We start from the raw sequence: 57,671 nt of genomic DNA, 5'->3' as shown, positions 1-57,671 counted from the left end.
GCGCCTGCGCGAGGAAGAAGCGACACTCAACTCCGAAAATGCCGGCGCCGCCGAGCGCGAAGCCACGACGCGGGCCGCTTTCGAGCAGGCCGGCGCAACGCTTGTCACAAGCGAAGCAAAGCTCGCTGCGCTGACCGCCGAACGCGCGGAGGCTGCCGCCTCGCGCAATCAGATCGAGCGCACGCTGCGCGAAAACGCCGAACGCCGCGACCGCTTTGCCCGCCAGCTGGCCGACGTCGACCGCGAATTGTCCGAAATTGTGTCGAAGGTTGCGGGCTTGCCTGACCCGGCCGAAAAACGTGCTCTGGTCGAGGACGCGCTCGCCCGGCTGGAGGAAGCCGAGGCCGGCGCCATTGCTGCCGAACAGGCGGTCGCCGAGGCGCGCGCCACCGAGAGTGCCGCCCGTCCGCCGCTGCAGGATGCCAGGGCCGAACTCGCCGGCATCGAGACCGAAGCCCGCACGCTGGCCAAGATCCTCAATGCCGCCAGCGGCGATCTTTTCCCGTCGGTGCTGGAGCAACTCAGCGTCGAACGCGGCTATGAGACGGCCCTTGGTGCTGCGCTTGGCGAGGACCTCGACGTGCCGCTCGACCGCAGCGCGCCGGTGCATTGGGGCGAAAGCCAGGTTCAACCAGGCGATGCGGCCTTGCCGGAAGGCATCAAGAGCCTCGCCAGCGTGGTGCGCGCGCCTTCGCAGCTTGCCCGCCGACTGGCGCAGATCGGCATTGTCGACGCGGCTAATGGCCGCCGCCTGCAGACGCTGCTTGCGCCCGGCCAGCGGCTGGTCAGCCGCGATGGCGCGCTGTGGCGCTGGGACGGGCTGACCGCCAGCGCCGATGCACCGACCGCGGCGGCGCAAAGGCTGGCGCAGAAGAACCGGCTGGCCGAGCTCGATGCCGAGGCGGTGCAGGCGGCGCAGATCGTTCGCGAGGCCGAAGCCGCCCTTGCCCAGGCCGAACAGGCGCTGCGCCAGGCGAGCGAGGCCGAACGCAATGCCCGCCAGGCAGGGCGCGATGCCCAGCACGGCCTGGACGCCGCCCGCAACGCCTTGGCCGAGGCCGAAAAGGCCGGCGGCGAATTGGCAAGCCGCCGCGCCGCGCTCGACGAGGCGCGCGCGCGCATCGTCGACAGCCATGAAGAGACGGCCGCCGCCTTCGCCGAGGCCGAAATGCTGCTGCAGGACGCCCCCGATCTCGGCGACCTGCAACTTCAGCTCGAACAGACCGCCGCCAATGTCAGCCGCGATCGCGCAACCTTGGCCGACGCGCGTGCCGTCCATGAAGGCCTGCGCCGCGAAGCCGAGGCGCGCACGCGCCGGCTCGATGCCATCGGCGCCGAGCGCAGCAACTGGCTGCAGCGGGCCGAAAACGCCTCGACCCAGATCGCCTCTCTCGGCGAGCGCAGGGCCGAGGCCGAGGCCGAGCGCGAAACGCTGGCCGACGCCCCCGACGAGATCGACGCCAGGCGGCGCGCGCTGCTGTCGCAGCTGACCGAGGCAGAGACCTTGCGCAAGGCGGCCGCCGACCGCTTGCAGGAGGCCGAGAACAAGCAGGCCGAGCTGGACAAGGCCGCCACCGCGGCCATCCAGTCGCTGGCCGATTCCCGCGAAACCCGCGTCCGCGCCGAAGAGCGATTGACCGCCGCCGATGAGCGCCGGCTCGAGGTCGAGGCGCGCATCCAGGAAACGCTGAACACGCCGCCGCATCTGGTCATTCGCCATACTGGCCTGGAAGCCGACAGCCCGATGCCGGAAATGGCCGAGATCGAGCGCCAGCTCGACCGGCTGAAGGTTGAGCGCGAGCGGCTCGGCGCCGTCAATCTGCGCGCCGAGGAAGAGCAGAAGGAATTGTCGGACCGGCTGGAGACCATCGTCTCCGAGCGCGAGGACATCATCGAGGCGATCCGCAAGCTCAGGCAAGCGATCCAGAGCCTGAACCGCGAAGGCCGCGAACGGCTGCTTGCCGCTTTCGAGGTGGTCAACGGCCATTTCCAGCGGCTGTTCTCGCATCTGTTCGGTGGCGGCACGGCCGAACTGCAGCTGATCGAATCCGACGACCCGCTCGAAGCCGGGCTCGAAATCCTGGCACGTCCGCCCGGCAAGAAGCCGCAGACCATGACGCTGCTGTCCGGCGGCGAGCAGGCACTGACGGCGATGTCGCTGATCTTTGCCGTGTTCCTGACCAATCCGGCGCCGATCTGCGTGCTCGACGAAGTCGACGCGCCGCTCGACGATCACAATGTCGAACGCTTCTGCAACCTTATGGACGAAATGGCCGCGACCACCGAGACGCGCTTCGTCATCATCACCCACAACCCGATCACGATGGCGCGCATGAACCGCCTGTTCGGCGTGACCATGGCCGAGCAGGGCGTCAGCCAACTGGTCTCGGTCGATCTGCAGGCCGCCGAGGCGATGCGCGAGGCGAGCTGACGCAGCATGCTTTGTTGATTTCGTCGGCGATGGCGTCGATCCGACTGTTGCAATAGGACCGTCGCCCTTGCGACCTGCTTGCGACGCGCATTCTGTAAGGTTCGAAGAGAAGGAATTTAAGCGCCACCTGAGAGCGAACGCCAAAGCCCACATGCAAAGCGCCCGGCCAACGCGAAAGCGATGCCTACAAGGCGCAGATGGCAATAGGCTCCGACCGCAATTCAGCTGCCACGTTTATCGGAAGCCCAGGAAGCTCAGTATCGCAATCACGATAACGACTGCTCCGATGAGCCAGATTATGTTGTTCACCGTATCTCTCCCGAACTAGTTGCTGGGAGTGAACTCGTAAGAGCCTACTAATGTTCCCGCATTTTCTGCGTCGAAACAAAATGGCGGCCATCGCTTCGTCGATTGCCAGACCAAGGTCCGAACAGGGTATGACTGAAGTCCTGACGTCGGAGCCATAGGCCTGAAGGCGGGCAACCTATGCCCTCCCGATACATTGGAACCGGGCTGCCGAGCATGAGTCCCTTCATCGGTGGTCAATCGGGTGCCCGCCATTCCTGAGAGGTTAGCGGGCACCCGATTGTCGTGACACCGCCAACGGCGTGCGTTTCAATAGCGAGGCTAACAGTGACCTTTGTCCAGAGATCTGTGCGTGACGGCGCAACCCGACCCGCAAACGACAACGACAGTCCTGCGGAGGTTTCTTCCGTTCTTGACCTCATACCATCGGCTGACGACGACAAGGTCGCTGAGCTTGTCAGGCGAACAGAGCGCCTGGCAATCGCAGTGGTTATCGGAATCGCGGTTCTGCTGATCTTGGCGCCGGTGGTTTACCTTGCACTTTCTTACGGGATCTGAGACGGCCCGACTTAGGCGATCTAAGATGGCCTGATTGGTCTCGTAAATCTCACAAATTGTGCCGACGGTCTTCCTCGCAAGACAAGTGTTTCCCGTCACAGATCAGGAGATCGAACGCGACGACATAGAATGGTCGTGCGCAGCGCTGCTTTGTCGAGTTGCGTAACCTTGGTGGTCGGCTTGAAAGAGCGTGCTCACCAGAATTTGCCAACAAGAGCTGTTGTTGCAATTCCTTCCTTCACACGCCGTGTTGCGCGGGAGCAGCCGTCACTGATCGCGCCCGTGGACCAACGACGCTACTCGGAACCAAAGGGATGGGACGCGGTTATCCCCGCGAAGGGATAATTAGCAGATGGAGATATTACAATGAAAACAATGATCGTGAGCGCCTTGGCGCTGTTCATTGCCATGCCGACGATAGCTCCGGCAGCCGAAGCTGACGTGGTCATCACGACCCACCATCGACATCATCACAGGAGCGTAAAGGTCATCAATGACCAGGGTCAACGCCTTCATCACCGCAGACACGGCACGGTTGCCTTCTACGACCACGGCCGCAGACTACATCGCCGGGATACGGTCATCGTGACCGGCTCGATCGAGCGCAGCCATCATCGCTATTATCGACATCATCGGCATCATCCCGTCGTCATCCAGGACGACAACGATTACTGATCCTCTCCGCACGGCCCCGGCTCTGTCAACGGAGTCGGGGTCGCGTGGGAGTCAGATAGCTCCTGACGGCAGCCATCGATAAGGTCGGTAAATCATTGATTCCAAAGGCATGTGATTTGGCTGGGGCGCCAGGATTCGAACCTGGGAATGTCGGTACCAAAAACCGATGCCTTACCACTTGGCGACGCCCCAGCAAGCGAGCTTTGCCCGTTGCGCGCGGCCTTATAGGACGAGCGGCACGAAAGCTCAATGCCGAGTTGGCCACTGTGCAAAACTGATCCACCGCTTGGCGCGGGGACGCGCTATTCGCCCCAGACCGCCAACTCGTTGCCAGCGGGATCGGTGAAATGGAACCGCCTGCCGCCCGGGAACGAGAATATCGGCTTGACGATCGTGCCGCCGGCGCTTTCGACAACGGCGAGCGTTGCTTCCAGATCCTGCGAATAGAGCACCGGCAATGGTTTCGCCGGCGCCTCCGCTGCATCGGCCTGGAAGCCGCCATCGAGCCCTTCGCCGAAGGCCGAATAGGTCGGCCCGTAATCGGTGAACGACCACGAGAAGGCGGCGCTGTAGAAAGCCTTGACGCTGTCCAGCGTCGCGCCGGTCGCGGGCAGTTCGAGATAGTCGAGTTTTCCGTTGAGTTTCATCACGCTGCTCCCAACTTGTTCCCTATATGTTCTATATCCTGGGCAGCGATCCGGCAAGTCTTTTCGACGCAGCTTTTGCTTAATCGATTGTAGTCGCCGGGCTTCGCTGCCACACCTTGCCTTTCGCACTGCAGCATAATAACGCTCGGGTCGGAACGCGGGGGAACCGGGTCTTGGCCCCGGTGTTCTATCTTCCGAGGACTTGGAGGGCGAGCATGACCAAATGGGTCTACACCTTCGGCGATGGCGCCGCGGAGGGACGTGCGGGCGACCGCAACCTTCTCGGCGGCAAAGGCGCCAATCTGGCCGAGATGTGCAGTCTTGGCCTGCCCGTGCCGCCGGGCTTCACCCTCACCACCGAAGTCTGCAACGCCTATTACGCCAACGGCAACAGCTATCCGGCCGCGTTGCAGGCCGATGTCGTCAAGGCGCTGGACCATATCGGGCAGCTGACGGGGCGCCGTTTCGGCGATCCGTCGAAGCTGCTTCTGGTCTCGGTCCGCTCCGGGGCCAGGGCCTCGATGCCGGGCATGATGGACACCGTGCTCAATCTCGGCCTCAATGACGAGACGGTCGAGGCGTTGGCAGCCGATTCCGGCGATGCCCGCTTTGCCTATGACAGCTACCGCCGCTTCATTCAGATGTATTCCGATGTCGTCATGGGTCTCGACCACGAAGTGTTCGAGGAAATCCTGGAGGACCAGAAGGCGAGCCTCGGCCACGAGCTCGACACCGAACTGACAGGGCAGGAATGGCAGAGCGTCATCGCCCTTTACAAGGCCAAGGTCGAGGAGGAACTCGACAAGCCGTTTCCGCAGGACCCGCACGAGCAGCTGTGGGGGGCGATCGGCGCGGTATTTTCCAGCTGGATGAACAACCGCGCCATCACCTACCGGCGCCTGCACGACATCCCGGAAAGCTGGGGCACGGCGGTCAATGTCCAGGCCATGGTATTCGGCAATATGGGCGAGACGTCGGCCACCGGCGTCGCCTTCACGCGCAACCCCTCGACCGGCGAAAAGATGCTCTATGGCGAATTCCTGGTGAACGCGCAGGGCGAGGATGTCGTAGCCGGCATCCGCACGCCGCAAAACATCACCGAGGCGGCGCGCATCGCCGCCGGCTCCGACAAGCCGTCGCTGCAGAAACTGATGCCGGACGCGTTCCGGTCCTTCGTCGACATCTCCGACCGCCTGGAACAGCACTACCGCGACATGCAGGATCTCGAATTCACCATCGAGCGCGGCAAATTGTGGATGCTGCAGACGCGTTCCGGCAAACGCACCGCCAAGGCGGCGCTGAAGATCGCCGTCGAGATGGCGCGCGACAAGCTGATCACGACGGAGGAGGCGGTCGCCCGCATCGATCCGGCCTCGCTCGATCAGCTGTTGCATCCGACCATCGACCCCAAGGCCGCGCGCGATGTCATCGGCGTCGGCCTGCCGGCTTCTCCGGGCGCGGCGACCGGCGAGATTGTTTTCTCCTCGGGCGATGCCGAGGATCTGAAGACGCAAGGTCGCAAGGCAATCCTGGTGCGCATCGAAACCAGCCCCGAAGACATTCATGGGATGCATGCTTCGGAAGGCATCCTGACCACGCGCGGCGGCATGACCAGCCACGCCGCCGTGGTCGCGCGCGGCATGGGCAAGCCTTGCGTTTCGGGCGCCGGCTCGCTGCGTGTCGACTACAAGGCCGGCACGCTGATGTCGATGGGCCAGACCTTCCGCAAGGGCGACATCATCACCATCGATGGCAGCAACGGCCAGGTGCTGAAGGGCGCCGTGTCGATGCTGCAGCCGGAACTGTCGGGCGATTTCGCCGCCATCATGGAATGGGCCGATGCGGTGCGCCGCATGAAGGTGCGCACCAATGCCGAGACGCCGCTCGATGCGCGCATGGCGCGCTCCTTCGGCGCCGAAGGCATCGGCCTCTGCCGCACCGAGCACATGTTCTTCGACGGCGAGCGTATCGTCGCCATGCGCGAGATGATCCTGGCCGATACCGAGAAGGACCGCCGCACCGCGCTTGCCAAGCTGTTGCCGATGCAGCGCTCGGATTTCCTCGAACTGTTCGAGATCATGGCCGGCCTGCCGGTGACGATCCGGCTGCTCGATCCGCCGCTGCACGAATTCCTGCCCAAGACGGAAGCGGAGGTGGAGGAGGTCGCCGCCGCCATGAACGTCTCGCCCGACAAGCTCAGGCAGCGCACAGAAGCCCTGCACGAGTTCAACCCGATGCTCGGCCATCGCGGCTGCCGTCTCGCCGTCTCCTATCCCGAGATTGCCGAGATGCAGGCGCGCGCCATTTTCGAGGCAGCCGTCGAGGCCGGCAAGAAGGCCGGCGCGCTGGTCGTTCCCGAGATCATGGTGCCGCTGGTCGGCCTGGTGAAGGAGCTCGACTACGTCAAGGCGCGCATCGATGCGGTCGCCAAGGCTGTCATGGACGAGACCGGCGTCAAGATCGACTATCTCACCGGCACGATGATCGAGCTTCCGCGCGCGGCGATCCGCGCCCACGTCATCGCTGCTACGGCCGAGTTCTTCTCCTTCGGCACCAACGATCTCACCCAGACCACTTTCGGCATCTCGCGCGACGATGCGGCGTCCTTCCTCGAGACCTATCGGCAGAAAGGCATCATCGAGCAGGACCCGTTCGTCTCGCTCGACATCGAGGGCGTCGGCGAACTGGTGCGCATGGCTGCGCAAAAGGGCAGGGCGACACGGCCCGACATCAAGCTCGGCATATGCGGTGAACATGGCGGCGATCCCGCCTCGATCCGCTTCTGCGAAGAGGTCGGCCTCGACTATGTCTCGTGCTCTCCCTACCGCGTGCCGATCGCAAGATTGGCCGCAGCCCAAGCCGCAGTGCAGATTGCCAAAACAGCAGTGCCGCGCCCCAAAAAGAGCGCCGCGGCATCCTGATTTCGACACAGTCCTTTCGGTATCGATGAAGCGGCCACCCCTGGGTGGCCGTTTGGCGCTAAGCTTACGATTTTGTAAGCAAATTCACGCTGATGTGCGCGCCCCAACACGCAATCCCGACATCGTTTCTTCCCAATTTCACGGCCCCCCAACCCGCCCGGTGCCGAGAAAAAGATGTTACAGATTTCGCCCAGACCCTTCCGCTCGATCCTGATTATCCAGACCAAGTTCATCGGCGATATTGTTCTGTCCTCCACGCTCGCCAAGAACCTGCAGCTCGAATATCCCGGTGTCAGGATCGTCTTTCTCTGCGAGGCGCGCCTCGCCAGTTTCGTCACCGCGCACGGCATCGCCGCCGAGGTCGTCAGCTTCCGCCGCGCCGCCATGCGCGGCACCCCGCTGGAGCGTGGGCGCGAGCTCTATTCTATGATCAGCAAGCTGCGCCAATTCCGTTTCGACCTGACCATCGACCTCACCGATTCAAAGACATCGCGGCTCATCGTCAGGTTCCTCAACGCCAGCACCCGCATCGGCTACAATCCTCCGGAAAGGCCGCTGCGCTGGCATGAGCGCCAGCCCGCCAATGTCTTTGCCGAGCCGTTCGGTTTTGGCGAACGTCACTATCTCTACCGCTACCTTTCGCCGCTCGAGCCGCTCGGCGTCGGCCTGCGCGTGCGGGTGCCGTCGATTCGGCCATTGCCGATGGAGACGGCGAGGGCCCAGGCATTGCTGGACAAACACCATTTGCGGCCAAACGGCTTTATCGCGGTGCATGCCGGCGCAAGTTTTCACGGCCGGCGCTGGCCGCATGAACGCTTTGCCGCCGTGATCGACACGATTTCGCGCGAAACCGGACTGGATTTCGTACTCGTCGGCGGCCCTGACGAGCGCAAGCCGGCCGAGCAGATCCTCGCCAGTGCCGCGTCGATCGTCAACCTCGTCGGCGCGCTGTCGCTGGAAACGCTGCTGGCGGTGTTGCAGCAGGCGCGGCTGTTTGTCGGCAATGAGAGCGGCCCCATGCACATGGCAGCAGCGGCCGGAACGCCGGTTGTCGGCCTGTTCGGCCTGACCAGCCCGGCCGTCTGGGGACCGGTCGGCGTGCCCAGCCTCGCCTTGCAGCCATCCATGCCGTGCAATTGCGTGGCGGGCAGCCTGTGCAATCCGCTCGATCCCAGCAAGGCCTGCTGCGTCTGGCGCCTTGAGGTCGAACCGGTCGTCGCGGCCGTGCGCGAAGTCCTCTCACGGACGCATGTGGAACTGGAACACGCCGTCTGACGGTGCGCGGCGGTCACATTGTCGGGATATCAGCTTTCTCACGGCCACTATCCCAATTTCCGCCTTGTTGCGGGTCCTGGGATGCGGCTATGACAGCGCCGATTCTCAGACAAGACAGGCATCCCTTGCAAAAGCTGTTTTGCGCCTTGGCGCTATCTATCCTGGCCGTGTCCTCGGCCCAGGCCGCGCCGCTTGTCGAGCCGACGCTGCATCTGAAGGCTGAGGATGGTGGCAGTGGCAATGTCGGCCGCGTCGCGCTTACGCTCGACGCCTGCGGCGGCCAGACCGATACGAGGATCCTGTCGGCGCTGGTGGAGAACCGGATTCCGGCGACGATCTTCGTCACCGGCATCTGGCTGAAGCGCAACGCCGCCGTCGTCGAGATCATGCGCGCGCATCCGGACCTGTTCGAACTGGAAAACCATGGCGGCCATCACATCCCGGCCGTCGACACGCCGCGCAAGATCTATGGCATCCGCAGCGCCGGCAGCCCGGAAGCGGTGCGGGCCGAAGTCGAATCGGGCGCCGCCGCTCTCGCTGGCACCGGCGAGCCGGCGCCGAAATGGTTTCGCGGCGCGACCGCCGAATACAGTCCGTCGGCCATCGCCATGATCCGCAGGCTCGGCTTCAAGATCGCCGGCTTTTCGATCAACGGCGATGGCGGCTCGTTGCTTGGTGCAAAAGAAACCGCCCGGCGCATCGCCGCCGCCAAGGATGGCGATGTCATCATCGCCCACATCAACCAGCCGACCCACGCCGCCGGCGAGGGCGTCGTGCAAGGTCTGCTCGCGCTGAAGGCCAAGGGGCTGATGTTCGTGCGGCTGGATGACGCCGACGGTGTCGGCAACGACGGGACGACTGATTAGGATTGGGCGGCGGCAGGCAGTTTCATCGCCTTTGGACTAACGTCGCCGACGTTTGAGATTAGCCGAGGCCTCCAAACGTCGTCATCCCAGGATGAAACAGGAGCGAAGCTCCGTCGCGAAGACCCTGGGATGAAGAAGCGAGCAACGGCGGCTTGAGTCGCTTGCTCAGGCCGGTGCTGCTTCGATAGTGACCCTGTTGGGATAAAACGCGCCGTGGTCGCGAATCTCAGCCATTTCGTCGAAGGGCTGCTCATAGCCCCACATCGCGTCCTTGCCGGTCTCACCGGCCGGCAGCACGCTCCAGTAGCTGGCGTCGCCCTTGTAGGGGCAGTGGGTCGACAGGGTGGTTTTGCCGAGCTGGGTGAAGTCGATGTCTTCGAAGGGGATGTAGAATGCCTGGGGGTAGGGCGGTTCGGACAGAAGCTTCGCCCGCGTCGATGAGGCGATCACCGTATCGCCGGCACGCACGACCACGGTACCGCGATAGGGTTCGACGGTGATGACCTTGCCGGGATTGCTCTGAAAGCCGGGGGCGGGGTTGGCGATCTGGTCCATGCGGGGTTCTCCTTCTTCGATTGGGAGCACAGTCCGATTGAGAGCGTGCGGGATTGCTTCCCATATCTCTAAAATGTGTCTGGAGAACCCGTTGCGCAAGCCTTTGCCAGTAGGCCAGAGCTGGCCTTCCGATCACTAAAAACGATCCCGCGTGGAATGCTCAGGCTGCGGTCTTGAACACGTCCATGAGGCCGGCATAGGCCGCGGCAATACCGGCTACCGGGTTGGTGCTTCTTGACGTCGTCTCGACCTTCAGTGGGCCGCCGCCTGTCGGCAAGGTGAGCAGCAGGAACTGGCGATTGCCGCCGTCGCCGATCGATGCGGCGGCGACATGCTGGCCTTCGCCTTCGTTCTGGACGCACATTTTGAACAGCAGCGTGCCGCCGACCGCCTCAAGGGCGCCGCCGACCACCTCGACAAATTCGTCTTCGGAGACCTTTTTGGCCTCCGGCACGAGATCGGCCAGACTTGCGGCAAGCGTGTCTTCAAGCTCTTTGTCGTCGAGTTGAATATCGTCCAACTGCACGTCTTGGGCCTCGCTGTCATCCAGCTGCCTGTCGTCGATCTGCCTGTAATCGATCTGCTTGCTGTCGATCTGCGTGTCCATGCGAACCTCTTTCAGTCGCCAATCCGCACCCCTACCCCGTTAACGAACCTTAACGTCGACGATGGCCGGATTGTGGCGGTTTTCTCCGCCTTTCGATCACTGCTTGCTTCAGCCGTTAACGGTTGGAGACGTGACGACTGGACAATCCGTCCGTTCGTCCCACAATGGAACAAAAGACGGGAAAAACGAGGAACCAAATGGGAGGAACCAGATGCTCGGACTGATGCAGGAATGGCCGCTGCTCTGCCACAAGCTGATCGACAATGCCGAGCGGCAGCACGGGACGCGCGAGATCGTCTCGCGCTCGATCGAAGGTCCTGTCGTTCGCACCACCTATACTGAAATTCATCGCCGCGCGCTCAAGGTCGCTCAACGGTTGGAGCGCGATGGCTTTGCTCGGCGACCGCATCGCGACCCTGGCCTGGAACACGGCGCGCCACATAGAGGCCTGGTACGGCATAATGGGCATCGGCGCCATCTACCATACGCTCAACCCGCGTTTGTTCCCCGAGCAGATCGTCTGGATCATGAACAATGCGCGGGATAGAGGGATCTTCGTCGACCTGACCTTCATGCCGCTGCTGGAAAAGATCGCCGGCGCGGTCAAATCGCTGAAAAAGGTGATCGTCCTGACCGACAAGGCGCATCTGCCTGAAACGACGCTGCCGAATGTGGTTGCCTATGAGGAATGGCTGAACGAGGCCGATGGCGACTTCGCCTGGAAGGTTTTCGGCGAAAACACCGCAGCCGGCATGTGCTACACCTCCGGGACGACGGGCGATCCCAAAGGCGTGCTCTACAGCCACCGCTCGAATGTGCTGCATGCCATGATCGCCGCCATGCCCGACGCCATGGGCCTCTCCGCGCGAGACACGATCCTCCCCGTTGTGCCGATGTTCCATGCCAATGCCTGGGGCCTTGGCCAGAGCGCCCCGATGATCGGCGCCAAGCTGGTCATGCCCGGTTGCAAGATGGACGGCGCCTCGATCTACGAACTGCTCGACACCGAGAAGGTGACCTTCAGCGCCGCCGTGCCGACCGTCTGGATGATGCTGCTGCAGCATCTGGAAGACACCGGCAAGAAGCTTCCCTATCTCAGCAAAGTCGTCATCGGCGGCTCGTCCTGCCCGCGCGCCATCATCAGGAAATTCCAGGACAATTACGGTGTCGAAGTCATCCATGCCTGGGGCATGACCGAAATGTCACCGCTCGGCACGCTGTGCACCATGAAGCCGCAGTATCAAGCGCTCGAGGACGAGGACCGGCTCGATATCCAGGGCAAGCAGGGCTACCCGCCCTTCGGGGTCGAGATGAAGGTGACGGATGACGACGACAAGGAACTGCCTTGGGACGGCAAGACCTTCGGCCGGCTGAAGGTGCGCGGTCCAGCCGTCGCCAGCGCCTATTATGGCGGCGTCGGAGCCGAGCAGTTCGACAAGGACGGCTGGTTCGACACTGGCGATGTCGCCCATATCGATTCCGGCGGCTACATGCAGATCACCGATCGCGCCAAGGACGTCATCAAGTCGGGCGGCGAGTGGATATCGACCATCGACCTGGAGAACCTCGCCGTCGGCCATCCCGATGTCGCCGAGGCCGCGGCGATCGGCGTCCATCATTCGAAATGGGGCGAGCGGCCCTTGCTGGTCGTGGTCGCCAAGCCCGGCAAGGAGCCGAGCAAGGCCGATATACTGGCGTTCATGGACGGCAAGGTGCCGAAATGGTGGATACCCGACGACGTCGCTTTCATCAGCGAAATCCCGCACACCGCCACCGGCAAGATCCAGAAGATCACCTTGCGCAAGCAGTTCAGCGACTACCGCCTGCCGACGGATTGACCGGGACCGTGCGTTTCCTTGACCTTCAAGCTACCGGCCGCAAAAACGTTAGGGCAGGGGATGTTCAATTTGAGCATCCTTTGCTCTAAGCGTCTGTGCGGGTTGGGGCGGTGCTGAAGACAATGGAAATTGACGAGCGGCAGACATCGAAGGCGGCCGGCTGGTCGCGGCGCACGGGCGCTTTTGCCCTGGTCCTGCTGCTCACCGTGCTGGCCGGCCATCATTTCGAACTGGTGGAAACGCCGGCCTTCCTGTGGGTGCTGGCGATCGTCGCCCTGCTTGCCGCATTCGCTTTGCTGTTTGCCGGTCTCGCTCTGTCCAGGCTGTGGCATTTCGGTGACCGTGGCGGCCGCGACCTCTCGGTCGGCGCCCTGCTGGCGCTGCTGGTGCTGACGCCCTACGGCTTTGCCACCTATTTGGCGGCGACCACGCCGCCCCTGAGGGACATCACGACGGACCTCGACAATCCGCCAGTGCTCGACACCAGCGACCGCACCAAGGACATGAACGTGCTCGCGCTGCCAACGCCGGGCGAAGCGCGCCTGCAGGCCGACGCCTATCCGCTGGTCACCGGGCATAGCTACAATCTGCCTTTCGAAACCGTCGTCGACGCCGTTGAAACCGTGCTCGACCGCCGCGATTGGCAACTTACCGCGCCATACCCAGTGACCGACGGTCAAGACGAGGTGACGATATCGGCCGTGGCCCGGAGCTTCGTCGTCGGCCTGCCCGCCGACGTCGCCATCCGGGTCAGCAATGATGGCGACACCATCGTCGTCGACATGCGCTCGGCCTCCCGCTACGGCCGCTACGATCTCGGCGACAATGCCGCGCGCATCGTCGGGTTCCTCGCCGAACTCGACCAGGAGGTTGCGGGCCAGGTGGGTGCGGCTCCGGCCGAGTAGTTCTCTACCCCACCGGCACAAAGACGCCGTCGATGGCCGGGTCACCCTGGGTGGCAATCAGGCCGCGCGCCACCAGGTCTTCGAGATGGGCAAGCACCGACAGACCGGCAGCGCCATGCAGGCGTGGGTCGGTGTCCCGGTAGATCGCCTTGACCATGTCCGGGATCGTCCGGTCGCCGTCGCGGATCCGCTCGAGGATCGCCCGTTCGCGCATCTTGCGATGGGTCTTGAGCCCGCGCATGAAGCTGAGCGGCGCGGTCACCGGGCCGCCGTGGCCGGGCAGCAGCAGGCGGTCGTCGCGCGCGATCAGCCTGTCGAGCGAGGCCATGTAGTCGGCCATCGCTCCGTCCGGCGGCGCCACGATCGATGTCGCCCACGCCATCACATGATCGGCTGAAAACAGGATGCCGGTGCCTTCGAGCGCAAATGCCGCGTGATTGGCGGTGTGGCCCGGCGTCAGCACCGTCCGGATCGTCCAGCCATCGCCCTCGACCAGCGTATCGTCGGGCAAAGTGACATCCGGCACGAAACCGGTGTCGGCGCTGGCGTCGAGCGGATTGATCTCGGCGATCCGCAGCGGCCTTGCCGGGCGGTGCGGGCCTTCGGCCAGCACGGCGGCACCGGTGCGCGCTTTCAGCCGGGCGGCCAGGGGAGAATGGTCGCGATGCGTGTGACTGACGAAAACATGGCTCACCGGCCGGTTTGCGATCACCTTCAGCAACGTCTGGAAATGCGCTTCATCATCCGGACCCGGGTCGATCACCGCCAGTGTGTCGCGGCCGATAATGTAGCTGTTTGTGCCGTGAAAGGTGAATGGGCTGGGGTTTTTGGCGGTGACGCGCAAGACCTCGGGCGCGACGGTGACGCCCTGGCCATAGGCGGGATCGAAGCTGGTGTCGAATTTGAGCGCCATGGCGGTGTCGTTGAATCTCTGTTCAGGAAGACGGCAAAACTGATTGCCGCATAACACGGAAGCCAATATAGAAAAACGCAAGGCCGCGATCTGCGGCAATCCGGATTGGGGAAGACCATGGCACTTGCAACGACGATGCGCCCGCTTGTTTCTCTCGCTTTGCCCCAGGAGGGCGCGCAGCGCCTGGCAACCCAGCTTTTGCTGGCGATCGCCGGAACGCTGCTTTTGACCCTGTCGGCCAAGACGAAAGTCGTGCTCGGGCCGGTCGACATCTCGATGCAGACGCTGGCCGTCCTGCTGATCGCCACCGCATTTGGCCTGCGGCTTGGCGTCGCTACCCTGCTTCTCTACATGGCCGAAGGCGCCATGGGCTTCCCGGTCTTCCAGAGCACGCCTGAAAAGGGCATCGGCATCGCCTACATGATCGGCGGCACCGGCGGTTATCTCGCCGGCTTCGTCGTCATGGCGGCCATTGTCGGCTGGGCCGCCGACCGCGGCTGGGACCGCCACCCGATCAAGTTGTTCAACGCCATGCTGGTCGCCGAAATCGTCATGATGGCCATGGGCTTTGCCTGGCTGGCCACCCTCATCGGCGCGGAAAAGGCGTGGCAGTTCGGCGTTTTGCCGTTCGTCCTCGGGGATTTGATCAAGGTTGCGCTCGCCGCCAGCCTGGTGCCGGCGGTATGGTCGCTGCTGCCCAAGCAGCCCTGAAACCGGACAAATGAATGAGCCGGCGGGTCCAGGGCCCGCCGGCTTTTTGTTGTCACGCGTCCGCCAGCCGATGGTGCAAGCCGGTTGCCAAATCGCCACGCCCATTTGCATCGTCAGCTTGTGCCTGGTCGGTCAAATTGCCGCGAGGCGGCAGATGCAGAGCAATTCTGGCGCCGATCCACGGCCGAGATTGAATTGACAAGCCATTGCGCGAAACCTAAGCACGGGCAACTTGATTTCGAGGCGGGGGCCGGTAATTCAAGGAGAGCTTGTTGAAGGGAATAATCCTTGCAGGAGGCAGCGGGACGCGTCTGTATCCCCTTACATTAGCGATCTCTAAGCAGATTCTGCCAATATACGACAAGCCGATGGTTTTTTATCCGCTGAGCGTCTTGATGCTCGCCGGTATCCGCCAGATTTTGATCATTTCGACACCTCGCGACTTGCCGGTGTTTCGGGAGTTGCTGGGCGACGGTTCGGAATTCGGGGTCGAATTCTCCTATGCCGAGCAGGCGCAGCCCAACGGGCTTGCCGAGGCCTTCATCATCGGCCGCGACTTCATCGGCAAGGATAATGTGTCGATGATTCTCGGCGACAACATCTATTTCGGCGAGGGCCTGTCGCAGCTCTGCCGCACTGCTGCGCAGCGCCAAAGCGGCGCGTCGGTGTTCGCCTACCATGTCGAGGACCCGCAGCGCTACGGCGTGGTGTCGTTCGACAAGCTCAGCGGCACGGCTTTGACGATCGAGGAGAAGCCGCGGGAGCCGAAGTCCAACTGGGCGGTCACCGGCCTCTATTTCTACGACAATGAGGTCGTCGACATCGCGTCGACGATCAAGCCCTCGGCGCGCGGCGAACTCGAGATCACGGCGGTCAACAACGTCTATCTCGAGCGCGGGAAATTGCATGTGCATCAGCTCGGCCGCGGCTATGCCTGGCTCGACACCGGCACGCATGACAGCCTGCATGAAGCCTCTTCCTTCGTGCGCACGATCGAGCACCGCCAGGGGATCAAGGTCGCCTGTCCTGAAGAAATCGCTTTCGAGCAGGGCTGGCTGACCGCCGACAAGGTGCTTGAGCGCGCCACGCGCCTGGGCAAGAACGAATACGCCGCCTATCTGCGCCGGCGTGTCACCGAGCTGACGGAGACATAGGGTGCTGGAAGTCAGGCAGCTCGGTTTGGACGGCGTGCTGGAAATCGTGCCGAAGCGGCACGGCGATGCGCGCGGTTATTTCATCGAAACCTGGAATGCCGAGGCCTTTGCCGAGGCCGGCATCGATCTGCGTTTCGTCCAGGACAATCATTCCTATTCGGCTGCCGCAGGTGTCGTGCGGGGGCTTCACTATCAACTGCCTCCACACGCGCAGGACAAGCTGCTGCGCGTAATCAGAGGCCGCATTCTCGACGTGGCGGTCGACATCCGCCGCAGCTCGAAAACCTTCGGAAAATGGGTCGCGCTCGAAATATCGGCCGAGAGAGGCAACCAGATCCTCGTGCCGAAGGGTTTCGCGCACGGTTTCGTCACGCTCGTGCCGGACACCGAGGTTCTGTATAAGGTCACCGACACCTATTCGCCGGCGCATGATCGATCGATCCGTTTCGACGATCCTGATATCGGCATCGATTGGCCGTCGCCGGCCGGCGCCTTCGAGCTCTCGGCCAAGGACCTCAAGGCGTCGGCGCTTGCTGAGGCCGAGGTGTTCGCATGACGCGCGACGATGTGAGGAGAGCGCCATGAATTTTCTGGTGACAGGCGGTGCCGGCTTCATCGGCTCGGCCGTGTGCCGGCATTTGTGCGCCAATCCGGCCTACCATGTGACCAATCTCGACAAGCTCACCTATGCCGGCAATCTGGCCTCGCTGCGCACCATCGAGAATGCACACAACTACAAATTTGCGCAGGCCGACATCTGTGACGAGCGGGCGGTTCTCGACATCCTCCACCGCGACGAGATCGACGTCGTCATGAACCTCGCCGCCGAAAGCCATGTCGACCGCTCGATCGACGGACCCGGCGCCTTCATCGAGACCAACATCGTCGGTACCTACCGGGTGCTGAATTCGGCGCTCGAATATTGGCGCGGCCTTGACGAGGACAGGAAGGCGCGCTTCCGCTTCCACCATGTCTCGACCGACGAGGTGTTCGGCGATCTGCCCTTCGATGGCGGCATGTTCGTGGAGGAGACGCCTTACGCGCCATCCTCGCCCTATTCCGCCTCCAAGGCCGCATCCGACCATCTGGTGCGGGCCTGGTACGAGACGTACGGCCTGCCGGTCGTGCTCTCCAACTGTTCGAACAATTACGGGCCTTATCACTTCCCCGAAAAGCTGATCCCGCTGGTCATCCTCAACGCGCTCGACGAAAAGCCGCTGCCGGTCTACGGCGCTGGCGCCAATGTGCGCGACTGGCTGTTCGTCGAGGATCACGCCCGTGCTCTGGAACTGGTCGCCACAAAGGGCCAGCCCGGCGAAAGTTACAATGTCGGCGGCAATTCCGAGCGTACCAACCTTGGCGTCGTCGAGACGATTTGCGGCCTGCTCGACATCAGGCGTCCGCGCAGCGGCGGCAGGAGCTACCGCGATTTGATCAGCTTCGTCACCGATCGGCCCGGCCACGACCGCCGCTATGCAATCGATGCCTCCAAGATCGGCCGGGATCTCGGTTGGGCGCCGGCGGAGAGTTTCGACAGCGGCCTTGCAAGGACCGTCGACTGGTTCCTCGACAACAAATGGTGGTGGGGACCGATCCGCGAGCAGCGCTACGCCGGCGAGCGGCTGGGGCAAGTCCGGTCGCGCGGCCAGGTTGAAGGCAGGAAGGGCGCGGCGTGAGGCTGGTTGTCACCGGACGCGACGGTCAGGTCGCTGCCAGCCTGCTGGAGGCCGGGCAGAGGCGCGATGGCATCGAGGTCGTCACCCTCGGCCGCCCAGTGCTCGATCTGGCGCGGCCCGATACGGTGTTCGACGCACTCGCGGCAGCGCGGCCGGATATCGTGGTGTCGGCTGCCGCCTACACCGCCGTCGACCAGGCCGAGGACGAGCCCGATCTTGCCTTCGCTGTGAACGCCGTCGGCGCCGGCAAGGTCGCCGAGGCGGCCGCGAAGCTCGGCGTGCCCGTAATCCATCTGTCGACCGACTACGTCTTCGATGGCACCAAGGACGGCGCCTATGTCGAGACCGACGCCACCGCACCGCTCGGCGTCTACGGCGCCTCCAAGCTTGCCGGCGAGCTGGCCGTGGCCGCCGTCAATCCGCGCCATCTGATCCTGCGCACCGCCTGGGTCTACAGCCCGTTCGGCAAGAATTTCGTGAAAACCATGCTGCGGCTGGCCGGCGACCGCGACGAGATCGCCGTGGTCGCCGACCAATGGGGAAATCCGACATCCGCACTTGATATTGCCGACTCGATCCTGCATGCGGCGGCGGTGTTGCGCGGCGACGACAGCTTCGACGGCTATGGGATCTACCATCTCGCCGGAGCCGGAGACGTCAACTGGAGCGGCTTTGCACGCCACATTCTGGAGGCAAGCCTGTCACATGGCGGGCCGTATGCTGCGGTACGGGATATTACGGCGCGCGACTACCCGACCAAAGCGCGTCGCCCGGCTAATTCGCGTCTTTCGACGCAAAAATTCACAGCCGCATTCGGATCGGAGGCACAGGGGTGGCAGCAATCGACAGGGCTTGTGGTGCGCCGCATCTTGCAAGCCCAGCCGGCAGCATGGAAAGACGTAGCGATTGTGTCTGTTAAGCGATGAAACAGCTTGTCGCTATCTTTATGTCGGCCGAGTCGCCATATCGCGGCGCCTTCATGTCTGTCGCGGAAATTACCAAGCCTGAGCAAGTTACACTGAAGGAAGTATCATAATGTCGGGTGTATCAATGGTTTGGCTTCGGCTCGCGCAGTTTGACATACGGCTTCGTTACCGGAATTCGACTTTCGGGCCTTTCTGGATTACGCTGAACACGGCAATATTTGCCCTTTCAGTTGGGCTTCTATATGCTGTCTTGTTTAAGCAGCCTATCAGGGAGTTCATACATCACTTGGCTACGAGTGTAGTCTTGTGGCAATTTCTATCTGGAGCAATAATTGAAGGTTCGGAAACTTTAATTGGATCTCACGATCTTCTTCTAAATACGAAGATCTCGCCGGCCTCATGCATATTTCGTTGTGTCTCTAAGAACATAATAATATTGATGCACAATGTGCTAATTATATTCATAACTCTAATTATTGCCTATCCGAACTCCGGCTTGAACATACCAATGTTCATCGTCGGAACCGCGCTGTTGGCTGCCCATGCCGCCTGGATATCGACCATCGTAGCGATTGTTTCTGTGCGATACAGAGACGTTCCGCTGATCACCGCTGCCGTTATGCAGCTTCTGTTCATGCTTTCGCCGATTATCTGGACGGCAAAGGTTCTCCCTACCAGCTCTCCGTTCCTGGTCTACAATCCTGTCGCCTACATCATCGATGCAGCGCGAACTCCACTGATGAGCGACGGCACCGACTACATGAGCGTGCTCGTGTCCGCCATTATTGCCGGCGCGGGGAGCATCGCCGCCTATCTTCTCTATCGAAGGACGGAGCACCGAATTCCGTACTGGCTTTGAATTCTGACGCCGTCACACAATTATATTGGAAGCCCCATGTCACCGCCATCCATTCATCTGAGCGACGTCACCGTCCGAATTCCGGTCTGGTCCGCTCCGGCAAATCGTTCTCTCAAGCAAGCCGCGCTCCGTTTCACCACGGGCGGGCGTTTGCTGGCCGGTGACTCCGGCCGTTTCGAAGTCGCGGCTCTCGATGGCGTGTCGCTCGATCTTAAACCCGGCACCCGGCTGGGGCTGAGCGGGCACAACGGTGCTGGCAAGACGACACTGTTGCGCGTCTTGGCAGGCATTCTCAAACCCACCAGCGGGACAGCTGTGATCAACGGGGACTCGGCCGTCCTGATAACGCCCTCCATGGGTTTATCTCCCGAACTCACGGGCCGAGAGTTCATCCGGCTCCAGAGCCTCATGACCGGTATCGCCCCCCGTGAAATCGAGCGCCAGACCGAATCGATTATCGAGTTCTCGGAACTGGGCGATTTCATAAATTTGCCGGTACGCACCTACTCGTCCGGCATGCAGACACGGCTGTCGTTTTCGGTTGTCACCGCATATCCGACCGATATCGTGCTTCTTGACGAGGGGCTGGGCACGGGCGACGCGTCATTTCAAAAGAAGGCCAGAGAGAGAATGGAGCATTGGCTCAACAATGCCGCCATTGTCGTGCTGGCATCGCATTCCGATGCCCTGATCCGGTCGATGTGCAGTTCCGCGGTGTTTCTCGAGAAAGGTCGCGTCGTGAGAGAGGAGACCTTTGGCTAATGCGTCGTCAGCTGACTGCAACGCTCGCCGGCGCCGGCGCCCGCATCTTCGGGCACCAGGATTTGAAACAATCCTACCATAAGGTCTTCGACCCCGACGTTCCCCTGCAAAGCTATAGGGGCAGGCTTGCCTATTGGTGCATGTCGGCGGCGCACCGCCTTGGCTTCCTCTCCGACCTGCAACTGTCCTACCTGTCGCAGCTGCCGCTCGTCCCGGCGGTCGCTCCGCCAAACCATGTCTATGATCACGAGTTCTTGAACCTGCGGCTGAATCGAATCTACGACATGCCGGACGTCGAGATAGACGAGCGCCGGCCGCAGACGATCAATGTCCTGGTTCCTGCTTTCGACTTCAAATCGATCTCGGCCGGGTTCTTCGGCGTCTTCCAGATGGCGCTGTTCTTGCGCAAGACGGGCATCAATGTTCGCCTCGTCCTATTTGATAATTTCTATTTCAATATCGCCGACTTCAGAGAAAAGGTTTTGAAATACCCCGGTATGGAGGGTGTCTTCGACGAACTCGAAGTCGAGTATATCGGCGAGAGGCGGAAACCTCTTGCTATATCGCGCTACGATTATGCCGTGGCAACCGTTTGGTATTCAGCCTATTTTGCAGAAAAGATTACAGCGCGCACAGAGAGAAAGAAGTTTATATACCTGATACAGGACTATGAGGCTGCATTTTATCCGGCAAATAGTCTATATGCCGTTGCAGATCGTACATACGCGATGGACTACGACGCGATATTTTCAAGCGAAAGCCTTATGCAGTTCTTCATTTCGAATGATGTCGGCGGCATAAGGTCTCGCGGCATGTCGCATACGTTTTTCAACAACGCCTGCTCGTCCAATCTCCTGCCCAAGGACATGTTCATCCAACGCAATCTTGCAAAGAAAAAGAAGACGATCGTCTTCTATTCTCGGCCGGTGGTGGATCGGAATATGTTCGAACTTACAGCGTTAGCTCTTACGACGGCCTTCAGGCGGGGCATTTTCGACCCCGAGGAATGGGATTGCGTGGGCATGGGCTTGGGAGAAGGTGTTGTCGAGCTGCAGCCCGGGGTTCGATCGGTTTCGTTGCCAAGGATGGACCTCAGCAAATACATCGAGGAGGTCTCGGGTTTTGATATCTGTCTCACGCTGATGGCTTCTCCGCATCCGAGCATGATCCCGATGGATCTGGCCGGATCCGGCTGTGTCGTTGTGACAAATACCTTCAAGACAAAAACTGATGATTATTTGAAGGGCCTCAGCGGAAATATCATCCCGGCTGCTTCGGAATTGAATGAAATCGTTTCAGCTTTGGAGCTGGCAAAGTCGAGGAGCGAGGACCTGGAGCAGAGGTACAAATTCGCCAAGGCAATGAAGTATCCGCGGGATTGGGACCAGTCGCTCACTGCCAAACATCTGAATTTTTTCAAGCGTCGCCTGCAGGTTCGCGCGGAAAAAGCAGCAACAGGCAAACAATAACCGTCATGAATTTTTTCGATTGCCGGCGCCGCGGTCGGGGCGACTGCGAACATTGGGACACTAGGAGCGTAAGACGGTGGCGATGGCTACATCACACAAGGCGGTCAGACTCGCGTTGCCGCGGGGGCCACGAACCCTGATAGTGGTCGGATGTGGCCGGGGCGGCACAAGTCTCGTCGCCGGTGCGGCCATAATCCTGGGCGTGCCCATGGGATCGTCACCCGATTCCATCATCCACGAGGATATGGAGCTCGTTTATGCGGCCCAGGGTCGGGACATCGATGGCCGCCTGATCGATGATTCGGCAGATGATGGCTTGAAGAAGCTGGAAGAGATCATCGAGGCGAGAAATGATGCCAATGATCTATGGGGTTGGAAAGATCCGTCTGCCGATCTTTACCTCGGGGCGATAGCGGAGGTCGTGAGGAACCCGTTCATCGTGTTCGTCAACCGTGACATGGCTGCGGTCGCCCAGTCCGAAGTCAAGCAGATGCAGTCCTCGATCGAGCAAGCCTATGACCTGGCGCTGATCAGGTACAGCAGATATTGGGAATTGCTGCAGCGATTGCAGTGGCCGACGCTCCTTGTCAGCTATGAGCGTTCGCTGTTGAACCCGGAGTCACTGTTGTGCGAGATCGCAGATTTTATTGGACTTGAGCCCCCCAGCGAAAGACAGCTTGATTTCATCAAGCAGTTCGCTTCCGGGCGGGATTATCAGGAACTGGACTTGGCAAACGCCGCTGTCTAGGCTTCCTTGATGGCTTGCCGGGCACTTTCGTCGGGGGGCGAGAGACAGTGGTAACAAGGACGTAACCTTGGCATGGGGGCGCATGCATTGGACCAGCCTGTGTTGGGTTTCATCGTTGGTGGGGTGCAGAAGTCCGGCACGACCAGCCTGTTCGGCTATCTCAGCCAACACCCACAGCTGGCGACGCCGTCCGTCAAGGAGATGCATTTCTTTGACGACGAGACGCAGAACTGGACGGAGCCGGACTATCGCAAGTTGGGAAGCTTTTTTTCCGACGATGCTGGGAGAGGCATCGGATTTGACGTGACCCCGATCTATCTCTTCTGGCCGCCATCGCTGGAACGGATAAAGCGATACAATCCCGCAATTAAGCTTGTCTTCATCTTTCGCGATCCGATCGAGCGAGCGTGGTCGCAATGGCGTATGGAGACCGGTAACCGGTCGGAGTATCTGCCTTTTCACCTGGCGATCCGGCAAGGCCGCTGGCGACTAAAGGGGTTGGATCAGACCGATCCGGCATGGCGTGTGTATAGCTATGTCGAACGGGGCTTTTACGCACGCCAACTACGCCGGCTATTTGCCTTGTTCCCAAGGGAGAACGTTCTGCTCCTGCGTTCACTGGATTTGTTGAGGGATCACCAACCTACGCTGGATGCCGTTGCCGGGTTCCTTTCCATCCAACCGTTTCTCCCCCTTGCTCCGCGAACAGATCAGCTTGGGAGACGATGTGAGAACGAGCTTCGACCTGAGGACGTAACCTATTTGCGCGAGATTTTTTACGATGACACCGTCGAATTCTCCCGACTTTCGGGGCTGTCGGTTTCCGACTGGCCGACTATTGATTCGGGCTTGGCGGTAGAAGGCTGATGGAGCGACCCAACATCCTCTTCATCGTGGCTGACGACCTCAATTCCTGGATTGCGCCGTTGGGCCGCCATCCGGACGTCAAGACGCCTGCAATCGACCGACTCGCATCGCGTGGAACGACGTTTCTGCGCGCCTACTGCACGGCGCCCTATTGCAATGCCAGCCGGATGTCCGTGTTTACCGGATGCCTGCCGACGACAACGGGTGTCTATCAGAACGAGCCATTCTGGGAGGCGCCGCTGCGCCGGGTCACACTGCTCGAGCGCCTGCGCGAGGCCGGGTATTTCTGCATGGGTGCGGGGAAAGTGTTCCATGGCAGTTTCGACTACGCCGATGCAGGGCGCAACAGGACGCCGTCGGCAAGATGGAGCGACATCGAGAACCGCCCAGCCTTGTGGGACGAATTCCATACGACCGCCGCCGAGCCGATGCCGTTGCATCGGCCGCTCAACCGCATGTTTGATTTTGATGATTTCCCGAACGTAGCGTCGATGAATCATCACTTCGATTGGGGCGCCATCGAATCCGCTCGCGAGCCGGAGATGCCCGATTTCAAGACTGCGGACGCGGTTTGCGCCTTCCTGCAAAAACCGCACGAGCAGCCATTCTTTTGCGCGACGGGTTTCTACAAGCCGCATTTGCCCTGGTACGTACCGCAACAATTCCTTGATCTTTATCCTCTCGACAAGGTCAGCCTGCCCTTTGTCAAGAATGACGATCTTGACGACGTTCCCGCCATCGCAAAGGCTTGGGCTCTGTCGCCGCCTGACCACGAAACCGTCCTGAAACACGGGCAATGGCGCAACGCCGTCCAAGGCTATCTCGGGGCCATTTCCTACTGCGACAGTCAGATTGGACGTGTGCTTGACGCCCTGGATGCTTCGCCCGCCGCCGACAATACGATCGTGGTCCTTTGGGGAGACAACGGGTTCCACCTGGGCGAAAAGCTGCACTGGCGGAAATTCGTGCTGTGGGAGGAAGCAACGCGAGTGCCCTTCATTCTGGTGCCGCCACGAGGTATGGCGACATCGGCTCGCGTCGACCAGCCGGTCAGTCTGGTCGACTTGTTTCCTACGCTTCTTGATCTTTGCGGGTTCGAGCCACCAGCGGACATAGACGGCCGTTCACTCATGCCTTTGGCGCGGGGCGGCAAAATGGAAGACCATTGTGCGATCATGACATGGTTGCGCGGCAATCATTCTGTGCGGTCAAGCCGCTGGCGCTACACGCGCTACTCCGACTTGTCGGAAGAACTCTATGATTTGAGCGCCGACCCTTACGAGTGGAACAATCTGGCCGGCGACGCCCGCTTTGAGCAAATGCGCATGGATCTCGGTGCGCGCCTCCCGCCCGATCGCCTGGATTGAAGGCCAGCCAAGGGAATTTCCAAAAAAATATCTGGCGATCACTACAACTCCACGCTATGCGATACAAAGCGGCGGGGCTGGGGATTGGCACTCTAAACAGGTGATCGGTGACGGGTTTCCGTCGCTCTTGCACCACGTTAGTGTCCATGTCCTTGCGCCTGGAGTTCAGTACTACCCAATGACATCCTATGTAGAGGTCGTGTCCGGACTTCGGCCGAAGATGCGGCGCGCCATTATAATGATCCAGGATCTGGTCATGGTCCTGGTCGCGGTGGCGCTGAGTCTGGGGCTTTCTCAGTCGAGACTTTCATTCGACGCGCTCTCCACGGCCGGCCTGGCCTGCTGGGCAAGTATTGTTTTTCTCAGCCATATGCTGTTTCGCTATTGCGGCCTCTACAACACCGTGTGGCGTTTCGCCTCCACGCCGGACTTCTTCAACATCCTGAAGAGCTGCGCCATCCTGACCGTCACGCTCTATGTCGTCTCGCTGGCGGTTCGTTCGTTTCAGCCGGTGACCGGCCTCAACGAGCGCCAGTTCATCGTCTTTTTCCTCGTCTCCTTCACCATCATATCGGCGCCTCGGCTCTATTACCGGTTCCTGCGCGACGGGGCGAGCTGGCGAATCCTGAGCCGCAACGCAAACAATGCGGCGATCAAACAAGCGCTGTTCGTCGGCAGGCTTGGCGAAGCAGACGTCATCATCCGCTTCACACGCACGGCCGAGCCGGCCGAATATTCCATCGCCGGCATCATGGCCATCGAGAACGGCGCGCCGTTGGGCACGCAGATACAGGGCGTTCCGGTGGTGGCCGTGCGGCCCCGCCTGGTCGAGGTCCTCGAAGAATATGCAAGAGGCACCAAAAGCCTCGACATGCTGATTTTCGGCAATGGCACCGAACGCGAGATCGAGGAATATTCGGAACTGGTCCGTGTCGCCCGTCACAGCGGTATCGCCGTCGTCCAATTCTCCGGCGTTTCGGAGCTCGGCCAAGGCGGAAAGCTGGTACTCGACGCTGTCGAGATGGAAACCATCCTGCGCCGCTCCACAGTTGCTTCCGATATTGAGCGGATCGGCGGCTTTATCGGTGGCAAGCGCGTCCTGGTCACCGGCGGCGCCGGCTCAATCGGTCGCATCCTGGTCAAGCGGTCGCTGGAACTTGGCGCCGAGGCGGTTCTGGTCGCCGATATCTCGGAGTTCGGTATTTTCCAGCTCGACCAGCAGGTTGACGAAAAGGACCATGTCCGGCTCAAGAGCCGCATCGTCGATGTCACAGACCGGCGCCAGATCACCCGCGTCGTCAGCGATTTCAAGCCCGACATCATCTTCCATGCCGCCGCGCTCAAACATGTGCCGCTGCTCGAGGAAAATTGGGAATCGGCGATCCAGACCAACATTTTGGGCACCCTCGTCTGCGCCGAGGTTGCCGCCAAATGCGGGGTGCCGCAGTTCCTGTTGATTTCCAGCGATAAGGCGGTCGATCCGACCTCGGTGCTCGGTATGACGAAACGCGCCGCCGAGCAGATCGTCTCTTCGCTGCACGAAACGCACGCCACCGGGCCCAGCGGCCGTCGCTCCGGCACCAAGTTCATCGCCGTGCGGTTCGGCAACGTCTTCGGCTCCAATGGCTCGGTCGCCACCATCTTCCAGGCGCAGATCGAGGCCGGCGGTCCGGTCACCATCACCGATCGCCGCATGACCCGCTACTTCATGACGGTGGCCGAAGCCGTCGACCTCGTCATCATGTCGGCGGCCGACGCCGAGCGGCGCCAGGGCAAGGACGACTACGCCATCTACATGCTCGACATGGGCAAGCCGGTGCCGATCCTCGAAGTCGCTGAAACCATGATCCGCATGGCCGGCAAAAGCCCCTACACCGACATTCCGATCCGTTTCACCGGGATCAGGCCGGGCGAGAAGCTTCACGAAGTGCTGCATGGCGGCAATGAGGAGATCGTCGCGCTGGATATCCCCAAGATCTTCGGCCTCAGGACCGATGTCGTGGGATGGCCCAAGGTCCAGGCGGCGCTGACATTGCTGCAGGCGGCCATGCGCGATCAGGACAAGGCCTCGGCGCTCGCCGTCATGGCCGGCCTCTATCAGGCGGAAGAGCCTCCAAGTGACGCACGCCGGGAAACCGTTGCGAAAACAGTCGGGCAAGCTGGTTAGAGCAATTCCAGGAAAAGTGTCGAGCGGTTTTCCCGTCCGGGATTGCGTCAAAACAAAGAGCCTGTCCTGATCGACCGGGATTGGCTATTGAAGCCGATCCGATGGCCGTTCCCAGGCGTTTGCAGATGATTTTGAACCAGTGAGCAGACAAGATCAGCGCGTGGCCGTGCTGCTGGGCACGAAAGATGGCGCGGCTTTCCTTGACGAGCAACTCGCGTCGCTGGCTGCGCAATCGTATCCTGTTGTCGACCTCTGGGTTTCCGACGACGGTTCGACAGACGGCACCTCGGCCATTATCGGCGCCTGGCAGAGCCGCTGGACCAAAGGCCGGTTGACCCTGTCGAATGGTCCTCGCCAGGGCTTTGCCGCCAACTTCCGCGCGATGATCATCGATCCGCGCATCGAGGCCGACTACTACGCCTTCTGCGACCAGGACGACATCTGGGAGCCGGACAGGCTGGAGAGCGCCATTGCCTGGATGCAAGGGCACGATGCCGGAACGCCGCTGCTGTTTTGCTCCAGAACCGCGACCATGTCCGAAACCGGAGCAGCGCAAGGGTATTCGCCGCTGTTCCAGCATCCACCCGCATTTCGCAATGCGCTTGTGCAAAGCATTGCCGGCGGCAATACGATGATGATCAACCGCGCCGCGCGAAAGTTGCTGGCAAAGGCATCGGCAAGGACCGAGTTCGTCAGCCATGACTGGTGGACCTATCTGATCGTCACGGCTGCCGGCGGCATTGTCCGCTATGACCCGCGACCGCTGGTGCGCTACCGCCAGCATGAGGCAAACCTGGTCGGCGCCAACGTCTCGTGGAAGGCGAGGCTGTCGCGGCTGGGGCGCCTCTTCAGGGGCGAGTTCGCCGTCTGGACCGATCACAATCTGAGCGGCCTGGCGGTCAATCGCGACATCCTCACGAGGGATGCCGCCGCCTGCCTCGGCCTGTTCATCAGGGCGCGAAAGGGCGGTATCTTGCGACGCCTGCGCCTTCTCCGGAAAAGCGGCGTCTACCGGCAGACGCTGGCTGGTACACTTGGGCTCTATCTGGCCTTCATCTGGCGGCGGATCTAGAGCATGCTGAGATGGCCATGAGGGGACCCAAGCGAGCTTTCGATCTCGTCGCGGCGGCGGTTCTGTTGCCGCTGACCTCGCCCGTCACCCTGCTTGCCATACTGGCAATCAGGCTGTCGTCGCCCGGACCGGCACTCCTCTCCCAAACTCGCGTCGGCCAGCACGGGGTGCTGTTTCGCTGCCACAAGTTGAGGACGATGGTTGTGGGAACGCCGTCTCTGCCCTCGCATCAGGCGCCGGCAAACTCCGTCACCGCCGCCGGTAAGGTGCTGCGAAAATTCAAGATCGACGAGCTGCCGCAGCTCTGGAACGTGCTGAAGGGCGAGATGAGCCTGGTCGGGCCGCGTCCATGCCTGCCCACGCAAACCGAGTTGGTCGACCGCCGCAGGCAATTGGGTGTGCTTGCCGCACTTCCAGGCATTACCGGGCTTGCGCAGATGAGAGGCATCGACATGTCGGATCCGAAACTCTGCGCCGAAACCGATGCCCAATATCTCAAAGCGGCCTCGATCGGCCTCGATATCCGCATTCTCATAGGCACGATTTTCTACTGCCGAACGGCACCTGATTTGTAGCGCCGCGCGAGTTCGGTCAGCCGTTCGAGCGTATCGGTCTGCGGCACCCAGCCTTCGGATACCAGCAGGGACGGATCGCAAATCTGTGTCGCTGCCATCGCGTCCCATGCCTTGCGTTTGCCCAGTAGGGTCAGCACTGCCCGCATCAGGCCAGCAGGCACAGCGGACAGCCGCAATGAGTAGCCAAGACCGTCCCTGAAACCCCCGATGATTGCCGAGACAGGGAGAGGCGGTAGGTCGCAGGCGACATAGGCGGGGCGGAGCGGCTGCGGACGGCTCAACAGATACACCGCGGTCCGCGCTGCCGCTTCGCTCGACATCAGCGATCGTACGCCGCTGAAGATCGCCGCAGGCAGCGACAGGTTCGTGCCGCCCATGCGCATCATTCCACGCAGGTTTCCCTTCATGCCTTCGCCATAGACCGGCGGCAGGCGCAGCGCCGTGGCATCGGAGGGCCTGGACGCATAGGCTTCCAGTGTCTTGATCTCGCCTTCGCGTTTCGAGCGCCCGTAGGCGCATTGCGGGGCAGGGAGCGTCGCCTCGCTGATCGTTCCGCTGAAACCGGGACCGGCTACTGCCCGGATCGACGACAGATAGATGAAGCGCCCGCTTGTCCGCGAGGCGGCCGCGCGCGCCAGCTGCGCGGTCAGTGTCGCGTTGGCTGCCATGAAGTCGGCTTCGCTCGCCTTGCGGTCGTTGTTGAGCGCCGCACAGTGGACGACATGGGTGATATCTCGCATCAGCGCCTGGTATGCCTGAGCCGGTGCGTCGAAGTCCGGCAACAAAACCGCATCGCTCACGGGATCGAGCCGTTCCGGGTGGCGCGATGCCATGCGCACCCCGAACCCGGCTTCGCGCAGCTGGTTGACGACCTGCCTGCCGATGAAACCCGTCGCGCCTGTGACCAGCACTTTCACGGCCGGCTTGCCTGGGGCGCCGGGGCCGGTGCCTGTTGTTCCGGCAGCATTTGTTGCCGGCCCGATGCAAGATATGTCCCGGACACCAGGAACACCATCAGTGTGGCATCGAGGATGTCGTGGCCGACCAGGATGCCGGTCAGGCCGCCGATGAGGTAGATGATCGCAGTGACGACAATCATCGTGGCGCCGAACCGCTCGATCGCGTCCGTGCTGGTGCGCAGCACGATGGCCGCGTTTCTCGCGGCAACGAAGAACACAGCCGCGAGCGTTACGGCTCCAAGCAGCCCGGCCTCCACCAATGCAGTCAGGAAGCCATTGTGAAAATGGCTGAAGCCCGTGGACGGCATGTGGAACTGATTGTGGAATCCATCCTTTATCAGCTCACGGCTTGCAGCAATGCCGTGACCGAAAATCGGCATGTCGTGGAAGGCGCTCAGCCCAATCTGCCAAAGTGCTGCGCGCAAGCCGAGCGCGGTCGTGTGGTCGCCCTTCGTGGCGAGCGCATCCCAGTCGCTGAACAGGAAGGCCGCGCGCTCGGAAATGATGGGGAGACCAATGACCGCGATGACGATGCCGATCGCGCCCGCAATCAGCAAAAGCCGAATGGCGTTTCTGTTGTTGAGCTTGCGACGGTTGATCAGCAGGACCGCGATGCCGGCCACCAGCATCGCCAGCCAGATGATCCGCGACCCCGAATAGACAATGTCGACCGCGCCGGCCAGTGTCGCGCAGGCCAGCAACGCCCTGTTCTTTTCGACACCCGATAAGGCGCCTGCCAGGCACATCATCATGCTGAGGCAGGCGACGGTCGCGAACACGATCGGATTGCCGGCGCCGCCTTCGGCCCGTATGCCCAGCCCGTGATATTGCACGACCGCCAGCAGCAGGGCGCCAAAACAGGCGGCGGCGCTCGCCAGCACGACGATGCGCGTCAGCGTGGTTTTCTCGGTAATGCTCCAGGTCGCGTATGAGACAGGGAAAAACAGGAAGGTGATCAGCCCTGCCAGATGCGGCGCATCCCTGGCGATCGAATTGTTGACGATGGAGGCGAGCACGCTGGCTGCGCAATAGGCATAGATGGCCACCGTCATCGCGGTCATCGGCCGGTCGATGTTGAAACGCCGTCTTTTCAGCGCAAGCAGAAGCACCGACCACAGGCCGCCGCCATTGAACAAAAAGCTGACCGCCGATCCCAGTACCGGCGGGAAAAAGAAGCACAAAATGGAGAAGGTGACGTTGATCCGTGACGGCGAAACGTGCTGCTTGATGGCGGAGATCGGGGTCAATGCTCTGGTTCACAATGCGCTGGGTCGCGTGGCGACGGACAATGTTTGGCGGCGGCATTTGCGGCATGCCGCCCGGCGCAGGTTCAGGAGCCGGTATAGCGGCTGGGTGCGGTTTTCGAAAGTGCGACGAGGTCCGGCCGGCGTTTCTTTCGGTCCAGGCAAGATTTTTCCCGGCCTTTGAATGCTATCGCTCCGTCGGGCAGGAATTTTCGGATTCTAGGCTTTTCATGGAAAATTCGTTGCCGATCGGTGTGGCCGCCGGCCTTTCCAGCGTTGTTATATCAGGTGGCGATCTGCTAGAACGCCGGCACGAACCGATAGTGTCCAGCAGTGAAGCTTGAACCGGGCGGCTGAAAAGGACGCCCGATCCATCTGATGCAAGGTCTGGATTGCACGAGAGAACGCTCACAGTCCATGAACATCGCGCTTACGCACCTGCAGCGGCTCGAGGCCGAGTCCATCCACATCTTCCGTGAGGTTGCCGCCTCCTTCTCCAAGCCGGTGATGCTCTATTCCGTCGGCAAGGATTCCTCCGTGCTGATGCATCTGGCGATGAAGGCCTTCTATCCGGCCAAGCCGCCTTTCCCCTTCCTGCATGTCGACACCACCTGGAAGTTCCGCGAGATGATCGCCTTTCGCGACCAGATGGCGCAGAAGCTCGGCTTCGACCTGCTGGTCCACGTCAATGAAGACGGCGTGCGCGACGGTATCAACCCCTTTGACCATGGCTCGAACACCCACACCCATGTCATGAAGACGGTGGCGTTGCGCCAGGCGCTCGACAAATACGGCTTTGACGCTGCCTTCGGCGGGGCTCGGCGCGACGAGGAGAAGTCGCGCGCCAAGGAGCGCATCTTTTCCTTCCGCAACGCCCAGCATGTCTGGGACCCGAAGAACCAGCGGCCGGAGATGTGGAAGATCTTCAACACCCGCATCGCGCCGGGCGAATCGATCCGCGTGTTTCCGCTGTCGAACTGGACCGAGCTCGATATCTGGCAGTACATTCTGCAGGAAAACATCCCGATCGTGCCGCTCTATTTCGCCAAGGAGCGGCCGGTGGTCGAACGCGACGGCATGCTGATCATGAAGGATGACGATCGCATGCAATTGCGCCCCGGTGAGACGATGGAGAACCGTCTGGTGCGTTTCCGCACGCTCGGCTGTTATCCGCTGACCGGCGCCATCGAATCCGACGCGGACACGCTCGAAGCCATCGTCGGCGAGATGCTGACGGCGCGCACCTCCGAGCGCCAGGGCCGCCTCATCGACCGCGATGAAGCCGGCTCGATGGAAAAGAAGAAGCGCGAGGGATATTTCTGAGCATGCGCCATATCCTGGCCAAGAGCCTCGCTCCCACCGACGGCGTGCGCGAATACATGGCGGCGCAGGAGAAGAAGTCGCTGCTGCGCTTCCTCACCTGCGGCTCGGTCGACGACGGCAAGTCGACGCTGATCGGCCGTCTTCTGTCCGACACAAAGCAGATCTTCGAGGACCAGCTCGCCGCACTCGAGCGCGATTCCCGCAAGCACGGCACCACTGGCGACGACATCGACTTCGCGCTTCTGGTCGACGGCCTCGAGGCCGAGCGCGAGCAAGGCATCACCATCGACGTCGCCTACCGCTTCTTCGCCACGCCCAAGCGCAAGTTCATCGTCGCCGACACGCCCGGCCATGAACAGTACACCCGCAACATGGCGACCGGCGCATCGACTGCCGATCTCGCCATCGTGCTGATCGATGCGCGCCAGGCTGTGCTGCGCCAGACCCGGCGCCACTCGATCATCGCTTCGCTGCTCGGCATCCGCCATATCGTGCTTGCCGTCAACAAGATCGACCTCGTCGATTTCGACCAGGCGGTGTTCGACCGTATCGTCGAGGATTACCGGCAGTTCTCGCACGAGCTCGGCTTCCAGACGATCGTGCCGATCCCGATGTCGGCCCGCTATGGCGACAATGTCACCAGCCGCTCCGGCAAGACGGCGTGGTATTCCGGCCCGTCGCTGATCGAGCATCTCGAAACTATATCGGTCGACGAGGCCGCGGTCGAACTGCCGTTCCGGTTTCCGGTGCAGTATGTCAACCGGCCCAATCTCGACTTCCGCGGCTTTGCCGGCACCATCGCGTCCGGCTCCGTCGCGCAGGGCGACGAGGTGGTGGTCGCCAAATCCGGCAAGGCCTCGCGGGTCAAGCGCATCGTCGCGCAAGGCGGCGATCTTGCCCAGGCGGTGGCCGGCCAGGCCATCACCCTTGTGCTCGATGACGAGGTCGAGGTCTCCAGAGGCAACATGCTGGTGTCGCCGGCGGCACGGCCGCAGGTCGCCGACCAGTTCGCCGCCAACATCGTCTGGTTCGACGAGGCAGCGCTGCTGCCGGGACGCTCCTATATACTGCGCACCGAGACCGACCAGACCAGCGCCACCGTCACCGACCTGAAATACCGCGTCAACGTCAACGACTTCGCTCGCGAGGCGGCGAAGTCGCTCGAGATGAACGAAGTCGGCATCTGCAACATCTCGACCCGGGCGCCGATCGCCTTCGACACCTTCGCCGACAACCGCGATACCGGCGCCTTCATCCTGATCGACCGCATCACCAATGCCACGGTCGGCGCCGGCATGATCCTGCATACCTTGCGCCGCGCCGAAAACATCCACTGGCAGTCGCTCGATGTCGGCAAGCGTGGCCGTTCCGACTTGAAGAGCCAGCGTCCCGCCGTGTTCTGGTTCACCGGCCTTTCCGGTTCGGGCAAGTCGACCATCGCCAACCTGCTCGAGAAGAAGCTGTTCGCTTCCGGGCGCCACACCTACATTCTCGACGGCGACAATGTCCGCCACGGCCTCAACCGCGATCTCGGCTTCACCGACGCCGATCGGGTCGAAAACATCCGCCGTGTCGCCGAAGTGGCAAAGCTGATGGCCGATGCCGGGCTGATCGTCATCGTCTCCTTCATTTCCCCCTTCAGCGCCGAGCGGCGCATGGCCAGGGAGTTGATGGCCGACGGCGAGTTCGTCGAAGTGTTCGTCGATACGCCGTTCGAGGAATGCGCCCGACGCGACCCGAAAGGCCTTTACGCACGGGCGCTGAATGGCGAGATCAAGAACTTCACCGGCGTCGATTCCCCGTATGAAGCTCCCGAAAATCCCGAAATCCATCTCAAGACACTCGGCAAGACGGCCGAGGAGATGGTAGAGGCTCTGGAACACTGGCTGAATGAGCGCGACATTGCCGAAGACCAATATGACAGCGGCGGCGGCATCTGACGACGAAGTGATGCTCGACGTGTTCGAGCGCCTGGCGCTCGAAGCCGGACGCGAGGTGATGCGGGTCTTCAAGGCCGGCTGCGCGGTCGACAGCAAGTCGGACTCCTCGCCGGTCACGGAAGCCGACCGCGAGAGCGAGACGATCATCCTCGCCGGCCTGCGTGCGGCCTATCCCGATATTCCCTGCGTGGCCGAGGAAGAGGTCGCCGAAGGCATTGTGCCGCCCGATCTGGATGGCGCCTTCTTCCTGATCGATCCGCTCGATGGAACGAAGGAATTCGTCAACCGCCGGACCGATTTCACCGTCAACATCGCGCTTGTCCGGCACGGCGTGCCGGAGATCGGCGTCGTCTTCGCACCGTGCAGCGGGCGGTTCTTCTCTGGACGGCCGGGCTGGGCCGAAGCAATCGAGGTCGATGGCGACTTCCGTATCGTCGGCCGCCGGCGGATTTCGGTTAGGAGGGCGGTCACGCCGCTGGCGGTCGTTGCCAGCCGCTCGCACAACACCCCGGAGACCGAAGCCTTCATCAAGGATCTCGGCGCCGCCGAGATCGTCTCGGTCGGCTCATCGCTGAAATTCTGCCTGCTCGCCGCAGCCGAAGCCGACATCTATCCGCGCTTCGGCCGCACCATGGAATGGGACACGGCGGCCGGCGACGCCGTACTGCGCGCCGCCGGCGGCATGACGCGCACGCTGGACGGCGAGCCGCTCACCTATGGCAAGCGCAAACAGAGCGACGACGAGGATTTCGCCAACCCGCATTTTATTGCGAGCGGGAAGGCGGCGGACGCGGCGTAACTTACGCCGCCGCTACATGCGCCGAGTTCGAGCCAATGTAGTTGCGGATCGTCTCGATGATGCGGTCCTGGTCGGCTTCGCTGAGATAGGGATGCATCGGCAGGCACAGGATGCGCTTCGGCAGTTCCTCCGAAACCGCAAGCCCGGTCGGCGTGCGCGGATAGTCGCGATAGGCGACCTGCTCGTGCAGCGGCTTCACATAATAGATCACCGAAGGGATGCCCTTTTCGCCGAGATGCGCCCTCAACCCGTCGCGCTTCGGCGTCTCGATGGCGTATTGCGCCCAGGCCGAGCGGCCACCGCCCAGATTGCGTGACGCCTTGACGATGTCGCCGAGACCTTCGGCGTAGCGCTTGGCCACGACCTGGCGGGCGACCATCTCGTCTTCGAGGATGGCGAGTTTCTCGATCAGGATCGCCGCCTGGATGGTGTCGAGGCGTGAATTGATGCCGACGCGGACATTGTCATACTGCGTCCCGCCCTTACCGTGGAACGCAAACGAGCGCAGCTGGTCGGCCAGCGCGTCGTCATTGGTGAACATCGCGCCGCCATCGCCGTAGCAGCCCAGCGGCTTGGCCGGATAAAAGCTGGTCGAGCCGACATGGCCGAAGGCGCCGCACATTGTGCCGTCGGCCGAACCGCCGATCGACTGCGCCGCATCCTCGATCACCAGCAGCCCTTCGCGCCTGGCAATCGCCATGATCGCCTCGTAGTTGGCGGCAAGCCCAAACAAGTCGACGGGAATGATCGCCTTCGGCTTCAGCCGGCCCTCCTTCTTGATCATGGCGATCGCCGCCTCGAGGCTGGCGATGTCGATGTTGTAGGTCTCGGCCTCGACATCGACGAACACTGGTTCGGCCTTGGCAAGCGCCACCACTTCCGCCGTCGCGGCAAAGGTGAAGCTCGGCACGAACACCGCGTCGCCGGGGCCGATACCGGCGGCAAACAGCGGCAACAGCAGCGCGTCGGTGCCGTTGGCGCAGGCCACGACATGCTTGGTGCCGATATAGGCTGCGAGCTTGTTTTCGAATTCGGTGACTTGCGGTCCGAGGATATAGCGGCCTTCCTCGACGACATTGTCGATCGCGGCCTTCAGCCGGTCGCGGATACGTTCGCGCTGCGCGCCAAGATCGATGAACTGCATGTCGGCCTCAAAACGGTGTGGTGCGGGCTGCCCCGGGGACAATGACACGCACAGAAACAACAACTTAACCGGGCCGCTGGTACCAGAGTTGGGCCGGTCTAGAAAGCCGGACCGGCCGCGGGACGGGTTGTCTAGGTGTCGCAGCCTGTTACTTCAGGCTTTCCCTGCATTGCCGCAAGATGCCGGAAATCCGGGCTTCGCCGCCTATTAATCCGGCTGATCAGTCCGTCTTTCCGGCTCGCGGAAACATAAAGTGATCGGCTGCTTGCAGCGGCTGGCGGCGGACTAAGCGTGGATCAGGCGATTTCGTGCCGCCAGGGCGGGTTGGCGCCGGCCCGCGACACGGTCACCGCCGCCGCTTTGGCGCCGAGCGCCAGCGCCTGACGGATGGCGTCCTCCGAAAGGCCGCCGATCCCGGCCTTGGTGAGCAGGCCTTGCTCGTGCAGCGAGGCCAGAATGCCGGCATTGAAAGTGTCGCCGGCGCCGACCGTGTCGACCACCTCCACCTTATGCGGCATCACCGTGACCTTGTGTTCCCTGCTGTAGCCGACGGCACCTTCGCTGCCGTGGGTAACGACGATCAGCTTCGGGCCGCGATCCAGCCAGTTGCGGATGACGTCCTCATGCGAGCCGGCCTCGCCGAACCAGTGCAGATCCTCATCCGATAGCTTCACGATGTCGGCCATCGCCATCATCGAGCGGATGCGCCGGAGGTGCTTGGCTTTGTCGGGGATGAAGTTCGGCCGGATGTTGGGGTCGAGCATCATGACGCGGCGTTCGTGCTCGCGTTTCATGAATTCTTCGTAGGCAGCACCCGCCGGGTCCGAAATCAGGCTGATGGCGCCAAACAGCATGGCTTCGATCTCGGCGCCCAGTTTCGGCAGATCCTCTGTCGTCAGCATGCGCCCGGCGGTGTTTTCGTCGTAGAAAGTGTAGGTCGCCTGGCCGTTGGTGAGCCGCACGAAGGCGAGCGTGGTCGGGCGAGGGGAGGTGTGCGCATAGGTGGAGCTGACCTTGCTTGCGCCGAGCGCCTCGCGGAACTGGCCGCCGAACAGATCCGACGACAGGCCGGAAAAGAAGCCGGCGGGCGCGCCGAGGCGGCCAAGCGCGATCGCCGTGTTGAACACCGCGCCGCCGACATAGGGCGCAAAGGCCGGCTCGCCCTGTGTCGTGGTGCGCGGCAGCATGTCGATCAGGGCTTCGCCGCAGCAGAGGATCATGATTTCTTGTTCTCCGGCGGATAGATCACGCCCTTGCGGATGATGATGTTGGCGTAGAGCCGGGGTTCGCTGGTCCCGACGATCGCATATGCCGACCGGACGCGTGCATAGAAGTCGGCGCCCGCCAGCGCAACCACCTTGCGGCCCGGCGCGCGCCTGGTGCAGATCGTTTCGATTTCATGGTGGACCGGATCGGCGACCGAGGGATCGCCTTTTACCGAGGCACGAAACAGCGCTTCCGGCACGAAGTCGTCCACCGGCAGCACGCTCAAAATGGCGTCAAGCACCGGTATGAGGTGAAGACCGTCGGCGCGGATCAGCCGGTTTGCCTGTTCTTCCGCCGGATAGTTGCCGTCGACGAGCGCGATCTCGTCGCCATGGCCCATGGCGCGCAATGTCGCCAGAAGCTCCGGACCGAGCAGCGACGGAATACCGATCAGCATTCAGATGCTCCTGGAAATCGTGGTCGAACCGATGAGGAAGCGTTCGGACAGCGGCAGGCTGGCGCCGCCCAGCGCGCGGGCATGGATGCCGACGGTGCCTTCGCGCACCACCGGAAGCTTCAGCCCTTCGCCATCGATCGTACCGATCGCCTGCCTGATCGCATCGACGAGCCGGCGCCGGACAGCGAGCGGCATCCAGCCGTCGATCACCGCGGCCTCGAAATCGATCACCGATGACGCCGATACGATGGCATAGGCCAGCGCCTGAGCGGCATTGGCGATCCAGTCGTCGAGCTCGTGACCGATCTCGCCCCAATCCTCAGGCGACGTCCACAGATGCGAAGCCTCGACGCCGCGTGCGTTAAGCGCCTTTTCCAGCATGGCGATCGAGGCGACGTCGATGAGCTGCGTCGGCTTGCCGTCTGGTCCCGGCACCGGCATCGAACCCAGCGCCCCGGCATTGCCTGTCGGTCCGCCAAAAAGCCGGCCATTGAGCACGATGCCGCCGCCGGCAAAGGCGCCGATGTAGAAATAGACGAAGTCGCGCGCGCCGCCGGTCTGGCCGAACACCAGTTCGGCGCCGCAGGCCGACGTCGCGTCGTTCTGCAAATAGACCGGGAATTCGCATTGCGACTGGATGTCGGCGCGGATGTCGCGGTGGCGCCATTCGTCCATGATATCGCGCGGCGCACCTGCCGTGTCGGCCCAGTTCCACAGTTCGAACGGCATGGCGATGCCGAGCCCGGCAATGCGCTTGTCCTGCGCAGGTGTCAGTTCGGCGCGCATCGTCTTCATGCCTTCGGTGACGAACTCAACCGTCTCGCGCGGCGCCGGATAGCGATAGGAATGCTGCAGCATGGAACGCACAGTTCCGAGGAAATCGATCAGCACCAGTTCGGCGCTGCGGCGGCCGATCTTGAGGCCGATGAAGAAGGCGCCTTCGGGGTTCAGCGCCATCGGGATGGAGGGCTGGCCGATCTTGCCGCGCAACGGCGCCTGGCGCAGCAGCAGGCTGTCCTCCTCCAGTTCGCGCATGATGACCGAGACGGTCTGCGCTGAAAGCCCGGTCATGCGCGCAATGTCTGATTTGGCCAGGCTGCCGTGCTGGCGAACCAACGACAGCACCAGCCGCTCATTGTGGTCGCGCATGCCGCTCTGGTTGGTGCCACGGTGGAGACGGCTGGCGGCCGCCTCGGGCGAACCGTGCCTCGCAATGCCGGTCTCCACCCTTGTTCCTTCCCTTGGTTTATTCTTACTGCTTTTGCGGCAGAATGAGTGAACCGCGCAAAGCTGTCAATAATAAATAAGAGTGATTTAATTATTGACAGGCGGCTCCCGCTGGTGTCATTTGAGGGCGCGTCCACACTGGGAGAACTTCAGTGGATGCGCTCAAGATGCCGGTTGGCGGCATCCGCATGGTTCCATGGGAGGAAGATCGTGACCAAAGCTTTATTGAAGTCCACCGTGTTCGCCGCGGCGGGCCTCGGCCTGATGGCGTTTGCTTCGACAGCATCGGCCGCCGGCGTCGGCGCCTGCCTGATCACCAAGACCGACACCAACCCCTTCTTCGTCAAGATGAAGGAGGGCGCGACCGCCAAGGCCAAGGAACTTGGCGTCGACCTCAAGACCTATGCCGGCAAGATCGACGGCGATAGCGAGAGCCAGGTGGCGGCGATCGAAAGCTGCATCGCCGACGGCGCCAAGGGCATCCTGATCACCGCGTCCGACACCAAGGGCATTGTGCCGACGGTGAAGAAGGCGCGTGACGCCGGCCTGCTGGTGATCGCGCTCGATACCCCGCTGGACCCGATCGATGCCGCCGACGCGACCTTCGCGACGGACAATCTGGAAGCCGGCAAGCTGATCGGCGCCTGGGCAGCCGCGACCCTCGGCGACAAGGCCAAGGACGCCAAGATCGGCTTCCTCGACCTGACCCCCTCACAGCCGACCGTGGATGTGCTGCGCGACCAGGGCTTCATGATGGGCTTCGGCATCGACGTGAAGGATCCCAACAAGATCGGCGATGAGGACGATGCCCGCATCGTCGGCCACGACGTCACCAACGGCAATGAAGAAGGCGGCCGCAAGGCGATGGAAAACCTTCTGCAGAAGGACAACTCCATCACCGTCATCCACACCATCAACGAGCCCGCCGCTGTCGGCGCCTACCAGGCGCTCAAGGCGGTCGGGCTCGAAAGCCAGGTGCTGATCGTCTCGGTCGATGGCGGCTGTCCCGGTGTGAAGTCGGTGACCGAAGGCGTCATTGGCGCCACCTCGCAGCAATACCCGCTGCAGATGGCGGCACTCGGCATCGAGGCGATCGCCGCCTTCGCCAAGGACGGCGCCAAGCCTAAGCCGACCGAAGGCAAGAATTTCTTCGACACCGGCGTCAACCTCGTCACCGACAAGCCGGCCAATGGCGTGAAGTCGATCGACACCAAGGAAGGCCTCGCCAAGTGCTGGGGCTGATGGCTGTCTGACAGCCAGCGACAAGCTGACGGCCGGGGGCTTGATCCCCGGCCGCTTCGGGTGGACGATGCGTCACGCGAATAATCCCGGCAGCAGACCGGACAGGCGCGAGCGGGTATCGGCATGGAGCTGAAGCCCAGGGGAGGAAACATGGCTCAAGCACAGGAATTCGAGAAGGTTCTCTCGAGCAGCGACACAAGCGTTGCCGCCTTTGACGAGCACAAATCGGCCGTCAAGCGCATCCAGCATTTCCTGCACTCCACGCCGGCGGCGGTGCCGCTGATTGTGCTGGTCCTGTCGATCGTAATTTTCGGCATCGCCATTGGCGGGCGTTTCTTCTCATCCTATACGCTGACGCTGATCCTGCAGCAGATCGCCATCGTCGGCATCCTCGGTGCCGCGCAGACACTGGTCATCCTGACCGCCGGCATCGACCTGTCGATCGGCGTGATCATGGTGATTTCGGCCGTGATCATGGGCAATTGCGCGGTCAGCTACGGCATGCCGGCCGTGCTCGCAGTGCCCATCGGGCTTGCCGCCGGCGCGGCCTGCGGCCTGCTCAACGGTTTGCTGGTCGCCTACATGAAGCTGCCGCCGTTCATCGTCACGCTCGGCACCTGGAACATCGTCATGGCGACGAACTTCATCTATTCGGCCAACGAGACGATCCGCGATACCGATGTCGACGCCCAGGCGCCGCTGCTGCATCTCTTTGCCCTGAGTTTCAAGATCGGCACAGCGGTGCTGACACTGGGCGTCATCGCCACGGTCGTGCTCGTTTTGATCCTCTGGTACGTGCTCAATCACACCGCCTGGGGCCGCCATGTCTACGCCGTTGGCGATGATCAGGAGGCGGCGAAGCTGTCTGGCATCCAGACCAAGAAGGTGTTGATGACGGTCTACACCCTTGCCGGGTTGATCGCCGCTTTTGCTGCCTGGGTTTCCATCGGCCGCAACGGCTCGATCTCGCCGTCAGCCGCCGTCACCGACTACAACCTGCAGGCGATAACCGCGACGGTGATCGGCGGCATTTCACTGTTCGGCGGGCGCGGCTCAATTCTGGGCACGCTTTTCGGCGCGATGATCGTCGGCGTCGTCTCGATGGGCCTCAACATGCTGGGCGCCGATCCGCAATGGAAGGTGCTGCTCACCGGTGTGCTGATCATCGGCGCCGTGGCGATCGACCAATGGATCAGAAAGGTTTCGGCATGACCGTGGAACCCATCCTCACCGCGCGCGGCCTGATCAAGCGCTATGGCCGTGTCACCGCCCTCGACAATGCCGACTTCGACCTCTACCCCGGCGAAATCCTGGCCGTCATCGGAGACAATGGCGCCGGCAAATCATCGCTGATCAAGGCGATTTCCGGCGCCGCCGTGCCCGACGAAGGCGAGATCCGTCTTGAAGGCAAGGCTGTCGCTTTCAAATCGCCCATGGAGGCGCGCGAGGCGGGCATCGAGACGGTCTACCAAAACCTGGCTTTGTCGCCGGCTCTGTCGATCGCCGACAACATGTTCCTCGGCCGCGAGATCCGCAAACCCGGCTTCCTCGGCGACTGGCTTCGTATGCTCGACCGGCCCGCAATGGAAAAGCGCGCCCGCGACAAGCTGACCGAGCTTGGGCTGATGACCATCCAGAACATCAGCCAGGCGGTGGAAACGCTGTCGGGTGGCCAGCGTCAGGGCGTGGCGGTGGCGCGCGCCGCCGCTTTCGGCAGCCGTGTGGTGATCATGGATGAGCCGACCGCGGCACTCGGCGTCAAGGAGAGCCGCCGCGTGCTGGAACTGATCCTCGACGTCAAGAAGCGAGGCCTGCCGATCGTGCTGATCTCGCACAACATGCCGCATGTCTTCGAGGTTGCCGACCGCATCCATATCCATCGGCTGGGTCGCCGCCTCTGCGTCATCGATCCCAAGCAATATACCATGTCCGACGCCGTCGCCTTCATGACGGGAGCGAAGGTTCCGCCGGAGGCTGCACTCGCTGCCTGATCCGCTCGACGGATAAATTGCCGCAGGGGAACTGGCGGCATGCTGGTCTAAATCGATTGAACGTATGTTGCGATGCACTAGGATAGGCTGGGACTGAGAGCGAAAGCCGGTATGATCGCAGCACGATCACGAGAGGCAGTATGACGCGAACAATGACAGCCAAAGCCCCCGATCTCGAAATACCCGATCCCAAGACGCTGGCCGACGAAGTCTTGCTGGCTCTCAAATACCGGGTCGGCAAAGGCACCTCCGTTGCCACGCAATATGATTGGCTGACAGCCTCGATCAAGGTCGTGCGCGACCGCATCGTCGATCACTGGATGCAGGCGACGCAGGAGGCCTACGCCCAGCAGGAAAAGCGCGTCTATTACCTGTCGCTCGAATTCCTCATCGGCCGGCTTATGCGCGATGCCTTCTCCAATCTCGGCCTGATGGACAATATGCGAGAAGCGCTCAAGTCGCTGGGCGTCGACCTCGACCTCATCGCCGGGCTCGAACCGGATGCAGCGCTCGGCAATGGCGGTCTTGGCCGGCTCGCCGCCTGCTTCATGGAAAGCATGGCGACCGTCGACATTCCCGCGCATGGCTACGGCATCCGCTACGCCAACGGCATGTTCCGCCAGGAGATCCATGATGGCTGGCAGGTCGAACTGCCCGAAACCTGGCTCGACCACGGCAACCCTTGGGAGTTCGAGCGGCGGGAGCGTGCCTTCGAGGTCGGCTTCGGCGGCTCGGTGGAATCGATCACCTCCAAGGATGGCCGGCTGGAACGTCACGTCTGGAAGCCGACCGAGCATGTCCAGGCCGTCGCCTACGACACCCCGGTGGTTGGCTGGCGCGCCAACCGCGTCAACACGCTGCGGCTTTGGTCGGGCATGCCGGTCGATCCGATCCTGCTCGACAAGTTCAACGCCGGCGACCACATCGGCGCGCTGGCCGAAAGCAACAAGGCCGATGCCTTGTCGCGCGTGCTTTACCCCGCCGATTCCCACAAGGCCGGCCAGGAACTGCGGCTGCGGCAGGAATATTTCTTCTCCACCGCGTCGCTGCAGGACATCGTCCAGCGCCATCTCAGCCAGTATGGCGATCTCGCCTCGCTGCCCGACAAGGCAGCGATCCACCTCAATGACACCCATCCGGCGATCGCCGTGCCAGAGCTGATGCGCCTGCTGATGGACGTCCATGGCATGGATTTCGACCAGGCCTGGGACATCACCAAGCGCACCTTCGGCTACACCAACCACACGCTGCTGCCAGAAGCGCTGGAAAGCTGGCCGGTGCCGCTGTTCGAACGGCTTTTGCCGCGCCACATGCAGATCGTCTACGCCATCAATGCGCAGGTTTTGCTTGAGGCCCGCGCCACCAACCAGTTTTCCAATGAGCAGATCAGCCGCATCTCGCTGATCCAGGAAAATGGCGACCGCCGCGTGCGCATGGGTAACCTGGCCTTTGTCGGCTCGCACTCGATCAATGGCGTGTCGGCGTTGCACACCGAACTGATGAAGGAGACGGTGTTTGCCGATCTCCACAAGCTCTATCCCGATCGCATCAACAACAAGACCAACGGCATCACGCCACGGCGCTGGCTGATCCAGTGCAATCCAGGCCTCACCGCGCTTGCCCGCGCGGCGATCGGGGACCGTTTCCTCGACGACATCGACGCCATCAAGGGGCTCGAAGCCTTTGCCGGCGACGCCGCCTTCCGCGACAAGTTCGCCGCCGTCAAGCGCTCCAACAAGGTCAAGCTCGCCAATCTGGTCGCCGACCGGCTCGGCATCAAGCTCGACCCGTCGGCGCTGTTCGACATCCAGGTCAAGCGCATCCACGAATACAAGCGCCAACTGCTCAACATCCTGGAAGCGATCGCGCTCTACGACCAGATCCGCTCGCATCCCGAGCAGGACTGGATGCCGCGCGTCAAATTCTTCGGCGGCAAGGCGGCGCCCAGCTACCACAATGCCAAGCTGATCATCAAACTGGCCAACGACGTCGCCAAGGTCATCAACAGCGACCCGTCGGTGCGCGGTCTGCTGAAAGTGGTGTTCGTGCCGAACTACAATGTCAGCCTGGCCGAGGTGATGATGCCGGCAGCCGACCTGTCCGAGCAGATTTCGACTGCCGGCATGGAGGCGTCGGGCACCGGCAACATGAAGTTCGCGCTGAACGGCGCCTTGACCATAGGCACGCTCGACGGCGCCAATGTCGAGATCAAGGAATGCGTCGGCGACGACAACATCTTCATCTTCGGCCTGAGCACGGCGGAAGTCGCCGAGCGGCGCAGCAATGGCTACAACCCGCGCGCCGTGATCGAGGGCTCCCCTGAATTGGCGCAGGCTGTTGCCGCAGTATCGTCGGGCGTGTTCTCGCCCGACCAGCCGGATCGCTACCGCGAGCTGGTCGACGGTCTCTACAACAGCGACTGGTTCATGGTGGCGGCGGATTTCGACGCCTATGCCGCCGCCCAGCGCGATGTCGACGCCGTCTGGCGCAACAGCCCCGATTGGTACGCGCGCGCTATCCGCAACGTTGCCCGCGTCGGCTGGTTCTCTTCCGATCGCACGATCCGCCAATATGCGAAAGAAATCTGGAACGTGCCCGCCTGATATGATTGCATGAGGCCACGACAATGGGTCTTGTGCACAAGAACTGGTTCCCAGGGAGGGACACCGCCTGATGAAGAAACCGCGCGCGACCGCGACGACGAGCGGGTCGGACGGGCTGGCGTCAGCCGGCGATGTCGCCGCAATTGTTGCAGGCACGCATGGCGATCCTTTTGCAATCCTGGGCGTGCATGATGCCGGCAAGAGCCTGGTTGCCCGCTGCTTCGTCCCCAATGCCGAGTTCGTCACCGCATACACGCTGGCCGGCAAGAACGCCGGCGAACTCACGCGGCGCGACGACGCCGGTTTCTTCGAAGGCAGACTGTCGATCAAGAAGCGTCAGCCGCTGCGCTATCACGCCAAGAATGCCGGCGGCGACTGGTGGCTGACCGATCCCTATTCCTTCGGCCCGGTACTCGGCCCGATGGATGATTATTACATCGCCCAAGGATCGCATCTCAGGCTGTTCGACAAGCTCGGCGCTCATCTCATCGATCACGAGGGCGCCTCCGGCGTACACTTCGCCGTCTGGGCGCCCAATGCGCGGCGTGTCTCGGTGGTCGGCGACTTCAACGAATGGGACGGCCGCCGGCACACGATGCGCGACCGCCGCGACACCGGCATCTGGGAGCTGTTCATTCCCGATATCGGCGCCGGCCACCCCTATAAATACGAGATCATTGCCCCCGACGGCGTGCGCCTGCCGCTCAAGGCCGATCCGTTCGCCTTCAAGTCTGAACTGCGCCCGGCCACAGCATCCGTGACGGCGGTGCCGCCGGCGCATGAATGGGGCGACGAGGCGCATCGCAATTACTGGCGAAAGGCCGATCCGCGGCGCGAAGCCATATCGATCTACGAGGTCCATGCCGGTTCGTGGCAGCAGCACGATGATGGCAGCTTCCTGTCATGGGACGAACTCGCCAACCAGCTCATCCCCTATGCTGTCGAGACCGGCTTCACCCACATCGAGTTCCTGCCGATCTCCGAACATCCCTATGACCCGTCATGGGGTTATCAGACAACCGGACTTTATGCCCCCTCGGCGCGATTCGGCGACCCCGACGGCTTCGCCCGTTTCGTCGACGGTGCGCACCGCGCCGGCGTCGGCGTCATCCTCGACTGGGTGCCGGCGCATTTCCCGGTCGACGCGCATGGCCTGGCCAATTTCGACGGCACAGCGCTTTATGAGCATGCCGATCCGCGCAAGGGTTTTCATCCCGACTGGAACACCGCGATCTACAATTTCGGCCGCCGCGAGGTGGTGTCGTTCCTCGTCAATAACGCGCTGTTCTGGGCCGAGAAATACCATGTCGACGGTTTGCGCGTGGATGCGGTGGCCTCGATGCTCTACCTCGATTATTCGCGCAAGGCCGGCGAGTGGATCCCCAACGAGAAGGGCGGCCGCGAAAACCTCGAAGCAGTCTCCTTCCTGCAGAAGATGAACAAGGAGGTCTACGGCCACCATCCCGGCGTGATGACCATCGCCGAGGAATCGACTTCATGGCCGAAGGTCTCGGCGCCGGTGCATGAAGGCGGGCTGGGCTTCGGCTTCAAATGGAACATGGGCTTTATGCACGACACGCTGGAGTATTTCGCCAAGGAGCCGATCTTCCGCAAACATCACCACAACGACCTGACCTTCGGCCTGACCTACGCCTTCTCCGAGAATTTCGTGCTGCCGCTGTCCCATGACGAGGTCGTGCACGGCAAGGGCACGCTGCTCGGCAAGATGGCCGGCGACGACTGGCAGAAGTTCGCGACTTTGCGCGCCTTCTATGCCTTCATGTGGGGCTATCCCGGCAAGAAGCTGTTGTTCATGGGCCAGGAATTCGCCCAGCGCCGCGAGTGGAGCGAGGCGCGCGCGCTCGACTGGAACCTGCTCGACTTCCACCCGCATCGCGGCGTCTGGCAGACGGTGCGCGACCTCAACTATCTCTACCGCTCGCGCCCGGCGCTGCATGCGCGCGACTGCGAGCCGGACGGCTTCTCCTGGCTGATCGTCGACGACAAGGAAAATTCGGTCTTCGCCTGGCTGCGCAGCGCGCCCGGCGGCAACCCGATCGCCGTCATTTCCAACTTCACGCCAGTGCCGCGCGACAATTATCGCGTGCCATTGCCCAAGGTCGGCAAATGGCGCGAAATCATCAACACCGACGCTTCGGACTACGGTGGTTCGGGCAAGGGCAATGGCGGTGTGGTCGAAGCCAGGGCGGAAGGAGGAGGCATTTCGGCAACGATGCTTTTGCCGCCGCTGTCGACGATCATGCTTGAACTCGTTGCGGGCTAGGTCCGTCAACTCGTTTCGGATTAGGTCCGTCGACTCGTTGCGGACCGGGCGATGCTCCAGACTGGTAATTTGGGAGGGTAAAAATGGCAGACTTGAAGAGAACCCAGCCGCTGGCGCGCGATGCCATGGCCTATGTGCTGGCCGGCGGCCGCGGCAGCCGGCTTAAGGAATTGACCGACCGCAGGGCCAAGCCGGCCGTCTATTTCGGCGGCAAGACGCGCATCATCGATTTCGCGCTGTCCAATGCGCTGAATTCCGGCATTCGTCGCCTCGGTGTCGCCACCCAGTATAAGGCGCATTCGCTGATCCGCCACCTGCAGCGCGGCTGGAACTTCCTGCGCCCGGAGCGAAACGAAAGCTTCGACATCCTGCCGGCCTCGCAGCGTGTCTCGGAAACCCAGTGGTATGAAGGCACCGCCGACGCCGTCTACCAGAACATCGACATCATCGAGGCCTATGGCCCCGAATACATGGTGATCCTGGCCGGCGACCATATCTACAAGATGGACTACGAGCTGATGCTGCGCCAGCACGTCGACGCTAATGCCGACGTCACTGTCGGTTGCCTCGAAGTGCCGCGCTTGGAAGCGACCGGCTTCGGTGTCATGCATGTCGACGGCAAGGACAACATCATCGCGTTCGTCGAAAAGCCCGCCGACCCGCCCGGCATTCCCGACAAGCCGGAATTCGCGCTGGCCTCCATGGGCATCTATGTCTTCAAGACCAAGTTCCTGATGGAACAACTGCGCCGCGATGCGGCCGAGCCGGGTTCGAGCCGCGACTTCGGCAAGGACATCATCCCCTACATCGTCCAGCACGGTAAGGCGATCGCGCATCGCTTCGCCAAGTCCTGCGTGCGCTCGACGGCCGAGAACGAAGCCTATTGGCGCGATGTCGGCACGGTCGACGCCTACTGGGAAGCCAATATCGACCTTACCGACATCACTCCCGAACTCGACCTCTACGACCGCGACTGGCCGATCTGGACCTATGCCGAATTGAAGCCGCCGGCAAAGTTCGTGCATGACGAGGATGGCCGGCGCGGTTCGGCCGTCTCCTCGCTGGTCTCAGGCGACTGCATCGTCTCGGGTGCTTCGCTGAAGCGCAGCTTGATCTTCACCGGGGCGCGCATCAACTCCTATTCGACGCTGGAAGAGGTCGTCATGCTGCCCGACGTTCATGTCGGCCGGAACGCAAAGTTGAAGCGCGTCGTCATCGACCACGGTGTAAGGATACCGGAGGGGCTGGTGGTTGGCGAAGACCCTGTTCTCGACGCCAAGCGTTTCCGGGTCTCGGAAAAGGGCATCTGCCTGGTCACGCAGGACATGATCGACAAGCTGAAGCTGTAAGACGGGATACCATAAACGCATGCAGGTTCTGTCGGTCACGCCCGAGATATTCCCGCTGATCAAGACCGGCGGACTTGCCGATGTGACCGGTGCATTGCCGATCGCGCTGGCCGCCAAGGGCGTGACCATGCGCACGCTCATCCCCGGCTTTCCCCAGGTGATGGACGCCTTCAAGAAAAAGAAGGCTGTCTACCAATACCCGCTGCTGCAGGGCGGCAAGGCTTCGGTCCATGCCGTCAAGATCGCCGGGCTCGACCTGTTCGTGCTCGACGCGCCGCATCTCTACGACCGTCCCGGCGGCCCTTACGGCAATGCGGCCGGCGCCGATTGGCCCGACAATTGGCGGCGCTTCGCAGCGTTGAGCCAGGTCGGCGGCGATATCGCCGGCGGCGCCATCTCCGGCTACCAGCCCGACCTGGTGCACGCCCATGACTGGCAGTCGGCGATGACGCTGGCTTACATGCGCTACGGCAAGGCGGTCGGCGTACCGTCGCTGATCACCGTTCACAACCTTGCCTTCCAGGGTCAGTTCGGCGCCGGCATTTTTGGCGAGCTCGGCTTGCCGGCCGCGGCGATGGCGCTTGACGGCGTCGAATATTATGGCGGCGTCGGCTTCCTCAAGGCCGGCCTGCAGGCGGCCTGGGCGATCACCACGGTGAGCCCCACCTATGCCCAAGAAATCCGCTCGCCGGAATTCGGCATGGGCCTCGACGGCCTCATCAACATGCGCTCTTCCGACCTCTACGGCATCGTCAACGGCATCGACACCGACATCTGGAACCCGGAGACCGACAAGCATCTGGTGTCGGCCTACTCCGCCGCGACGCTGAAGGCTCGCCTTCCCAACCGGGCGGTTGTCGAGGACCGCTTCAGCCTCGAGCGCGACGACAGTCCGATCGTCTGCGTCGTCAGCCGGCTGACCTGGCAGAAGGGCATGGACATACTGGCGGCTGTGGTCGACGGCGTCGTCGCCACCGGCGCGCGGCTGGCGATCCTCGGCTCAGGCGACGCCGGCCTGGAAGGCGCGCTGCTGGCTGCCACCGCCCGCCATCGCGGCCGTGTCGGCGTCGTCGTCGGCTATGACGAGGGGCTTTCCCACGCCATGCAGGGCGGCTGCGACGCCATCGTCATCCCGTCGCGCTTCGAGCCTTGCGGGCTGACCCAGCTTTACGGCCTACGCTATGGCTGCGTGCCGGTCGTCGCCCGCACCGGCGGCCTTGCCGACACCATCATCGACGCCAATGAAGCAGCGATCTCGGCCGGTGTCGCCACCGGCTTCCAGTTCGCGCCCAATAGTGGCGGCGCCATGCTGCACGCCATCCGCCGGCTGGTCGATGCGCATTCGAGCCCGGCCGTCTGGGAACAGATCCAGCGCCAGGGCATGAAGGCCGATGTCTCCTGGGACAAGAGCGCCGACAAATACGTTGAACTCTACCGCCTGCTGCTTTCGAAAAGGGTTGCCTGAAGCATGATCCGGACCGTCGCCACCAAACCCTATCTCGACCAGAAACCCGGCACGTCCGGCCTGCGCAAGAAGGTGCCTGTCTTTCAGCAGGAGCACTATGCCGAGAACTTCATCCAGTCGATCTTCGACGCGCTGGAGGGCTTTGAGGGCAAGACGCTGGTGATCGGCGGCGACGGCCGCTTCTACAACCGCGAGGTCATCCAGAAGGCCATCGCCATGGCGGCGGCCAACGGCTTCGGCAAGGTGATGGTCGGGCAGGGCGGCATATTGTCGACGCCGGCGGCGTCGCATGTCATCCGCAAATACAAGACCTTCGGCGGCATCATCCTGTCGGCCAGTCACAATCCGGGCGGCCCGCACGAGGATTTCGGCATCAAGTACAATGCCGGCAATGGCGGCCCGGCGCCGGAAAAGCTGACCGACGCGATCTTCGAAAAGACCAAGACGATTTCGAGCTTCAAGACCGCCGACATCGACCAGATCGACATCGACAAGATCGGCACGGTGACCGCCGGCGGCATGGCGGTCGAGATTATCGACCCGGTCACCGACTATGCCGAATTGATGGAGAGCCTGTTCGACTTCGACGCCATCCGCGCCAATTTCAAATACGGCTTCCGCATGCGCTTCGACGCCATGCATGCGGTCACCGGCCCGTATGCCAAGGAAATCCTCGAGCGCCGGCTCGGCGCGGAGAATGGCACCTGCCGCAACTACAAGCCGCTGCCGGATTTTGGCGGCCATCACCCGGATCCGAACCTGGTCCACGCCAAGCATCTCTATGACGAGATGATGGGACCGGATGCGCCCGATTTCGGCGCCGCTTCCGACGGCGACGGTGACCGCAATCTCATCATCGGCAAGGGCATTTTCGTCACCCCGTCGGATTCGGTGGCCATGCTTGCCGCCAATGCGCAATTGGCGCCGGGCTACAAGGACGGCCTCAAAGGCATCGCCCGCTCGATGCCGACCAGCGGCGCTGCCGACCGCGTCGCCGAACAGCTCGGCATCGGCATCTACGAAACGCCGACCGGTTGGAAGTTCTTCGGCAATCTGCTCGATGCCGGCATGGCAACGATCTGCGGCGAGGAAAGCGCCGGCACCGGCTCGAACCATGTCCGTGAAAAGGACGGGCTGTGGGCGGTGCTGTTGTGGCTGAACATCCTGGCCGTGCGCGGCGAAAGCTGCAAGGACGTCGTCACCGAACATTGGGCGACCTACGGCCGCAATTACTATTCACGTCATGACTATGAGGAGGTCGAAACCGAGCGCGCCAACGCCCTGGTCGACGAGTTGCGCGCCAAGCTGACCTCGCTGCCCGGCACCAGCGTGCGCGGCCTGAAGATCGCCAATGCCGACGACTTCGCCTATCACGATCCGGTCGACGGTTCGGTGAGCAAGAACCAGGGCATCCGCATCCTGTTCGAAGGCGGCTCGCGTGTCGTGTTTCGTTTGTCCGGCACCGGCACGTCGGGTGCTACGCTGCGCGTCTACATCGAGCGCTACGAGCCGGACAGAGCGCGGCATGATCTCGACACGCAAGAGGCGCTCGCCGACCTGATCGCGGCTGCCGATGATATCGCCGGGATCAAGAGCCACACCGGGCGCAACAAGCCGAGCGTGATTACTTGAGGGTGGTGACGTCTTTACCCTCGCCCTTGTGGGGAGGGTCGATCCGCGCAGCGGCTCGGGTTGCGGGTGCTCGTAAAGCGCTTTCCCCGCGCCGACCCCCACCCCGCTCACTTCGTTCGCGACCCTCCCCACAAGGGGGAGGGTGGAGGATGCGCCGATGACCCAGCTCGGCGCAACGGTCACTCCCGAAGGCATCCGCTTCGCCGCCTGGTCGTCGTCCGCGCGGCGCCTGTGGGTGTCGATCTTCGACGACACCGGCGCCCGTGAAATCGACCGGCTCGAACTTCAGCCGGAAGGCGAGAGCGTCCATGCGCTGTTCGTCGCCGGCCTTGCCGCGGGTACGCGCTACGGCTTTCGCGCCGACGGCGAATATGCGCCGGAGCGCGGGCTGTGGTTCGATCCCGACAAGCTGCTCACTGATCCCTACGCTGTCGAGATAGACCGGCCCTACCAGCATCATTGGCGGCTTGCCGCCCGGCGCAACGAAGGCACCGATACCGCGCCGCTGATGCCGAAGACCGTCGCCCGCGCGCTGCCCAAGCCGCTGCCGGCCAAGGCGCCTTTGTTCCAGCCGGGCGGCCTGATCTACGAACTCAATGTCCGTTCCTTCACCAGACTGCATCCGGACGTGCCCCAAGCGCAGCGCGGCACCATTGCGGCACTTGCGCATCCGGCCATCCTCGAACACCTCAGAAAGATCGGCGTCTCCGCCGTTGAGCTAATGCCCGTGACGGCATGGATCGATGAGCGCCATCTACCGCCGCTCGGCCTCAGCAACGCATGGGGCTACAACCCAGTCACCTTCATGGCGCTCGATCCGCGGCTGGCGCCGGGCGGCCTCGCCGAGTTGCGCGATACTGTGGGGGTGCTGCGCAGGGTTGGCATTGGCACCATCCTCGATCTCGTCTTCAATCATACCGGCGAAAGTGACCGGCTCGGGCCGACGCTGTCGCTGCGCGGCCTCGACAATCAAGCCTACTACCGCAGCGAGCCGGACGGCAGGTTGGCCAACGATACCGGCACCGGCAATACCATTGCCTGCGACCATCCGGTCGTTCGCGACATGGTACTCGACACGCTGCGCCATTTCGTCCGCCATGCCGGCGTCGACGGTTTCCGCTTCGACCTGACGCCGGTCCTCGGCCGCGTCGCTGGCGTATTCGATCCGGCGGCTCCGTTGCTCGAGACCATCGCAACCGATCCCATGCTTGCCGACAGGGTGCTGATTGCCGAGCCGTGGGACATCGGCCCGAATGGCTATCAGCTCGGCAATTTCCGGCCGCCTTACCTCGAATGGAACGACCGCTACCGCGACGACGTCAGGCGCTTCTGGCGCGGCGATGCCGGCGCGGTCGGTGCGCTGGCGACAAGGCTCGCCGGCTCCTCCGATGTGTTCGGCAGGGAGGGCCAATCCGCCAGCCGCACGGTCAACTTCATCGCCGCACACGATGGCATGACGCTGGCCGATATCGTCGCCTATGAAGCCAAACACAACCAGGCCAATGGCGAGAAGAACCGCGACGGCCACAATGAGAACCTGTCCTGGAACAACGGCGTCGAGGGCGAAACCTCGGACAAGGCGATTGCCGAGGCCCGTTCCCATGATCGCTTCGCGCTGCTCGCCACTCTGTTTGCCTCGCGCGGCACCATCATGCTGACGGCGGGCGATGAATTCGGCCGCACGCAAGGGGGCAACAACAACGCCTATGCGCAGGACAACGCCATCACCTGGCTCGACTGGGCCGGGCGCGACGTCGGGCTGGAAGCCCATGTGTCGGCGCTCGCAGCTCTGCGCGGCGCGGTGCCGGGGCTTTCCGATACGCGCTTCCTGACCGGAGAGCCGCCGGACGGTTCTGATGTGCCCGACGTCGCGTGGCTGACCGAGACCGGCGCGCCGCTCGGCGAAGCCGACTGGAACGATGGCTCGCGCCATCGCCTCGTCATGCTGCTCGGCGATGGCGGGGAAGGCCGCCTGGCTGTGATCGTCAATGGCGATCGCCGCCAATGCGTCTTCACGCTGCCCGCGCGGCAAGGGTTTGAATGGCAGCCGGCTGTTGAAGCGCAAGCGGTCGACCTCGCGTGGCCGCTGCCCGGCCGCAGTGTCAGTTTCATGATCGAGCGCCGGACCGCAAAGGCCCGCGCCAGGAAGGGTCCGTGATGGCCGACGACAATGCCCAGCCGGGACCCGAACAGAGCGCCGACTGGTGGCGCGGCTGCGTCATCTACCAGATCTATCCTCGCTCCTTCCAGGACGCCACCGGCGACGGCAGCGGCGACCTCTCAGGCATCACCCCACGGCTGGCGCACGTCGCCTCGCTCGGCGTCGACGCCGTCTGGCTGTCGCCCTTCTTCAAATCGCCAATGGCCGATATGGGCTACGACGTCTCCGACTATCAGGCGGTCGATCCGATGTTCGGCACGCTCGACGACTTTGACGCGCTGGTTGCCGAGGCGCACAGGCTCGGCCTGAAGGTGATCATCGATCAGGTGTTGTCGCACTCCTCCGACAAGCACGAATGGTTTGTAGAGAGCCGTGCCAGCAAGGATAATCCCAAGGCTGACTGGTATGTCTGGGCCGACACCAGGCCGGACGGCAACGCGCCCAACAACTGGCTGTCGGTCTTCGGCGGCCCGGCCTGGGAGTGGGACGCGACCCGCCGGCAATACTACATGCACAATTTCCTCGCCTCGCAGCCGGACCTCAACTTCCACAATCCTGAGGTTCAAGACGCGTTGTTGCAGACGGTGCGGTTCTGGCTCGAGCGCGGCGTCGACGGCTTCCGCCTGGATACGGTCAACTACTATGTCCACGACCGCTGGCTGCGCAGCAACCCGCCGCTGGCGTCGAGCGTCGCCGGCACCAACGGCGAAACCAACACCTATCTCTTCCAGGAGCACCTGTTCGACAAGACGCAACCGGAAAACCTCGATTTCCTCAGGCGCTTCCGCGCTTTGCTCGACGAATATGACGGCCGCGCCAGTGTCGGCGAGGTCGGCGACGAAGGCCGCTCGCTGCAGACGCTGGCCGCCTACACATCCGGCGGCGACAAGCTCAACATGTGCTACACCTTCGACCTGCTCGGCCCGCAATTCTCAGCCGCCCATGTGCGCGGCTGCGTCGAGGCCTTCGAGGCAGCTGTCGCCGACGGCTGGGTCTGCTGGGCGTTCTCCAACCACGATGTCGTGCGCCATGTCAGCCGCTGGACGCGGCCGGGCGGCGATCCAGATGCGGTGGCGACATTCGCTATCGCTTTGCTCTCCTGCCTGCGGGGCTCGATCTGTCTCTACCAAGGCGAAGAGCTTGGGCTGGAGGAGGCGGAACTGACCTTCGAGGATCTGCGCGATCCCGTCGGCATCCGTTTCTGGCCGGGGGTAAAGGGCAGGGACGGCTGCCGCACACCGATGGTCTGGGAAGCGGGCGCCGACAATGCCGGGTTTTCCTCGGGAAAACCCTGGCTGCCGGTGCCGGAAAGCCACCGCGCTCGGGCGGTCGATATCCAGAACGCCGACGACAAGTCCGTGCTCGCCGGCTACCGGACGATGCTCGCCTTGCGCAAGGCGCATCTGGCGCTGGTCAAGGGCCCGATCCGCTTTCTCGATACCGACGGCGATTTCCTTGCCTTCATCCGGCAGGGCGAGGACGAGATATTGCTCTGCGTCTTCAATTTCGCCGACAAGCCGGCCGACTGGCGACTGCCGCCGGATCTCCAGCTTGTCGAGGCGATCGCCCTGGGTGGCGGTGCCGTCCTGCAGGAGGAGGGGCTGTTGCTGCCGGCCCTGGGCTGGTTTGTCGGCAAGGTAGGCTGATCTTTCAGGGACGCCGTCCGGCTTCAAAAAAGATCATGATCCGCGCAACCGGCGCCACGTTTTCCATTCGGGCTTCTTAGGTACTTTCGTTGAGCTTGGCCACGAACTCCATTCCTGGAATGTTTCCAGATGGTTGCGCCAATTACAACTGCTGAGGGCAAAACGCAAAATTACAGGACAACCGCAAGCTGCACCCAATTGGACCTTGTAATATAGAATAGCTATGGCTGGTTTAAGGTGAGGATGCTCACTTAGCGTCAAGCAAGACTCGGTTGAAATAATATTTCCGTCTGTCTAGTCTCCTGCCACCAGCTGCCGGAACGGGAACCGGCGGCGCGCTCGAAGGGGCCAGAAATCGGTTCCGGGGCGTCAACACTCGTAAGGCGCAGCCGATGGGCAGCGCCACAGGGAGAGACTTCATGCTGAAAAATATGCTGAAGGCGACGCTTGTCGCCGCGACCATGACCTTTGCCGCAGGCACGTTCCTGACGCCGGCCCTTGCCGAGACCGTCTATAACAGAGGCAGCGCCGCCGAAGCGGAGACGGTCGATCCGCACAAGACCTCGACCGTCTACGAAGCCGATATCATACGCGACCTGTTCCAGGGACTGGTCATGCACGATCAGAAGACGAACCTCATCCCGGGCGCCGCCGAAAGCTGGACGGTATCTGATGACGGCACCGTCTACACCTTCAAGCTGCGCAAGGACGGCTTGTGGTCGGATGGCAGCCCGGTGACGGCGGACGACTTCGTCTATTCCTTCCGTAGGCTGGAGGATCCGGCGACCGCCGCCGAATACGCTTCCATGCTCTATCCCGTGAAGAACGCCGAGGAAGTCAACACCAAGAAAGGCAAGCCCGAGGACATGGGCGTCAAGGCGATCGACGCCAACACCCTGGAAGTGACGCTGAAGGCGCCGACGCCATACTTCCTGGAGATGCTGACCCACCAGGCTACCTACCCGGTCAACAAGGCCTCGATCGACAAGCTCGGCGCCGACTGGATCAAGGCGGGCAATCTCGTTTCGAACGGCGCCTATACGCTGGCCGAGTGGATTCCCAACGACCACATGAAGCTGGTCAAGAATCCGAAATTCTGGGATGCCGCGACCGTCAAGATGGACGTCGTCAACTACATCCCGACCGAAGACCGCTCATCGGCGATGAAGCGCTTCGAGGCCGGCGAACTCGACAGCTACGGCGACTTGCCGACCGAACAGCTCGCTGACCTCAAGACCAAGTTCGGCGATCAGGTCCGTGTCGGACCGTATCTCGGCACCTACTATTACGCGATCAAGACCGACAAGGCACCGTGGGACAATGTCGAGCTGCGCAACGCCATCTCGATGGCGATCGACCGCGACTTCCTGGCCGAAAAGGTCTGGCAGAATTCCATGCTGCCTGGCTATTCGATGGTGCCTCCGGGCATCGCCGGCTACACGCCGGCAATGGCCAAATACGCCGACATGCCGCAGATCGACCGCGAGGACGCCGCCAAGAAGATCCTTGAGAAACTCGGCTATACGCCCGAGCATCCGCTGAAGATGGAGATCCGCTACAACACCTCGGAAAACCACAAGAACACCGCGGTTGCCATCCAGGAACAGTTGAAGCCGCTTGGCGTCGAGATCACGCTGCTCAACACCGATACCAAGACCCACTATTCCTTCCTCGAGCAGAAGGGCAACTACGACGTGGCGCGTGCCGCCTGGATCGCCGACTACAAGGATCCCGAGACCTTCCTCGGCATCACCCGCAAGGCCAGCGGCAACAACTATTCGAACTACGTCAGCCCGGCATATGAGGCGGCCATGGACAAGGCCGCGGCTGCCGGCGGCAAGCCGGAAGAGCGCATGAAGGACCTCACTGAGGCCGAGCGCATCCTTGTCGATGACGTCGGCAACATTCCGCTTCTCTACTACAGCTTCCACGATATCGTTTCCTCGAAGCTGCATGGCTTCGATGACAATGTGATGGACATCCATCCGTCCCGCTTCGTCTCCAAGGACTGATAATCATCCTTGACTGGACCGGCCCCCCCCCATTTGGCGGGGGGGGGGGGGGGGGGAAGGCCCACGGGCGCGACGGGGGGTTAGGTTTTTGGCAACCCGGGGGGCTGATATTTCGCCGCCGCCGGGGGATAGGGCGG

Annotated in this window: 44 protein-coding genes, 1 tRNA gene and 1 pseudogene (1 of these 46 running past the window's edge); 35 read left to right on the top strand and 11 right to left on the bottom strand. The window is 62.4% G+C overall.

The window, feature by feature from the left end; genetic code table 11:
- Both smc and NKI05_RS28750 read left to right on the top strand, forming a co-directional pair.
- A protein-coding gene (gene smc, locus NKI05_RS28755) for a chromosome segregation protein SMC (protein ID WP_352793807.1) crosses the window boundary here: on the top strand, positions 1 to 2,431 show its 3' portion. The gene continues 1,028 nt to the left of window position 1, outside the view; the window shows 2,431 of its 3,459 coding nt (coding positions 1,029–3,459); the start codon falls outside the window, past its left edge; it ends in the stop codon at positions 2,429 to 2,431.
- Positions 2,432 to 3,661: 1,230 nt separating this feature from the next.
- Entirely contained in the window at positions 3,662 to 3,970 is a 309-nt protein-coding gene (locus tag NKI05_RS28750) for a hypothetical protein (RefSeq protein ID WP_023816582.1), read from the top strand.
- Positions 3,971 to 4,087: 117 nt separating this feature from the next.
- Here the strand turns inward: NKI05_RS28750 and NKI05_RS28745 are convergent.
- Both NKI05_RS28745 and NKI05_RS28740 read right to left on the bottom strand, forming a co-directional pair.
- Positions 4,088 to 4,162, bottom strand: a tRNA-Gln gene (locus NKI05_RS28745).
- 110 nt (positions 4,163 to 4,272) lie between these two features.
- Entirely contained in the window at positions 4,273 to 4,617 is a 345-nt protein-coding gene (locus NKI05_RS28740; protein ID WP_023735567.1) for a VOC family protein, read from the bottom strand.
- 215 nt (positions 4,618 to 4,832) lie between these two features.
- On the opposite strand from NKI05_RS28740, the gene ppdK reads away from it, so the two are divergent.
- The 3 genes from ppdK to NKI05_RS28725 all read left to right on the top strand — a co-directional run bounded on the left by ppdK (position 4,833) and on the right by NKI05_RS28725 (position 9,679).
- Complete coding sequence (gene ppdK, locus NKI05_RS28735; protein WP_023735566.1) at positions 4,833 to 7,538, top strand: pyruvate, phosphate dikinase; 2,706 nt, start codon at positions 4,833 to 4,835, stop codon at positions 7,536 to 7,538.
- Between the two features lie 174 nt (positions 7,539 to 7,712).
- Positions 7,713 to 8,813, top strand: a complete 1,101-nt coding sequence (locus NKI05_RS28730) for a glycosyltransferase family 9 protein (RefSeq protein ID WP_023735565.1) — start codon at positions 7,713 to 7,715, stop codon at positions 8,811 to 8,813.
- 89 nt (positions 8,814 to 8,902) lie between these two features.
- Positions 8,903 to 9,679, top strand: coding sequence for a polysaccharide deacetylase family protein (locus NKI05_RS28725; protein WP_050590348.1), 777 nt, complete (start codon positions 8,903 to 8,905; stop codon positions 9,677 to 9,679).
- 165 nt (positions 9,680 to 9,844) lie between these two features.
- On the opposite strand, the gene NKI05_RS28720 is transcribed toward NKI05_RS28725, so the two are convergent.
- A complete protein-coding gene (locus tag NKI05_RS28720; protein WP_023698131.1) occupies positions 9,845 to 10,234 on the bottom strand; it encodes a DUF427 domain-containing protein in 390 nt (129 codons plus the stop codon).
- Between the two features lie 160 nt (positions 10,235 to 10,394).
- A complete protein-coding gene (locus NKI05_RS28715; RefSeq protein ID WP_023670697.1) occupies positions 10,395 to 10,754 on the bottom strand; it encodes a hypothetical protein in 360 nt (119 codons plus the stop codon).
- 298 nt (positions 10,755 to 11,052) lie between these two features.
- Between NKI05_RS28715 and NKI05_RS28710 the strand changes: the two are divergent.
- A pseudogene (locus NKI05_RS28710) lies at positions 11,053 to 12,679 on the top strand (fatty-acid--CoA ligase).
- A gap of 122 nt (positions 12,680 to 12,801) precedes the next feature.
- Positions 12,802 to 13,584 carry a DUF1499 domain-containing protein gene (locus tag NKI05_RS28705; protein WP_023684603.1) on the top strand — a complete coding sequence of 261 codons (783 nt, stop codon included), beginning with the start codon at positions 12,802 to 12,804 and terminating at the stop codon, positions 13,582 to 13,584.
- A 4-nt stretch (positions 13,585 to 13,588) separates the two neighbouring features.
- Here NKI05_RS28705 and NKI05_RS28700 read toward each other — a convergent pair whose 3' ends face one another.
- Entirely contained in the window at positions 13,589 to 14,497 is a 909-nt protein-coding gene (locus NKI05_RS28700; RefSeq protein ID WP_023752792.1) for an MBL fold metallo-hydrolase, read from the bottom strand.
- A gap of 117 nt (positions 14,498 to 14,614) precedes the next feature.
- Between NKI05_RS28700 and NKI05_RS28695 the strand changes: the two genes are divergently transcribed.
- From NKI05_RS28695 to NKI05_RS28630, 14 genes are all read left to right on the top strand, one after another.
- Positions 14,615 to 15,208 (top strand): biotin transporter BioY, encoded by a 594-nt coding sequence (locus NKI05_RS28695; RefSeq protein ID WP_023684601.1) that lies wholly within the window; start codon positions 14,615 to 14,617, stop codon positions 15,206 to 15,208.
- Positions 15,209 to 15,480: 272 nt separating this feature from the next.
- Entirely contained in the window at positions 15,481 to 16,362 is an 882-nt protein-coding gene (rfbA, locus tag NKI05_RS28690) for a glucose-1-phosphate thymidylyltransferase RfbA (RefSeq protein ID WP_023816497.1), read from the top strand.
- A gap of 1 nt (position 16,363) precedes the next feature.
- Positions 16,364 to 16,918 carry a dTDP-4-dehydrorhamnose 3,5-epimerase gene (gene rfbC, locus NKI05_RS28685; RefSeq protein ID WP_023670703.1) on the top strand — a complete coding sequence of 185 codons (555 nt, stop codon included), beginning with the start codon at positions 16,364 to 16,366 and terminating at the stop codon, positions 16,916 to 16,918.
- Between the two features lie 25 nt (positions 16,919 to 16,943).
- Positions 16,944 to 18,038, top strand: a complete 1,095-nt coding sequence (rfbB, locus tag NKI05_RS28680; protein ID WP_023725246.1) for a dTDP-glucose 4,6-dehydratase — start codon at positions 16,944 to 16,946, stop codon at positions 18,036 to 18,038.
- Complete coding sequence (gene rfbD / locus NKI05_RS28675) at positions 18,035 to 18,964, top strand: dTDP-4-dehydrorhamnose reductase (RefSeq protein ID WP_023735563.1); 930 nt, start codon at positions 18,035 to 18,037, stop codon at positions 18,962 to 18,964. The genes rfbB and rfbD overlap by 4 nt, the downstream gene beginning before the upstream one ends.
- A 109-nt stretch (positions 18,965 to 19,073) precedes the next feature.
- Positions 19,074 to 19,823, top strand: coding sequence for an ABC transporter permease (locus tag NKI05_RS28670; protein WP_023735561.1), 750 nt, complete (start codon positions 19,074 to 19,076; stop codon positions 19,821 to 19,823).
- A 36-nt stretch (positions 19,824 to 19,859) separates the two neighbouring features.
- Positions 19,860 to 20,585: an ABC transporter ATP-binding protein gene (locus tag NKI05_RS28665; protein ID WP_023687183.1), complete on the top strand. Its 726-nt coding sequence runs from the start codon at positions 19,860 to 19,862 to the stop codon at positions 20,583 to 20,585.
- Complete coding sequence (locus tag NKI05_RS28660; protein WP_023805752.1) at positions 20,585 to 22,054, top strand: rhamnosyltransferase WsaF family glycosyltransferase; 1,470 nt, start codon at positions 20,585 to 20,587, stop codon at positions 22,052 to 22,054. Before NKI05_RS28665 ends, NKI05_RS28660 begins: the two co-directional genes overlap by 1 nt.
- 82 nt (positions 22,055 to 22,136) lie before the next feature.
- Complete coding sequence (locus tag NKI05_RS28655; RefSeq protein ID WP_023805751.1) at positions 22,137 to 22,802, top strand: sulfotransferase; 666 nt, start codon at positions 22,137 to 22,139, stop codon at positions 22,800 to 22,802.
- 72 nt (positions 22,803 to 22,874) lie between these two features.
- Positions 22,875 to 23,669, top strand: a complete 795-nt coding sequence (locus NKI05_RS28650; RefSeq protein ID WP_023805750.1) for a sulfotransferase family protein — start codon at positions 22,875 to 22,877, stop codon at positions 23,667 to 23,669.
- The gene (locus NKI05_RS28645; protein ID WP_023805749.1) at positions 23,669 to 25,036 is read left to right on the top strand and encodes a sulfatase; all 1,368 of its coding nucleotides are present in this window, start codon (positions 23,669 to 23,671) and stop codon (positions 25,034 to 25,036) included. The genes NKI05_RS28650 and NKI05_RS28645 overlap by 1 nt, the downstream gene beginning before the upstream one ends.
- 178 nt (positions 25,037 to 25,214) lie before the next feature.
- Positions 25,215 to 27,203, top strand: coding sequence for a nucleoside-diphosphate sugar epimerase/dehydratase (locus NKI05_RS28640; RefSeq protein ID WP_031205950.1), 1,989 nt, complete (start codon positions 25,215 to 25,217; stop codon positions 27,201 to 27,203).
- A gap of 139 nt (positions 27,204 to 27,342) precedes the next feature.
- On the top strand, positions 27,343 to 28,275 hold the full coding sequence (locus tag NKI05_RS28635) for a glycosyltransferase family 2 protein (RefSeq protein WP_023816495.1): 933 nt from the start codon (positions 27,343 to 27,345) through the stop codon (positions 28,273 to 28,275).
- A gap of 17 nt (positions 28,276 to 28,292) precedes the next feature.
- The gene (locus tag NKI05_RS28630) at positions 28,293 to 28,850 is read left to right on the top strand and encodes a sugar transferase (RefSeq protein WP_023816494.1); all 558 of its coding nucleotides are present in this window, start codon (positions 28,293 to 28,295) and stop codon (positions 28,848 to 28,850) included.
- Here the strand turns inward: NKI05_RS28630 and NKI05_RS28625 are convergent.
- Positions 28,823 to 29,767 (bottom strand): NAD-dependent epimerase/dehydratase family protein, encoded by a 945-nt coding sequence (locus NKI05_RS28625; RefSeq protein ID WP_023816493.1) that lies wholly within the window; start codon positions 29,765 to 29,767, stop codon positions 28,823 to 28,825. The two genes, NKI05_RS28630 and NKI05_RS28625, sit on opposite strands and share 28 nt — an antisense overlap.
- On the bottom strand, positions 29,764 to 31,056 hold the full coding sequence (locus tag NKI05_RS28620; protein ID WP_031199482.1) for an O-antigen ligase family protein: 1,293 nt from the start codon (positions 31,054 to 31,056) through the stop codon (positions 29,764 to 29,766). The genes NKI05_RS28625 and NKI05_RS28620 overlap by 4 nt, the downstream gene beginning before the upstream one ends.
- 414 nt (positions 31,057 to 31,470) lie before the next feature.
- Between NKI05_RS28620 and cysD the strand changes: the two genes are divergently transcribed.
- Genes cysD through cysQ form a run of 3 tightly spaced genes read left to right on the top strand, consistent with a single transcriptional unit; the run spans position 31,471 to position 35,115 of the window.
- Complete coding sequence (gene cysD / locus NKI05_RS28615) at positions 31,471 to 32,376, top strand: sulfate adenylyltransferase subunit CysD (RefSeq protein WP_023670717.1); 906 nt, start codon at positions 31,471 to 31,473, stop codon at positions 32,374 to 32,376.
- A gap of 2 nt (positions 32,377 to 32,378) precedes the next feature.
- On the top strand, positions 32,379 to 34,316 hold the full coding sequence (cysN, locus tag NKI05_RS28610; protein WP_023684584.1) for a sulfate adenylyltransferase subunit CysN: 1,938 nt from the start codon (positions 32,379 to 32,381) through the stop codon (positions 34,314 to 34,316).
- 10 nt (positions 34,317 to 34,326) lie between these two features.
- Positions 34,327 to 35,115 (top strand): 3'(2'),5'-bisphosphate nucleotidase CysQ, encoded by a 789-nt coding sequence (cysQ, locus tag NKI05_RS28605; protein ID WP_031196090.1) that lies wholly within the window; start codon positions 34,327 to 34,329, stop codon positions 35,113 to 35,115.
- A 1-nt stretch (position 35,116) separates the two neighbouring features.
- Here cysQ and NKI05_RS28600 read toward each other — a convergent pair whose 3' ends face one another.
- From NKI05_RS28600 to NKI05_RS28585, 4 genes are all read right to left on the bottom strand, one after another.
- Positions 35,117 to 36,259, bottom strand: a complete 1,143-nt coding sequence (locus tag NKI05_RS28600) for a DegT/DnrJ/EryC1/StrS family aminotransferase (RefSeq protein WP_023684583.1) — start codon at positions 36,257 to 36,259, stop codon at positions 35,117 to 35,119.
- 296 nt (positions 36,260 to 36,555) lie between these two features.
- The gene (locus tag NKI05_RS28595; RefSeq protein WP_023684582.1) at positions 36,556 to 37,479 is read right to left on the bottom strand and encodes a carbohydrate kinase family protein; all 924 of its coding nucleotides are present in this window, start codon (positions 37,477 to 37,479) and stop codon (positions 36,556 to 36,558) included.
- Complete coding sequence (locus tag NKI05_RS28590; protein ID WP_023684581.1) at positions 37,476 to 37,922, bottom strand: RbsD/FucU family protein; 447 nt, start codon at positions 37,920 to 37,922, stop codon at positions 37,476 to 37,478. The genes NKI05_RS28595 and NKI05_RS28590 overlap by 4 nt, the downstream gene beginning before the upstream one ends.
- Positions 37,923 to 39,149 carry an ROK family transcriptional regulator gene (locus tag NKI05_RS28585; protein ID WP_023816491.1) on the bottom strand — a complete coding sequence of 409 codons (1,227 nt, stop codon included), beginning with the start codon at positions 39,147 to 39,149 and terminating at the stop codon, positions 37,923 to 37,925.
- A gap of 264 nt (positions 39,150 to 39,413) precedes the next feature.
- Here NKI05_RS28585 and NKI05_RS28580 point away from each other — a divergent pair, with 264 nt between their 5' ends.
- The 11 genes from NKI05_RS28580 (at position 39,414) to NKI05_RS28530 (ending at position 57,534) form a co-directional block, all read left to right on the top strand.
- Positions 39,414 to 40,391 (top strand): sugar ABC transporter substrate-binding protein, encoded by a 978-nt coding sequence (locus tag NKI05_RS28580; RefSeq protein ID WP_081725578.1) that lies wholly within the window; start codon positions 39,414 to 39,416, stop codon positions 40,389 to 40,391.
- Between the two features lie 150 nt (positions 40,392 to 40,541).
- Entirely contained in the window at positions 40,542 to 41,603 is a 1,062-nt protein-coding gene (locus NKI05_RS28575; RefSeq protein ID WP_023670725.1) for an ABC transporter permease, read from the top strand.
- Positions 41,600 to 42,382: an ATP-binding cassette domain-containing protein gene (locus NKI05_RS28570; protein WP_023670726.1), complete on the top strand. Its 783-nt coding sequence runs from the start codon at positions 41,600 to 41,602 to the stop codon at positions 42,380 to 42,382. The genes NKI05_RS28575 and NKI05_RS28570 overlap by 4 nt, the downstream gene beginning before the upstream one ends.
- A gap of 140 nt (positions 42,383 to 42,522) precedes the next feature.
- Complete coding sequence (locus NKI05_RS28565; protein ID WP_023715698.1) at positions 42,523 to 44,985, top strand: glycogen/starch/alpha-glucan phosphorylase; 2,463 nt, start codon at positions 42,523 to 42,525, stop codon at positions 44,983 to 44,985.
- A 70-nt stretch (positions 44,986 to 45,055) separates the two neighbouring features.
- On the top strand, positions 45,056 to 47,269 hold the full coding sequence (gene glgB, locus NKI05_RS28560; RefSeq protein ID WP_023725234.1) for a 1,4-alpha-glucan branching protein GlgB: 2,214 nt from the start codon (positions 45,056 to 45,058) through the stop codon (positions 47,267 to 47,269).
- A gap of 83 nt (positions 47,270 to 47,352) precedes the next feature.
- Positions 47,353 to 48,618 carry a glucose-1-phosphate adenylyltransferase gene (glgC, locus tag NKI05_RS28555; RefSeq protein ID WP_023715696.1) on the top strand — a complete coding sequence of 422 codons (1,266 nt, stop codon included), beginning with the start codon at positions 47,353 to 47,355 and terminating at the stop codon, positions 48,616 to 48,618.
- Between the two features lie 19 nt (positions 48,619 to 48,637).
- Positions 48,638 to 50,083, top strand: a complete 1,446-nt coding sequence (glgA, locus tag NKI05_RS28550; protein WP_023816489.1) for a glycogen synthase GlgA — start codon at positions 48,638 to 48,640, stop codon at positions 50,081 to 50,083.
- Positions 50,084 to 50,086: 3 nt separating this feature from the next.
- Positions 50,087 to 51,715, top strand: a complete 1,629-nt coding sequence (locus tag NKI05_RS28545; RefSeq protein ID WP_023752773.1) for an alpha-D-glucose phosphate-specific phosphoglucomutase — start codon at positions 50,087 to 50,089, stop codon at positions 51,713 to 51,715.
- 157 nt (positions 51,716 to 51,872) lie between these two features.
- The gene (gene glgX / locus NKI05_RS28540; protein ID WP_023816488.1) at positions 51,873 to 53,873 is read left to right on the top strand and encodes a glycogen debranching protein GlgX; all 2,001 of its coding nucleotides are present in this window, start codon (positions 51,873 to 51,875) and stop codon (positions 53,871 to 53,873) included.
- A complete protein-coding gene (gene bglA, locus NKI05_RS28535; protein ID WP_023816487.1) occupies positions 53,873 to 55,522 on the top strand; it encodes a beta-galactosidase BglA in 1,650 nt (549 codons plus the stop codon). The genes glgX and bglA overlap by 1 nt, the downstream gene beginning before the upstream one ends.
- Positions 55,523 to 55,941: 419 nt before the next feature.
- Positions 55,942 to 57,534, top strand: a complete 1,593-nt coding sequence (locus tag NKI05_RS28530) for a peptide ABC transporter substrate-binding protein (RefSeq protein WP_023670734.1) — start codon at positions 55,942 to 55,944, stop codon at positions 57,532 to 57,534.
- The last annotated feature ends 137 nt before the right edge of the window (positions 57,535 to 57,671 follow it).

It is taken from the genome of Mesorhizobium sp. M0771 (genome assembly GCF_040320155.1).
In the GTDB taxonomy this organism is placed as follows: Bacteria; Pseudomonadota; Alphaproteobacteria; order Rhizobiales; family Rhizobiaceae; genus Mesorhizobium.
Note: the sequence above shows the minus strand (reverse complement) of the source record. Positions and strands in the feature narration are given on the sequence as shown.

Excerpts from the sequence above, each read along its gene's own strand:
- NKI05_RS28595 (WP_023684582.1), bottom strand. The coding sequence starts at position 37,479 with ATGATCCTCTGCTGCGGCGAAGCCCTGATCGACATGCTGCCGCGCACC.
- NKI05_RS28565 (WP_023715698.1), top strand. The coding sequence starts at position 42,523 with ATGACGCGAACAATGACAGCCAAAGCCCCCGATCTCGAAATACCCGAT.
- NKI05_RS28575 (WP_023670725.1), top strand. The coding sequence starts at position 40,542 with ATGGCTCAAGCACAGGAATTCGAGAAGGTTCTCTCGAGCAGCGACACA.
- NKI05_RS28695 (WP_023684601.1), top strand. The coding sequence starts at position 14,615 with ATGGCACTTGCAACGACGATGCGCCCGCTTGTTTCTCTCGCTTTGCCC.
- NKI05_RS28630 (WP_023816494.1), top strand. The coding sequence starts at position 28,293 with ATGAGGGGACCCAAGCGAGCTTTCGATCTCGTCGCGGCGGCGGTTCTG.
- NKI05_RS28545 (WP_023752773.1), top strand. The coding sequence starts at position 50,087 with ATGATCCGGACCGTCGCCACCAAACCCTATCTCGACCAGAAACCCGGC.
- NKI05_RS28660 (WP_023805752.1), top strand. The coding sequence starts at position 20,585 with ATGCGTCGTCAGCTGACTGCAACGCTCGCCGGCGCCGGCGCCCGCATC.
- NKI05_RS28580 (WP_081725578.1), top strand. The coding sequence starts at position 39,414 with ATGGCGTTTGCTTCGACAGCATCGGCCGCCGGCGTCGGCGCCTGCCTG.
- glgA (WP_023816489.1), top strand. The coding sequence starts at position 48,638 with ATGCAGGTTCTGTCGGTCACGCCCGAGATATTCCCGCTGATCAAGACC.
- NKI05_RS28740 (WP_023735567.1), bottom strand. The coding sequence starts at position 4,617 with ATGAAACTCAACGGAAAACTCGACTATCTCGAACTGCCCGCGACCGGC.
- NKI05_RS28750 (WP_023816582.1), top strand. The coding sequence starts at position 3,662 with ATGAAAACAATGATCGTGAGCGCCTTGGCGCTGTTCATTGCCATGCCG.
- NKI05_RS28730 (WP_023735565.1), top strand. The coding sequence starts at position 7,713 with ATGTTACAGATTTCGCCCAGACCCTTCCGCTCGATCCTGATTATCCAG.
- NKI05_RS28665 (WP_023687183.1), top strand. The coding sequence starts at position 19,860 with ATGTCACCGCCATCCATTCATCTGAGCGACGTCACCGTCCGAATTCCG.
- cysD (WP_023670717.1), top strand. The coding sequence starts at position 31,471 with ATGAACATCGCGCTTACGCACCTGCAGCGGCTCGAGGCCGAGTCCATC.
- NKI05_RS28700 (WP_023752792.1), bottom strand. The coding sequence starts at position 14,497 with ATGGCGCTCAAATTCGACACCAGCTTCGATCCCGCCTATGGCCAGGGC.
- glgB (WP_023725234.1), top strand. The coding sequence starts at position 45,056 with ATGAAGAAACCGCGCGCGACCGCGACGACGAGCGGGTCGGACGGGCTG.
- NKI05_RS28645 (WP_023805749.1), top strand. The coding sequence starts at position 23,669 with ATGGAGCGACCCAACATCCTCTTCATCGTGGCTGACGACCTCAATTCC.
- bglA (WP_023816487.1), top strand. The coding sequence starts at position 53,873 with ATGGCCGACGACAATGCCCAGCCGGGACCCGAACAGAGCGCCGACTGG.
- rfbB (WP_023725246.1), top strand. The coding sequence starts at position 16,944 with ATGAATTTTCTGGTGACAGGCGGTGCCGGCTTCATCGGCTCGGCCGTG.
- cysQ (WP_031196090.1), top strand. The coding sequence starts at position 34,327 with ATGCTCGACGTGTTCGAGCGCCTGGCGCTCGAAGCCGGACGCGAGGTG.
- cysN (WP_023684584.1), top strand. The coding sequence starts at position 32,379 with ATGCGCCATATCCTGGCCAAGAGCCTCGCTCCCACCGACGGCGTGCGC.
- NKI05_RS28650 (WP_023805750.1), top strand. The coding sequence starts at position 22,875 with ATGGGGGCGCATGCATTGGACCAGCCTGTGTTGGGTTTCATCGTTGGT.
- ppdK (WP_023735566.1), top strand. The coding sequence starts at position 4,833 with ATGACCAAATGGGTCTACACCTTCGGCGATGGCGCCGCGGAGGGACGT.
- NKI05_RS28670 (WP_023735561.1), top strand. The coding sequence starts at position 19,074 with ATGTCGGGTGTATCAATGGTTTGGCTTCGGCTCGCGCAGTTTGACATA.
- NKI05_RS28640 (WP_031205950.1), top strand. The coding sequence starts at position 25,215 with ATGACATCCTATGTAGAGGTCGTGTCCGGACTTCGGCCGAAGATGCGG.
- glgX (WP_023816488.1), top strand. The coding sequence starts at position 51,873 with ATGACCCAGCTCGGCGCAACGGTCACTCCCGAAGGCATCCGCTTCGCC.
- NKI05_RS28705 (WP_023684603.1), top strand. The coding sequence starts at position 12,802 with ATGGAAATTGACGAGCGGCAGACATCGAAGGCGGCCGGCTGGTCGCGG.
- glgC (WP_023715696.1), top strand. The coding sequence starts at position 47,353 with ATGGCAGACTTGAAGAGAACCCAGCCGCTGGCGCGCGATGCCATGGCC.
- NKI05_RS28530 (WP_023670734.1), top strand. The coding sequence starts at position 55,942 with ATGCTGAAAAATATGCTGAAGGCGACGCTTGTCGCCGCGACCATGACC.
- NKI05_RS28590 (WP_023684581.1), bottom strand. The coding sequence starts at position 37,922 with ATGCTGATCGGTATTCCGTCGCTGCTCGGTCCGGAGCTTCTGGCGACA.
- NKI05_RS28570 (WP_023670726.1), top strand. The coding sequence starts at position 41,600 with ATGACCGTGGAACCCATCCTCACCGCGCGCGGCCTGATCAAGCGCTAT.
- NKI05_RS28655 (WP_023805751.1), top strand. The coding sequence starts at position 22,137 with ATGGCTACATCACACAAGGCGGTCAGACTCGCGTTGCCGCGGGGGCCA.
- NKI05_RS28725 (WP_050590348.1), top strand. The coding sequence starts at position 8,903 with ATGACAGCGCCGATTCTCAGACAAGACAGGCATCCCTTGCAAAAGCTG.
- NKI05_RS28600 (WP_023684583.1), bottom strand. The coding sequence starts at position 36,259 with ATGCAGTTCATCGATCTTGGCGCGCAGCGCGAACGTATCCGCGACCGG.
- NKI05_RS28720 (WP_023698131.1), bottom strand. The coding sequence starts at position 10,234 with ATGGACCAGATCGCCAACCCCGCCCCCGGCTTTCAGAGCAATCCCGGC.